A 57,671-nucleotide genomic window follows, 5' to 3' on the forward strand; every position below is an offset into this window, starting at 1 on the left:
AAACGGTTTGTCCTGGTCTGTAAATGCTTCTGTCTGTGAACAAAAAGGCATTATGGTTTACACCATTTTTGTTTTGATTCTGTTCTTTATATGCATAATAACCATCAAAATAAGCAGTTTTATCATTTTTCTCTAAAGCCACACTTAAATTATAATAACGGTCAGAAGACTTTTTTAAACGAAGTTCACCTTGTGTGTCAGAGGTAAGATGATTTGTGTAATGGCCTTGATTGTAATTTTTCTGAAATTTTAGTGTTGCAGCCACATTAGCTATAGGTTTTCCATTTGTTCTATCAACAATTTGATAGACAATGTGGTTCCCAGTTGATCTGTCAATTAAAGCAAAATTGGTAACCTGAAGGGTTTGTGTAGCAAAAATAGTAATGTTTTTATCGGTTTTAGCAAGAATAATATAATGACCATTTTCAAGTTTAGGAACAATAACTTCTGTAGCGTGGTTTTGATAATCACCTTCGTTTTTTAAGGTTGCTTTCCATTCAAGACGACTGGATTTATTTTGAAGGTAATTTATTCTTTCTTCAGGTTTGTAAAGTTTTTCAAAAGCTTCTTTTTGTGATAGCGTAACCTTATAAATTTTAAAATTTAAAGCATCGATATTGGTATAGTTCACCAGAAACTTTGAATAGGAGTCAATAGGAATCACAGCTTCAGCAGTTAAACCCAGATGACTAGATAGTATCTGTGATTCAAGCGATTCACATTTATTTGCGGCAACACTTTTCGGAAAGCGGTTGATAACAGCATTGCATAATTCTAAAGCATCTTTGAGTTTCCAGCGTACATCGGGATTAGTATATGTATTATATCGTTGACCTTGTTGATACCAGATTAATGCAATTTGAAAATCGTATAAGCCAGAAAATTCCTGCGATGACCATTGGTCACTTGAGGATTGTAATGTGTCTAGTAAAAGCGCTTCTTTATTATCAAATATAGCATGTTGTGCAACAAATGCTAAGCGTTCAATATCAACATCAACCAGAGCAGTAGGATTGTCGTTTTTTGAGTGGAATTGAATTAAGTCTTGATAAATTTTTAGCGCTTGTAATTGTAATGAAGTTGAATCTTTAGATTTCAAATTTATGGTAACAAACGTTTTTGCAGATCCTACAAGTTTAGGATTGTCAATTTCAAATCTATAGGCAGGTTGACTAATACTATTTTCACTGGTTTTATAGAATTCAAGTGCGTTATGACTTAGTAAATCATAAAGTGTAGGTCGAAATGCTTTTGAATGTTCTTGTTCATGAATAATGTCTTTATAATCTGAAAGTTTGGTTTGTTGGAGTATAAGTCCGTTTTGTAAAGACCTCTGATAGTAAGTTTGAATTTCAGTAAATAGTGTTTTTAAATCCCAAGTTCTAAAGTCGTCATTTACTTTTTCGGTTGTATTGGTGCGATTATAAAACTGATAGCGATGTTGTTGAAAATATTGCCAGTACATTGTAGCTAACATATTTTCAAGGATGCTTTTGGTAGGTGTCTTGCTTTTGGAGATTTCAGATTTAAACTCTTCAACTATTTTGAGTTGAGCATCTTCTTCCAGTGTTAAAATGTATTTGCTTTTATGAAGTAGTGCTTTTATTTGCTGAGGTGCGTTGTTTTCAGTTTTAGCAAGTTCAGAGATGGTTTCAAGAACTTTTAAAGCCGATTTTGGTAACCCTTCAGATTCGTGTTTTGAAACATCTTTCCATAATTTTTCAAAATCATCAGATTGAGCAGCAGAGAAGTTTGCAAAGCATAGTATCATTAATATGTTGGTAATTAATTTCATAAATACATTTTTAATTATCGTGCAATTTAACCTCAAAAGATCGTCTAATAAATAACAAATGAGTCAATGAATCGTTTGATTTAGTGAAGTTATTAATTTTAAGTGTAAACACGTTATCTTTGCATTATCAAAATCAAAAATAATACCAAGAAACCCTAGGCATAAAATTTGCGTAACTATTAGTATGAAACAGTTATTAATTTTCCTTTTTAGTATCCCTTTAATTGGTTTTGGTCAATCGTCATCATTAGTAGATAATGCCAAACAATTTCTTCAAGATAAGAAATATCATCATGCAGAAAAAACTTTAGAAGCCTATCTTGATGAAACACCAAATGATATGGAAGCTATCGAATTACTTGGAGATGCTTATGGTCAGCAAAAAAAATGGGATGATGCGATTGATGAATATGAACGGTTAGTTGAAATGAAACCAAATGTAGCTAATTATCATTATAAATATGGCGGAGCTTTAGGTATGAAAGCGCTTAGTGTAAGTAAGTTAAGAGCAGTAGCTTTCATAGGTGATATAAAGTCAGCTTTTTTAAAAGCAGCAGATTTAGACCCAAGCCATATTGATACGCGTTGGGCTTTAGTTGAATTGTACATGCAACTACCAGGTATTATAGGAGGTAGTAAAAGTAAGTCACTCAAATATGCTGAAGAATTGGAAACCCTCTCTAAAGTTGATGGTTATCTAGCAAAAGGTTATATCTATGAATATGATAATGAGCCAGAATTAGCTGAAGAATTTTATAAAAAAGCCATTAAAACAGGAGGCTCTTTAACATGTTTTGATAAACTGACTAATTTGTATGAGTCTCAAAAACAACCAGATAAGGCGATTACTAATATAGAAAATGCACAGACTAAACATAAGCGAAACGCATTACATTATCAAATAGGTAAAGTTGCCGCAGAATATAATGTTCAGTTAAGTAAAGGAGAGCAGTGTTTACAATTATATATTAAGAATTACTCTGCAGCAGATGGTGTTCCGAAGGCTTGGGCGCACTATAGGCTGGCACAAATACAAAAACATAAAGGCAATAAATCTGAAGCTTTAAACTACATAGATTTAGCAATTACTGCGCTTCCAAAGATTGAAGTATTTCAACAAGAAAAAACAGATATTTTGAAACTTTAGCTCAAGATTTCTTAGAGTTATTTATCTTTAGGACTAAATAAGATACCACTCTTTATGCAGCTTCAAACAAAACTTTCACTTTTACCGCAACAGCATAATCAAATCGATTATCATTCTAAAATAGGATTGTTTGGGTCTTGCTTTTCTGAACACATAGCTGAAAAATTCAGGTATTATAAGTTTCAGACCTTTGATAATCCCTTCGGAATTTTATTTCATCCGTTAGCTATTGAAAATTTGATTGTAAATGCCATTAACGAAAAACAATATGCTGAAGCAGATATTTTTTTTCACAACGAACAGTGGCATAGTTTTGAAGCGCACTCAAAATTAAGTAACACGTCTAAAGACGATATGCTTAACACTTTGAATAGCCGTATTAAAATGACAACTGATTTTTTGAAAAACGCTTCACATATAGTGATTACTTATGGAACAGCATGGGCTTATAGATGGATTGAAACCGATAACTTTGTGACTAACTGTCATAAAGTTTCTCAAAAGAAATTTTTAAAAGAATTGTTATCTGTTGATGCAATAACAGAGTCTGTCGAAGCTATTGTAAGTTTAATAAAAAGTATAAACCCTAACGTTACAATTGTGTTCACTGTGTCTCCTGTTAGACACCTTAAAGATGGTTTTGTTGAAAACACACAAAGCAAGTCGCATTTAATTTCTGCAATTCACCAAGTCGTAGCACCGAGAAACCACCTGCATTATTTTCCGTCATATGAAATTATGTTAGATGAGCTTCGTGATTATCGATTTTATAAGGACGACATGTTACATCCCAGTTCTGTAGCAATCAATTACATATGGGAATATTTTCAGAGCGTTTGGGTTTCTGAAACGGCAAATCAAACGATGCAAGATGTTGAGTACATTCAAAAAGGTATAGAGCATCGACCTTTTAATCCAGCATCGGATGCGCATCAACTATTTCTTCAAAAATTGAATAACAAACAACTGCATTTGCAATCACTGTTTGGTCATATACAATTCTAAACAGACTATCAATTACGATTAATTTCTCATTATCATCAGGTTTTACAATTGTTAACAAACTGATTATTAGATTGTTTTTAGAAATATACGTCATATGACGTATTGTATCGCTTTGACTTTTATAGCAAATTTGCTTCATTATTAACCTCAAAAACAATCAACAATGAGACATTTTAAAAACTTCATGATTTTAGTCATGACATTAACCGCAGTTACATTTACATCATGTTCAAGTGACGATGATGGAGGAGGAGACGATCCTGGAATACCAGCAGCTGGTTCAGGAGTTCTAGTAGCAAAAGTAGATGGTGCTAATTACCAATCGATGGAAATTTCTTCATCAGCAACAATAGCGAATACTGGAGGAATGACTAGTTTAGTAATTATTGCTAGTAATAGTGATGGTAAGGCATTTTCGTTTACTATTTTTGGATATGATGGTGTTGGTACTTACGAATTTGACGGTTCTATATCAACAGGAGTTAATACCGCTTCGTATTCTGAAACGACTGTTGATTTAAACGATCCACTAAACTCAACAACAGAATTATGGCAAGCACCTTATGAAAATTTATCAGTAGGATCTGTGAGTATAACTGAAGAAACAGATACCAAGGTTATAGGTACTTTTGAATTTACATGTAAGAATCTTAATGGAGACCAATCTGTAAAAACAATTACTGAAGGCTCATTTAATTTAAACAAACAAACTACTTAATAGTCTTGAAATGAAAACGCTATTAATTCAATTTAAGAGCTTAGTGATGGTTGCATTCTTTTTGAATGCAACTTTACTATTTGCTCAAAAAGCTGAAGCTCCAGATTATAATTATCAGTTAGGAGCTAAGATTAATGAAATGACAATCACTGAAGGAGGGACAGTAGTGGTTGCCACAAATGATGGATTGGTTGGAATAAAACCTGGCGAAACTAACCTTCTTTTTAATTTTACCGATTATGGTCGTGTAAAACCAGAAGAATTATTTTATGTACCTCAAGCGCCTTACGTTATCATTGGTCAAACAGGATTCGCTAATCTTGCAACTAAAAAAGCAGTCATAGATTATATGTCAGGAAAAAAACTCTTTAGTACTGAAGATAATGGCTGGAAACAAGTTTACACATGTGATGTGATGATGCCTCAAAATAAACTTGTAGTTAGTGGTCAGCGAAGAGCTAATGAAAAATATGCAAGTGCTGTAGCTGTATATGATTTAAATACTGGTGCAGAAGATTACCGATTTAATTTAGTGGATCCAACAAAAGTAACCATGAGAAACTTTATGGTAACAGGAAGACCATTATTACTTAAAGATAAATTATTAATTCCTACAAGTCAGGGTATTTTGGCTAAAACAAAAACAGGAGAAACGATTTGGGAAAATAAAGTCAAAAATATTAACTGGATGACTAATAATGAGTCTGAAACCGATATTTATGCTTTTGCAGGAACAGCTAACGGTAAAAACACAAGAATTTATAAAATCAACGCTGATGGCAGCGAAGCTTGGCAAGACGAGCGTAAGGTAAAAGGCGCTGTGTCTAATTTTCAAATCCTACCACAAGGGCTGGCAGTAGTTAGTGATGTGGCTGGAGGAAGTGGAACTTTTGCTGCTGCATCAGAATCAAAAATAACAATGTTTAGTGCTTCAACAGGTGAAGATTTATGGGATAAAGCACCGAAAACAAAAGGTTATGTGCAGCATTTTTATATCATGGATGATGGTATTTTATTTGGAATTGCATCTGGAGGAATTAACAAGATTTCATATGAAGGAAATACCTTATTTAAAAAGCCTTTAAAAACAGGTGAGAATATTCTAACTATGGCAGAAACGCCTCAAGGATTGATTTATATTACTTCTGAAGATGCTAATATTGTTAACCTTGAAACTGGAGAGCAAGTATGGAATAAACCTTTAAAATATAAAAGAGCTGAAGCCATAAGCTCAAGTTACGATTCAAAAAATAAACGTTACCTTATTAGTGCTGATGATGAATTATTTGCTATCGATGAAAACACTGGAGAAGCAAGTACTTTGGCAGAATCAAAATTTGAAGGTAAAGAAAATCCAACAGGAGTTGAAGTAAGAGATGGAGGAATTCTATTAACTTCAGATCAAAATATGATGTTGTTAGATTGGAAAGGTGAAACTTCGTGGCATGAATATCACAGAGCACCAGGCAAAAGTGCATTTGGAGCTATACTGGCTGGTGTTACTGCTGTTGCTACAGCAACAACAGCAGTCGCTTCTTATAATGCAGCAAATCAAAACAGAAATAGCTTAGGAAGATATACAGATAGAGGTCAGCGTTATGCCGATTTTGGTGATGGTATGGCAGCTGCTTCAGGGGCATCAATTGCAGAGATGTTAAAACGTTTTAAAGCAACTTCAGCAACTCAGAATGCGCAATTTATTCTAACAAAACTTGATGATGGTGTTGGTTTGGTAAAAGTAAATAAAGATGATGGTGTTGTGGCTAAAGAAATCATTTTAAAAGATAAAAAGCCAGAATATCAGGTAGATGAGTTTGGAGGTTATCTTTATTATAAAGCTAATGACAAAACAATTTATACATACAATCTTAATAATTAAATCTTGTTGTTGAGATGATGATTAGGCGTAATTTGTAGGATTACGCTTAATCTTTTTTAATTGCAACTTGTCGAAAAAAAGATAAACCATTCTTATTATGTTATATATTGGTCTTGCTATTAATCAATTTTTTAAGAAAGCATCAGTTAATTTTGTTGTCCCAAAAGACATATCAATTCTGATGCTTTTTTTATGTTTTAAAATGAAAGCAAAGTACCTGTTATTTTTTCTTACTCTATGTCTTACGTTTTGTTCTTATTCGCAAAATTTAGATAGTTTATTAATTGAAGCCCGAGAAATAAAAGACGATTCCACTAAAATTAGAATGCTCAATAAGATTGCTTTTAGTTATATTTTTAATGATACAAACAAAGCAATTCAAATATTAAAAGAAGGAGAAGAGTTGGCTAAAAACGCTAACTTTAATTTTGGATTAACAGAACTTACCAATACTCATGGCATTTATATGGATGTCTTGGGACAGTCAGACTCAGCAAATTATTATTTTTCTAAAGCATTACAATTGAGTAGAAGTCATAATTTCAAATCTATTGAAGTTATGTGCATCAATAATCTCGGAATGTTTCATTGGAACAGAAGCGAGTTTGATGAAGCGTTGCACTATTTCTTTGAAGCACTTAAAATGAATGATGTTGAAGGTAGTGAAAAAGGACGTAGTATTTATTTAAATAATATTGGTCTTATTTATCAAGAAATGAACCTTAATGATAAAGCATTAAAATATCATAAGGAAGCATTAGAGATTCGACAAAAATTAAATTTAGAAAAAGAGCAAGTAGCCTCATTAAATAATATTGGGATTAATCTCAAGGATTTAGGTAGAGTTGATGAAGCAATTAATGCATACAAAAAGGGCTTGTTGATTGCCCAACGCACCAATAATTTAATCGATTATTATAGGGTTTTAGATAATTTGGCAAATGCTTATAATATAAATGGTGATATAACATTAGCTATCGAGTATTATTTAAAAGCACTTGATAAACCTGAAGGATACGAAGCAGATCAAAAAAGCGAATTATCTACGTTTAGCAATTTAACATCATTATACAACGAAATAAATCAACCAAAAACAGCTTTAGCCTATGCAAACAGAGGATTTGATCTTCTCAAAAAAATGCCTCATTTAGAAGGCATCAGTGCAGATCTAAACCTTCATGCAGCAGAAAGCTATTATATGTTGCGTAATTTTAAAAAAGCACGTATCCATACAAACAAATTTATTACTGTAAAAGATTCTATATTTTCAGAACGAAATGCACAAGCTGTCGCAGATTTAGAAGTCAAATATGATACAGAAAAAAAAGAGAAAGAAATCCTAAAACAACGTGCAGATCTTGCTGAAAAAGAACTCACTATTCAGAAAAAAAATTACCAGGTATATGGTCTTTTAGGTTTAGCTTTTATTTTAGGGCTTATAGGTTATTTGTTTTTCAACCAGCAAAAATTGAAAAACAAACAGCTTCAAAAAGAAAATGAACTTAAAGATGCACTTATAAAAATTGAAACGCAAAATCGTTTACAAGAACAGCGTTTGCGAATTTCAAGAGATTTACACGATACTATTGGTGCACAACTCACATTTATTATTTCTTCTATTGATAATTTAAAATACGGTTTTGATATCAAAGATGAGAAACTCACTGCTAAACTTAATAAAATAAGTGAATTCACTTCAGAAACCATCTACGAATTACGTGATACTATTTGGGCAATGAATAAAAATGAAGTCACTTTTGAAGATTTACAAACACGCATTTCAAATTACATAGATAAAGCACATGTTTATGATGATAACATCGCTTTTTCATTTATAGTTCACGATAGTGTAAATCAACAAGAAACATTAACATCTGTAGAAGGGATGAACATTCATAGAATTATACAGGAAGCCATTCATAATAGCTTAAAACACGCTTCTGCTACTGAGATTAAAGTTAGTATTGAACAACTCAAAGAGCAGCTCAAAATCATAATTTCTGATAACGGAAAAGGGTTTCAAATCAATACAGTTGAAAAGGGAAGTGGGCTCATAAATATGAAAAAACGAGCAAAATATATTGGAGGGGAATTGGCTGTGATTTCTGAATCTAATAAAGGGACTCAAGTTATAGTTAAGGTTTAAAATGTATGCAATAAAAATGGTATCTTTTGACCACTATTAACTAACCAAACTATGAAATATTTCGTTTTTGTGTTATATATTGTGCTTACAAACTCAATCTTGAATGCACAACAAGATCCATTAAAACTGAATGACTCAGCCATGTCATTTTATAAAAATGACCCTCAAAGCGCACTGTTAATTTTAGAAAAAGCACTTCAAATTTCTGAAGCAAATAATAATCATTATCAAATAGCCAAATCAAAAAACAACTTAGGAATTGTTAACAGAGACTTGGGAGCTTTTGAAAAAGCTATTCAATTGTCTTCTGAAGCATTACATACTAACGATTCTATATTAAAAGCATCTGCATACAATAATATTGGAGTTGTAAATAGAAATCTGGCTAAATATGATGACGCATTACAAAATTATTTGAATGCTTTAGCAATATATCAAGCTAAACAAATGAAAAGTGAAATAGCTACAACGTTCAATAGCATTGGGTTAGTTTACAGTTACAATAATATCAATAATAAAGCTATTGAGTATCACCTCAAGGCTAAAGCCATTTTTGAAGTACTGGATAACAAAAAAGGAATCTCTGAAGCCTATAATAATATTGCTATCATTTATGCTAATGATGGTGATTTAGAAAAAGCACTTGATTATTTCAAATACTCATTAGAGATTGAGTATATGCTGGATGATAAAAAAGGAATAGCTGAGTCTGTTAATAATGTAGGTGCTGTGTATTACTATTTAAATGAAATTGACTCAGCACTAGTGTATTTTAGACAATCATTAGCAATAGAAAAGTCAATAGGAGATATGGCAGGTATATCAGCAAGCTATAATAATCTGGCTAATGTACTAATTGAAACAGGAAGATTAAAAGATACCAAAGCTTACATTGATAGTGCCATGCACTTTGCTAAAAACTCTAAAGTGGCTGTAGATATTGAATCAGCACTCGATAACTATTCTAAATATTATGAAGCTAAAAATGATTCAAAAACTGCTCTGAATTATTTTAAAGAGCTGGTAACTTTCAGAGACAGCTTGCTTAATATTAAAACTAATGAAAAGATTGCTGAGCTGGAGATTGAATATCAAACTGAAAAAAAAGAGAAAGAGATTTTGTCTCAACGTGCCAATTTAGCCGAACAGGAATTAGAGTTAAGCGAAAAAAACACACAACTTTTAGGTTTAGGAGTGTTGGCTGTTGTTTTGAGCTTATTAGGATATTTGTTTTACAGTCAGCAGCGATTAAAAAACAGACAACTTCAAAAGGAGAATGAGCTTAAAGATGCCTTGATTAAAATTGAAACGCAAAATAGGTTACAAGAACAACGCTTGCGAATATCCAGGGATTTACACGATAATATTGGAGCGCAACTTACATTTATTATTTCGTCTTTAGATAACCTAAAATACGGATTCCAACTCCCTGAAAAACTATCAGATAAACTGAAAAGTATAAGTGAGTTTACCACTACAACCATATACGAACTACGAGATACTATTTGGGCCATGAACAAAAGTGAAATCACATTAGAAGATTTGCAATTGCGTATTTCAAATGTTATTGATCAAGCCGGTTTAGCTGCAGAGAATATTAAATTTCAGTTTAATTCTGATATTTCAGATCTGGAAAATTTTAAACTCACCTCCTTGCAAGGCATGAATATCTACCGAATTATTCAGGAAGCCATTAACAATGCTATCAAATATTCAGAAGCAATACACATTACAGTAGATTTTATATGTAAAGATAATCAGGTTGAGATTCATATTGTTGATGACGGAAAAGGTTTTGATGTACATACAACCTCAATGGGTAATGGGATTCATAACATGAAAAAACGAGCTCAGGAAATTGGAGGAGAAGTAAAGGTTTTGTCTCATGTAAATCAAGGAACTACAATTACAATTACCTTGTCATAAGAATTATTAAAATACGACAAATGACGTATAGCTAACCCAATATAATTTTGTAACTTCTTTCTTCAAAAAATCGACCATATGAGTATAAAAATTGGCATCGTTGACGATAATACGTTCTTAATTAAAACGGTTAAGGAAAAACTCTCTTTTTTTGATGAGTTTCAAATTAAGTTTACAGCTATGAATGGTTCTGATTTACTCTCTAAAATCGAAGGAAACCACAATTTAGATTTAATATTGATGGATATTGAAATGCCTGTGCTCAATGGTATCGAAACGACAGAGATTGTAAAACAAAAATATCCACATATTAAAATTATAATGCTTACCGTTTTTGATAACGACGAAAATATTTTTAATGCTATAAAGGCAGGTGCAGATGGTTATTTGTTAAAAGAAATTAATGCGAAAGACCTTCATGATGGCATTATCGAAACTTTAAATGGAGGTGCAGCAATGAACCCTTCAATTGCTTTAAAAACATTGAAATTACTCAGAAACCCTATGAGTATTGAAAATGAAAAAGATAAAGAAGATATCAAATTAACAAACAGGGAAACTGAAGTATTAGAGCATTTGAGTAAAGGTTTAAATTACATTCAAATTTCTGAAAACTTAATTCTTTCAACAGGAACCGTTAGAAAGCATATTGAAAATATTTACAGAAAACTTCAGGTTCATAATAAATTGGAAGCCGTTCAAAAAGCTAAAAGAAATAATCTTATTTAACGTGAACACTATCAGGAACCAATACGGTGTAATCGCCATTATTTCTAATGACATCTCTAACAATAGAAGACGAAATGTATGATGTTTTTGCAGCAGTTAATAAAAATACAGTTTCAATTTTTGAGAGTTTTCTATTTGTATGTGCTATGGCCTTTTCAAATTCAAAATCGGCTGGATTTCTTAAGCCTCTCAAAATAAACTGAGCATCAATTTCCTTACAAAAATCGATAGTTAAACCTTTGTAGGTGACGACTTTAACTTTCTTATGCGATTTGAAAGCCTCTTCAATAAAGTGCTTGCGTTCTTCAAGAGAAAACATATAGTTTTTATCAGCATTAATGCCAATGGCAACAATGACTTCATCAAAAAGCTTGACACCGCGTTTTATAATGTCAAAGTGACCTAAAGTTATGGGATCAAATGACCCAGGAAATAATGCTCGTTTCATATCGTTTTGTTTCTTGTAGAACTGCTACGTAACAAATTCAAATATAATTATTAATTATTTGAGAGCCTCTTCAATGGCATTTTCAAATAAATCACTCATACTAATGCCAGCTTTTTCTGCCTGTTGTGGTAAGATGCTTGCTTTTGTTAAGCCAGGAACTGTGTTAACTTCTAAAAGATGAGGTTCTCCATTTTTAAAAATATATTCACTTCTACTAAACCCTTTTAGTTTTAATATCTCGTATACTTTTTTTGCGGTGCGTTTCACGTTTTCAGCGAGTTCTTTATCAATACGAGCAGGAGTGATTTCTTGAGATTCACCTAAATATTTAGCTTTATAGTCAAAAAAATCATTTTCAGAAACAATTTCAGTAATCGGTAAAACTGTAACATCACCTTTGTAAGTAATCACACCAACAGATACTTCTACGCCATCTAAAAAAGACTCAATAATCACTTCATCATCTTCTTTAAAGGCAACATCCAAGGCACTTGGAAGTTCTTCCTTTTTATACACTTTTGTTATTCCGAAACTGCTTCCGGCTCTATTGGCTTTTACAAAGCATGGTAAACCTACTTTTTCAATTATTGCATCTTCATTAATTTCATCTCCAAAATTGACAAAATACGATTCAGCAGTTTTAATTCCGTAGGGCTTTAGTGTGCTCAGACAATCGCGCTTATTGAACGTTAAAGCAGCCTGATACATGCCACAACTTGTATGCGGAATATTTAATAATTCAAAATAACCTTGCATAAAACCATCTTCACCTGGCGAACCATGAATTGCATTAAAAACACAATCAAATTTAATTTTGGTTTCATTAACGTTAACAGAAAAATCATTTTTGTTAATTGAAAACTCTTCCTCAAAATCATTTACAAAAACCCATTTGTTTTTAAAAATATGAATGCGATACGCATTGTATTTCGTTTTGTCAAGAGATTCGTAAACTACTTGTCCACTTTTAAGAGAGATTTCATACTCACTTGAATAACCTCCCATGATGATGGCAATATTTTTTTTCATATAATTTCCTGTTATTACAGGAATCCTGTTTTAATTAGACATTGTCGTTAACATTTAAAGCAATATTACAGAACTTTTTCAGTTAAGCTAAAATACCAAATAAACCCTTAAGTAAACGCTTTCGTTTTTATATATTTGTCAACAGTTAAATTATCTCATGAGTTTTATTCAGTTTATCACTAGCAAAACATTTTTCAAACAAATAGCATTGGCAATTGTTGCTTTGGTTGTGCTCGTTTTTGTAATGATGTGGTGGTTGAGAAGTACAACCAATCATGGTGAATTTATCCAGGTTCCTGATTTAAAAGGAAAAACCATAGAAACAGTTAAAATAGAATTGAAGGATAAGGGTTTGGCTATGGAAATTCAAGATTCTGCCAATTTCAATCCTAACTATCCAAAATATTCAGTTATTGAACAATATCCTGAAGCAGGAAATCAGGTAAAAGAAGATAGAAAAATTTATCTGATTTTAAATCCGTCAGGCTACAGAAAAGTAGCAGTGCCCAATATTGTTCGACGTACATTTCGTCAAGCTAAACCAACATTAGAAGCTCTTGGTTTTGAAGTTGGAAAAGTCACTTATGCAGATGATATAGGAAAAGACGAAGTACTTTCAATGCAACATAAAGGCAAAACTATTAAAGCTGGTGAACTATTACCATTGACCTCTAAAATAGATGTCGTTTTAGGTAATGGAAACCGTTCTTCAAACTAAAATGACTACGACTACACAATCAGTTGACGACAATGATGATGAGTTATTTGAACATCATTCTTTTATAGCCGATAAAGGACAAGCTCCTTTACGCATCGATAAATATTTAATGAATCGTATTGAAAATGCGACGCGTAATAAAATTCAATCTGCAGCAAAAGATGGAAGTATTTATGTGAATGGCACTCCTGTAAAATCAAATTATAAGGTAAAACCTCTAGATAAAATTAGAGTGTTATTAGAGCATCCGCCTTATGAATATTTACTGACTCCAGAAGACATTCCTTTAGATATTGTTTATGAAGACGATCAGTTATTAGTGGTTAATAAGCCTGCTGGAATGGTTGTACATCCTGGTCACGGAAATTATTCAGGAACACTTATCAATGCGCTTGTGTTTCATTTTGAAAACTTGCCAAATAACAGTAGTGAGCGTCCTGGATTGGTACATCGCATTGATAAGGATACGAGTGGGTTGTTAGTGATTGCCAAGACAGAACAAGCAATGACACATTTGTCTAAGCAGTTCTTTAATAAAACCAGTGAGCGAGAATATATTGCTATAGTATGGGGAAATATTGAAGCAGATGAAGGAACTATAGAAGGTCATATTGGTCGTCATCCTAAAAATCGTTTACAAAATACGGTTTTTGAAGGTGATGATGAAGATAAAGGCAAGCCAGCAGTAACACATTACAAAGTTTTGGAGCGTTTGGGTTATGTTACGTTGGTTTCCTGTAAGCTCGAAACAGGTCGTACTCATCAAATACGCGTGCACATGAAGCATATTGGTCATACACTTTTCAATGATGAACGTTATGGAGGTGAACGCATATTAAAAGGAACTACGTTTTCTAAATACAAGCAGTTTGTAGATAACTGTTTTAAAATACTGCCAAGACAAGCCTTGCATGCCAAGACTTTAGGATTTAAGCATCCAACTACTGGTGAACAAATGCGATTTGATTCTCCTATTCCTGACGATATGCAACAATGTATTGAGAAATGGAAACATTACGCAACACATGCACAATAGTTTTTGGGCATTACCTTTTAATGCTCTGTGGCATTAAAACGTCAGGCTCTCGCAAGTCGCTTCCAGACTAAAAATGTCTGGAGAGCTCCAACAATTGCTCCATCCTTAACGCAGCAGTGTAACTATAAATTTTGCTTATTACTTCATAGAAACATTTGAAACAAAAGCATTGGCTAATGAGTCATTCTATTGTAAATTTGAAATAAAATATTTTATCAGATGAAGTTAGTATTGTCTCCAGCAAAATCATTAGACTACGACAGTAAATTACCAACAACAAAAACAACGGAAGCTTGTTTTTTAAATGAAGCTGAACGTTTAAATAAATTATTGAAAAAGAAATCTGCTAAAAGTTTATCTAAATTGATGCATATTTCAGATAATTTAGGACAATTAAACTACGAACGCAATCAAGAGTGGAGTTTGCCATTCACAAAAGATAATGCCAGACAAGCCATTTATGCCTTTAATGGAGATGTTTACAGAGGTTTAGATGCTTACACTATAGATACAAAGAAATTAGACCAGCTTCAAGATACGGTTCGAATTATATCTGGATTGTATGGTGTTTTAAAACCTCTTGACTTGATTCAGCCTTACCGATTAGAAATGGGTACTAAACTTCCTGTGGGTAAACACAAAAACCTTTATGAGTTTTGGCGAAAGCAAGTCACAGAAGCACTAAATAATGAATTAGAAAAGGATGAGATTTTTTTAAATCTCGCAAGTAATGAATACTTTAAAGCCATTGATACCAAAACCTTAAAAGTGCCAGTTATTGATATTAAGTTTCAAGAGCTCAAAAATGGATCTTACAAAACCATTGCTATATTTTCAAAATTAGCAAGAGGATTAATGGCTCGTTATATCATTGATACAAATGCCAAAACGTTAGAGGATCTTAATGGATTTGATTACGAAAATTACAGGTTTACTGAAAACTTATCCTCAGAGAAAGAATTGGTATTTACGAGATAATTACTTTTTTTTATTTGGATTGATTTGGTCTTCAGTTCTTGGACGTTTTTTTATTCTTGGTCGTCGTGTCCCGAACGTGCCTTTATGAATTTTACCTCGTTTTGATTTTTTATCGCCTTTGCCCATGATTTAATCTTTTTTACCTTTATAAGGTAATATTCTTCTCTAAGAAATCCAAGCATCATCCTTGCTAAAATAGAAAGTTATATCATGTTTAAGCATAAACATCCATATCAGCCATTTATACATCAGGATACAACAAAATTAATTGTTGGGACATTGCCTCCTCCACGTTTTTCTACTGGAGAGCTTTTAGAAAAGGATGTTGATTTCTGTTATGGAAGTTATTATAATTCACTTTGGTTGTTTATTGATAAAATTCACAATCTCAATTTGAGATATGATAATTCTCAGGAAGCCATTAATGAACGAAAAGATTTTCTTATCAAGCATAAAATTGGTATCTGTGATATTGTAGAAAGTGCAGAACGAAAAAAAATAGATGCTTCAGATTTAGGGATGACAAACATAAATCTTCGTAATATCATTGGTTATTTAAACAACTATCCTAACATTGATACCTTATTATTTACAGGAGGAAACAGTAAAAACGGACCAGAATATTTTTTCAGAAAGCATATTAAAAGTCATAAGATAAAACTTAAAATTATTTCAAATGAAGTACCTCGAATTCATGAGTTTGTTCTTAATGAGAAACGACTCATTAAAACGGTCTCATTAACTTCAGGCTCAGGAGCAGCTAATATTTCTATAAGTCGGTTGCCTTTGTACCAAGTATTAAAGGCGAAACATCCTGATTTTAATACGTTTGATTTTCGTGTGAGACAATATCGAGAGTTTCTTTAAAAAATGGAAAAATGAATTTGCTATTTTATATCATTAACCATTTTCTTAATTAAAGACATCTGACCAAAATGGTAATAGCTATGTTCAATTAAACCTTCAATATTTCTTCTGTATGAACCGTATTTTTTATCAACAAAAACAGATTTTAATTGCTTTTCAGACATAGCCTCAATATGTGTTGCAGAGGTTTCAGCATGTTTAAGAAGGTTGTTTTTTAAACTGCTCCAATCAGCTTCTGATTTAATTTCAGGAGCATCAAAACTGTATTTGTCTTTAATATTAAGATCGCCTCCTTCAAATACCTGTAAAACACCTTCCACATAATATTTGATATGAAAGGTTAAAACAGCAATGGTATTTAATGAACCAATCTTTTGAGTCGCTTGCTGCCAGTTAATATCAGATAGAAGTTCTTGATAGTTAGTGTTTGCAATCCATGTTCCGTTTAAAAACAGTTCTCTAAATCGTTTTGCAAGTTGCTGAGAAGATTCCATATAAATACATGTGGATTTTAATTAGGCTCAGATTTATTCAATCTTTAATGCTGGCATTTCTTGTCCACCTTGTTTTAACGTTAAACTTTCAACAGCTCCTTTAGTGTTTCTATTAAATGTAATTTCTGCCGCAACAGCTTTTAAAAAAAACTGATCTTTTTCTGTCGCAAAAATTTCAAATTCAGGTTGACCTGTAGCTTGGGCAAACAAGCGATGATCTCTAGACATTATGGTTATAATAAAAGCAGGCTGCAACTCATATTTTCCATTATATTGTGATAACACGTCATCTGGTAAGTTTATTTCTTGTCGTTCTGCTGGAGGTGCTTTATCTATGCCACGACCAATAATAGTATTTCCATTTGAAGTGAATTTAGCCATGCGTTTTCCATTTTCAATATAAAAATCATAAGAGACGTTACCTCCATCAAAAATAAAGTTGGTTTCAGTCATTGGATAGATTTCCAGATTTGTACTGCCTTCTCTTTGACTAAATAACTGATTGTTTTTAAGTGTAATGTGTCTGATCACTCCACCATCAAATTCGTAAGCGCCTACATATTGGTTAAGTTGTTGTTTGTTTAATGCAATGGCATCTTCTTTTTTTGGAAACGGTTTGCCCAAAGCTATGGCTGCTACATTTGTGGTAATAGCTCCAACATTTCCACAGTCGCAGTTGGTCAAACCTACAATGTACATGTTTTCTTCAGGCAGAAAAATACCGTTAGAAGAATATCCAAAAATTCCTCCAGAATGCTCATAAGTTAAGGATCCTCTAATGTTTCCTTTTAACCAGCCATAACCATAAGGAATGTCTTCACCAGTATTTAGCTTAGAACCATTGATTGCTTTGTTTAATGAGCTTTTAGAAATTAATGTATTTGCGCTAATAGCGTTCTGCCATTTCAGCAAATCCTCGGTTGTAGACATGATTGAACCAGCAGCATAAGGTAATGTTAAGCTCAAATAATTTGCGTTTCTGTAGCCTTCATCAGTTTCAGAATAACCACGTGCGCGATTTGGAATTAGCTGAGTCATGCTTCCGTAATACGAATTAGTCATGTCTAATTTATCAAAAATATGAGTTGTAATAAAATCTGCATAGCTCATTCCTGAAACCACTTCAATAATATGACCTAATAGAATATAACCAGAGTTATTATAATTGTAATTAGTTCCTGGAGCAAATTCCATAGGCTCATTTTTAAACACATCAATAAGCTCAGTAGGCGTCATATCTGTTCTGGCAATCGACATAAAATTTGGCATATTGGTATAGCTTTTAATGCCAGAGGTATGATTTAATAAATGATGAATGGTTATCGTTTGGTCTTGAGTAGGATAATCTGTAATGTATTTAGTAATCTCATCATTGATATTTAATTTGCCTTGTTCCTGGAGCATTAATATACTCACAGCAGTAAATTGTTTTGTAATTGAACCAATCTCGAACACATGTTTTGGTTGTGCTTTTATTTTGTTTTCCAAATCAGCCATTCCCAAACCTGTTTTATAAATGGCTTTACCATCTTTAGCGACCAATAGTGAAAGTGCAGGAGATTCATCACTGAAGACTTGTTCATTTAAATAGGTTTTAAGTTGTTCGTCAAGACTTTGTGAAATAGCAGATGCTGAAATTAAAAGAAAAGTAAGAATTAAAGTGAGTTTTGAATTTAGTAACATCATGATTATTATTTGATTGGTAAAAGTTAATGCTTTTATATTTGACGAATAAAATTAAAATGAGTTACAATAAAATCAAAATTTGTTGTGTGATAATATCAATAAAAAAAGCGCAAGTGTTGAAACTTGCGCTTTTTAAGCTATTAATCAATAGGGATTTATATAAAAAATGTCTATTCCCAACAAAGGTGCAAATATAGGTTAGTGCGTAGTTATAAAAATTGATGTATGTTAAGAAATTTAGTTTTTAGACAACTCTTTTCTTATTCTGCTAAGACTTTCTGTAGTAATACCCAAATAAGAAGCAATGTGGTAATTTTTTACAGATTTTTCAATATTAGGATAGGTATTAATAAAGTTAAGGTATCGTTCTGTTGCGGTTTGTGATAAGTTGGCTAAAATTCGTTTTTGAAAAGCAGCAAATGCACGTTCAAGCTTCTTTCTGAAAAAAGTTTCTATAATTGGAATTTTTTCATAAAGATACTCTCTGTCTAATCTTGAAATACGATACATGATGGCGTCTTGAATGACTTCAATTGTCATGATGGCTTTTGAAGCAGAAAAAAAAGCAGTGTAATCACTAATCCACCAGTCTTTTATTCCGAATTGGACTGTATGCTCTTTGCCTAGTGTGTCTGTGTAGTAGGTTCTTAAGCAACCATTTAATATATAATATTGATGTTCTACTTTGTCATCAGTTTTGAGAATGATATCTCCTTTTTTATACTTGACTTTATAAAATACAGATTCTATGATCTCAATCTGCTCGTTAGAAAAAGATACACCCTTAAAAATTTCTTTGATTTTTGAATTGTCAGAACGCATGTTTTTAAGTCGTTAATCCATAATAAGATACGAAGAATATAATTAAAAAACGATTAGAAACGATATGTTGTTGAAAAATTAGTTTATCGGATTTTATTATGAAAAATGCTTGTATCACATCGTACTCATTCATTTTCTTCTTGACAGAATATTTTTAAACTGGAATTAAAATATGATAGGTGGCAAATGTACATTCACCCTAGACTAATACGAATCGTGTAGCATTCATTTAAGGTTTTGTTACGTGAATGATGTAGGTTGCAATAATATCTTTATTCACTTTTATATGCACATCGTGCTGACCTTTTTGCTTAAATAAATGTTTAAACTGAAACAATCCGTTTTCAGTTTTAAGGTCATAAATTTTTAAAATTTTGTGCTTGTTTCTTGCAATCTTGATTAGAGCTATTTTTTCTATTGAAAGTACCTTTGGTGATTTAAAACTAAAATTTAGTTCAATGTTTTTTTGAATAACAACATTCATTTGTTCAGGTCCAATAGGTATGATGTTATGTTTAAAAGTTTCACCATATACTAGAGGACCTAATATATGCTCGCTTTGAATTAACCTATCATTGAGCAGCCATTTTTTATGCAATGGAATATGACTTTTTGAAAATAATAGAGGGTCTGCTAAAAAATAACCTGTATTGTATTCTTTTACAAAAATGTTGTCTAAGATCATAAATCCGCTGGACCAAGTTGCATCACATAAATACCATTTATTGTTCAAATTTACAGCATTCCAGGAATGATTTGGAATTTCAAGTTGCTCAACGTTTGAATCAGCAGATCTGGCATAGCCATTAACAATTTCACATTCTAAATTAGCTAAAAAAGACAATTCCTTAATTAAGTATGCGTAGCCAGTACACATGGTTTTTTTGTGCGTTAATAGCTTTTGAAAAGCATGTTTTTTAAACTCATGGTTCCAATGCATTAAAGCTGTACTATCGTTTTGTAGTTTTCTTCTCATACGAGCCACTGTGTTATGCTGATTCGAATCAGATGAAATGTTATGGCAAACCCAAGTATAAATCGCTCTGAATTTTTCAACATCTGTAGTAAGTTTTGAAGTCAGCTTGTGCGCAAGAACTGGTAAATTAGTTAAGCTGGCATTAGCATTAAGTCTAGCAATATTGTCAGCTCGAGTGAAATCTATGGTTTTAAAATCCGACAGTTGTGCATAAGACAGATTGCAAATGAAAACCAATATAATAATGAGTTGTTTCATAATAGCCAGCTTATGTTTATTTATTTTTTTTAGAAGTATAGATGTCTTTAACAGCCACTTTTCCCATAATGATACAAGCGTCTAATTTCATATCTACTTGAAGTTGAATGTTTGAAGCCGAATGTTTATTATCTACGACTAATTTTTGAGATGTCATTCCTACATAACTAAAAATCAATACGTCTCCTTTTTTTAATGTTTCAGGAAATTCAAAATTCCCGTCAAAATCTGTATACGTACCAATTGTGGTACCTTCTAAGATAACATTAACTCCAGCTAAAGGAAGTCCTGACTCAGTAACATGACCTTTAATAACAATATCCTTTTCATTTTTATTGAGAATTAGTCTTGCAGATTTACTTTCTGAATCTTCATTTTGTGATCTGGCATCTTGCGCTTGTAGTGTTCCAAATGATAAAAACGCTACGCACGCTAACCCGAAACTTTTAAAAACATTTAATAGGCTCATACGCTTCGAGTTACTGTCATAGGTTTTTAATTGACTGCTGTTAAATCTTCCGCAGGTATTTTTAGTCCTCCTGGTTTTAAAATAGGAGATGAGCTCTTCAGAATTCATCTTTGTGAAATCGACGACCTCCTTTTCACAAGAATTACAAAAACCTCCTTTGGCAGTTGGTTTAAATTGGTTGAAATGTTCTGAGCATGGGGTTTGAATGTTTAAATTAAGTTGATTTTTCATGATATATGATGGTTTAAGTGTTATAATGACTCAAACCTATACATCTTGTGGTTCTTAAAAAATGAACAATTAGTAAAGCATCTTTTTTAATGAGTAAAGTATGATTTTGAATAAGGATACATAAAAAACCACTTTGAATTCACAAAGTGGTTTAGTGTCTTATAAGATGCTGAACTTGGTTCAGCATGATGTAATTTGATTATTTAATCATCTCATAACTACGTTTGATAAAGTTTGTTAACTCTTCACCTTTGAGCAAGCCTTGAGATAAACGCGCCAGGTCTAAACTCTGACTAATCAAACGTTCCTGTTTCTTTTTGGTTTTGGTGTTTAGAATCTCGTTGACCAAATCAGAGTTGGTGTTTACGATAAGATTGTACATCTCAGGCATGTTGCCCATTCCAAACATTCCGCCTCCACCACCTGTTTGCTGCATCTCTTTCATACGACGCATGAACTCTGGTTGTGTGATGATAAACGGACTCGCACTGCTGTCCATAGCCTCTAACTGTACCATGAATTTTTCAGAAGGAATTGTTTCTTTTAATAACTCATCTAAAGCTTTCTTTTCATCTTCGCTTAATTTTGAAATTGATGTGTCCTCTTTCTTAATTAAATTGTCAATATGGTCACCATCAACACGAGCAAAAGACACATTTTCTTTAGTGGTTTCTAACTTCTGAATTAAATGCGATACAATTGGAGAATCTAACAATAACACTTCATAACCTTTAGATTTTGCCGACTCTATATAGGAGTGTTGTGTATCTTTATCAGACGCATATAAAATCACAAGTTTGTCATCCTTATCGGTTTGCTTCGCTTTAATCTTATTGAATAATTCTTCATACGTGTAGAATTTGCCATCAACCGTTGGATATAAAGCAAATGCATCCGCTTTGTCAAAGAACTTTTCTTCAGAAAGCATTCCGTATTCAATTACAATTTTGATATCGTCCCATTTCTTTTCAAAATCTTCACGATTAGAATTAAATAAGGATTTTAATTTATCTGCCACTTTACGTGTGATGTAAGACGAAATTTTCTTCACTGCGCCATCAGCCTGTAAATAGCTACGAGATACGTTTAACGGAATATCTGGCGAATCAATCACACCTCTTAACATCGTTAAGAATTCTGGTACGATGCCTTCCACATTATCAGTGACAAACACCTGATTTTGATACAGCTGAATTTTGTCCTTCTGAATGTTTAAATCATTCGTCATCTTAGGGAAATATAAGATTCCTGTTAGGTTAAACGGATAATCAACATTTAAATGAATGTGAAATAAAGGCTCTTCAAACTGCATTGGATACAGTTCTCTGTAGAAATTTTTGTAATCCTCATCTTCTAATTCTGTGGGCTGTTTCGTCCATGCAGGATTAGGATTGTTGATGATGTTGTCAACGGTAATTTGTTTATGAGGTTCAGTTGTTTCTTTACCGTCTTTATCTTTTGTTGTTTTTGGTGTAAAATCTGGATCGTTAATTTCTTTTGTTCCGAATTTAATTGGAACAGGCATAAACTTGTTATACTTAAGAAGTAGTTCTCTGATACGAGCTTCTTCTAAGAATTCAGTGGAGTCATCAGCGATATGAAGAATGATTTCTGTTCCTCTTTCTGTTTTATCTGAAGCTTCTAAAGTGAATTCAGGTGAGCCATCACAGGTCCAATGTGCAGCAGGAGCATCTGTATGAGACTTTGTGATAATTTCTACTTTTTCAGCGACCATAAAGGCAGAATAAAATCCTAATCCGAAATGACCAATAATTCCAGAATCTTTAGCAGCATCTTTATACTTGTCTAAAAATTCTTCAGCTCCAGAAAAAGCAACCTGGTTAATGTATTTTTCAACTTCTTCAGCTGTCATACCTAAACCTTGATCGATGATGTGAAGTTTTTTTCCTTCTTTATCAATCTTTACTTCAATTTGTGGATTTCCGTATTCAGATTTAGATTCACCAATACTCGTTAGGTGTTTCAATTTTAATGTTGCATCTGTTGCGTTACTGATCAACTCACGTAAAAATATTTCGTGGTCGCTGTACAAGAATTTTTTAATGAGCGGAAATATATTTTCTACCGATACATTAATGTTTCCTTTTGTCATGATATAATTTATTTGTCATTCCTGAACAAGCAGGAATCTAGTTAATGATAATTTAATTTTACTTTAGAAGTTTATTCAACAAAAATGCCAAGACTTATAATGTGACAAACTGACATTACTATAAAAAAATGAATTGTTATGCATGCATAACGATTAGGTTTCAGTTTAAAAAAAAGTAGGTTGTAAATAGCTAAATTGCAAGAATTATCTAATACTAAATTTTATTATGTACAATTCCAAAATAATAGGTTTAGGACATTATGTTCCTGACAATGTAGTAACCAATGATGATTTGTCCAAAATGATGGATACAAATGACGAATGGATTCAAGAACGTACAGGAATTAAAGAACGTCGTTGGGCTGTGAAAGGTACAGGAGATACAACTGCAGGAATGGGAGTAAAAGCTGCTAAAGTTGCTATTGAACGTTCAGGTTTAGATAAAGATGATATTGATTTTATAATTTTCGCAACCTTGAGTCCAGACATGTATTTTCCTGGTCCTGGTGTGCAAGTGCAGCATGCTTTAGATATTAAAACAGTTGGAGCATTGGATGTTCGTAACCAATGTTCAGGTTTTGTGTATGCACTTTCTGTAGCTGACAATTTTATAAAAACAGGAATGTATAAAAATATTCTTGTTATTGGTAGTGAGTTACATTCTCACGGATTAGATAAAACCACACGAGGTAGAGGCGTTTCAGTCATCTTTGGTGATGGAGCAGGAGCAGCAGTTTTAACTAGAGAAGAGGATACAAGTAAAGGCATTCTATCTACACATTTACATTCTCAAGGAGAACATGCCGAAGAATTGGTGTTAATTGCTCCAGGAATGGGTAAACGTTGGGTGAATGATATAATAAATGATAATAATCCAAACGATGAGAGTTATTTTCCTCATATGAACGGACAATTTGTGTTTAAAAATGCAGTCGTTCGTTTTAGCGAAGTGATTATGGAAGGCTTAATGAAAAATAAGCTTCAAGTTGATGATATTGATATGTTGATTCCGCATCAAGCCAATTTACGAATAGCGCAATTCATTCAACGTAAGTTTAAATTAGAAGATGATCAAGTGTTTAATAATATCCAGAAATATGGAAACACGACTGCGGCATCTATCCCGATCGCTTTAACAGAAGCCTGGGAAGCAGGAAAAATAAAGGAAGGTGATACTGTGGTGTTAGCTGCTTTTGGTAGTGGATTTACTTGGGGAAGCGTGATTATAAAGTGGTAGCAAACGTCTTTGGGAAAAGCAATCTTTATATTGGAGTGCCTTGTATGATTCATGATTTTTAAGCTCTTTATCAAAATCTTTTTCTTATTACTAATTTCTGAATTTGTGATTGGTTGTGCAGACATGCTTTTTACTCAGAATAATACTGAGTTATTTGGAATTCAATTAGAAGATATTACAGGATTACTACTTCTGTTTGCAAGTATGCCAATAGGTGTTTTAGGTAATGGTTTACCATTTTATGCTTACGAATTTTGGTTGAGTTTACTCCTAACCACTTTAAATATCTTGATTCAAACTGTTATAATCTATGTGATTTATAATTTTTTCAAAAGAGATTAGAAGAACAAATCACAAAAAAAAATCCGAAACATTACTGTTCCGGATTTCCTCGCTATTAACCAATCTTCACTAACACTAAAACTATAAAACTAGTGATTTGTTAAACTGATTAACTTTAAAACTTATCACATTTACATAGACGCTAAAACTTTACTTTTATTATATCAAAGTTCATATTTAACGTTTTAATTAACATAAAAAAGTCCGCAAGTAAAACTTACGGACCATCTGCTATTAATCAATTTTAAAACTTTGTATTTATATAGGGCTAATTTTAAAACTAAAAATGTTTATTATGGTGTCTTTAGTCGGAGTCAAAACCAGTGTATTACATTGGTTTTCAGTTTTTAACAAAATTTTATAAAAAACCCGAAGCTTTTGAGCTTCGGGCTGTAACATTTAATAACCAAACTTAACACTAACCATCAACTATTATGTAGGTCATTAAATGTACGTTGACTTTTTTTTTGAAGTTTACATAAATCCGCCACTTCCAGATTTTTCATTATCATCTCTGTTTTTACGTTGTAATGCCCTGTATTTTCCACCACCAAATCGGTATGATAATGCAATATTCCATGTGTTACTTTCCCAGTTAAATTCTCCAGCTTGAGGATAGGGTCTGTCACCTTCAAATTCAAACTTCATGGTATTTAAAATATCGCTGTAATTAAAACTAAATGTTGCTCTATTATCTTCTAAGAAACTGTAACGTAAACCTGTGTTTACCATAAACATTGGGTTTCTTGTAAATTGTAAGCCTTTTTCTTCACCTCTATACATTGTAAAAAGCGACAGGTTCAATTGCTTTGTAACTTTAAAATTATTAAATAGTCTAAAGTTGTACACAAGATTGTCGGCCTCAATCGAAGTGCGTTCAATATCGTTAGGAGTCGCAATCTCAATTGGCTGAGTTAAGATTTCAGTTATTCCTTTTTGTTTTCTGGCGAATAAATCAAAACTGGTATTTAAATTCCACCATTTTGTAGGTCTGTAGTTGCTACTCAATTCTAAGCCAAAAGCTGTAGTATTCTCAAAATTATCAAAGGTTAAAATACTTTTGTTGATGTCTAAACGATCAATAAAAACAGCTCTGTTGATTTCATCCTCTACTAATCTAAAAAACACACCACCTGTAATGGTTCCCTTTTCAAGTTTTCGAGTGTAGTTAAATTCAACCGAATTGGTAAACTGAGGTTCTAAATTTGTGTTTCCAAATGAAGAGATTAAAGGTGTACTCCATTCTCTAATAGGATTTACCTGCTGTAAACCTGGACGGTCAACACGACGGCTAACACTCATTTGATATGTGTTTTTTTCTCCAGGAGTATACGTCACAAAGGCAGAAGGATATACTTGAAAATAATCATTTTCAAATGGATCATTTTCAAGTCCGTTAACAGATTGACTTAGAGCTGAAGCATCTTCAGCAACAGTTTCAGCCCTTGCACCAACTTGGTAACTCCATTTGTCAAACGTTTTGCCATAGGTTACATATAATGAATAAATGTCTCTTTTATACGTAAAATCAGTGTTTGGAGTTGAGATAAACTCGTCACCATTATTTGGTGTTTCATCTTGCAATGGGTTTACTGAAAGTCCTGTTGAATTATAATCAATATTGGTTTCAAAAAGACGTGCTTCTGCACCAATTTCTAATTTGGTATTGTCATCTAAAGGGTTGGTATAATCTAAATTTACAACGGTTTGATTTCTGTTGGTGTCTACAAAATCCACATAATTTGGTGGGAACGGAATATTTGTAAATCTGAAATTTGCAATTTCGTCTTGACTAAATTCACTGTAATCAACTTCTAAATCTATTTTTTCGCCTTCTTTTTTAAACTTATGATTGAAAATTCCGTTGTATTGTGAAACAACATTATCAATGTCATTATCAAAATTTTGAAGTTGCAGAGGCTGATCTATATATTGAATTCCTGTTGAGCCATCGCCAATTCCATTAAACAAATTTTGATTCGTAAAGAATGAAACAGTATTGTTGTCGTTTATATAGTAATCGACACCTAACTTATATAAATGTGATTTATTATTGTTTCTAGAGTCGAAAGATTGAATAGATTCATCATCCAAACGTTCAATGAACCCGTAGTTAGCATATTTGCCTATGTTGTTTCCGTAGTTCCCATAGAAATTAAATTTTCCATTGCGATAATTCATGTCAATGGAGCTATTAAATTTTGCAAAAATTTCTTTGGTTAATCCAACATTAATGTTGCCATTAAACCCAATAGTAGTGTTTTTGTGAAGAATGATATTAATGATTCCGCTCATTCCTTCAGGATTATACTTAGCAGAAGGGTTTGTAATTAATTCAATTTGCTTGATAGATGTTGAAGGAATTTGTCTCAAAAGCTGTGCAATTGGAACGTTTGATAATTTTCCATCAACCATAACACGAACATTTTCATTACCACGTAAACTTATGTTTCCAGTTTGCTGATCGACATTTACTGATGGCAGATTATTCATAATGTCGCTGGCAGTAGGTCCAGCTGTGGTAAGATCTTTACCAATCGTGATGACTTTTCTATCTACTTTTTGTTGAATGGTGGTAACTTCAGCAACTATTGTAACTTCATCTAAACTTGCAATATCTTCTTCAAGATAAATATCTCCAACATTTATATTGTAGTTGCCTTTACCTATGGTTATAGATTTAGATGTGGTTTTGAAACCAATATATTGAATGCTAAGAGTTACTATACCTTCAGGTATATTTTCAATTTCAAAAGTACCATCATCTTGAGTAATTCCTCCTGTAATGGTTTTGTTATCAGAATCTTTGATAATAATATTTACATAAGGTAAAGGTTGATTAAGGGAAGCATCAATTACGCGACCTGAAACCGAGCTATCTCTTGCAGCAACAATTTCTGTTGGGTTTGCATATGCTAATACAGAAAGTAAAAGCACACACAACTGTGTGATTTTTTTCATTTTTTGATTGATTGAGTTATAATTTATCCTTTTCGGGATAGGTTGTTACCACATAGACGTTTATTTTTGGGTTGTGTTACTGCTTTTAACACTACTTAACATGTTTTTAACAAAAAAACACTGTGAGATGATGTTAACAGATTTAATACATATAATTTTTTATTACAATTAATACACCATTATGAAGAAGACATTAGTTATAGGAGCATCCTTAAAACCACAACGATATTCTAATATTGCTATCAATAGATTGGTTGATTATAATCATGAAGTAGTTGCATTTGGATTAAAGGAAGGTACAGTGGCAGGTGTAGAAATCGATATAAATCTGATGCCATATAAAGATGTGCATACAGTGACACTTTATTTAAATCCTGAGCGTCAAAAAGCCTATTATGATTATATAATTTCGTTACAACCCAAACGCATTATTTTTAATCCAGGAACTGAAAATTCAGAGTTTCAAAATTTATTAAAACAAAGTAATATCTTTTTTGAAGAAGCCTGCACATTAGTGTTATTAGCTTCTAATCAATACTAGTTTTTTTTGCAATAAATAACAGCCCTAAGAAAGTTAACAGACCATTTACTATGAGGATTTCAAATCCTATTTTGTAGCCATTAAATAATTCTGCCGAGTATAAATTAATGAGGTAAGATGCTATTGGTGCTACGATAGCAATAATCCATACATAATGATCTTTAATATGCTTTTTAGTTAATATGCCAAAAGCAAATAAGCCAAGTAGCGGTCCGTAAGTGTAACCAGCAGCTTTGAATAATTCCCAAATAACAGAGACATCTTTAAATAATAAATCAAACAGAATTATTACCATTACTAAGATAAAACTAAACAGGATGTGAATGTGTTTACGAATCCTTTTTTGATCGTTTTGAGGCCTTTTGTCTAACTCAATAATATCAATACAAAACGAAGTTGTTAACGATGTAAGTGCACTATCTGCACTACTGTATGCCGCAGCAATCAAGCCTAGTAAAAAGAAGGCAGAAGTTACAACACCAATCTCTGGTAGCATAGCAATAGTTGGAAACAGATCGTCTTTATTAGCAGTAATGCCATGTAATTCTGCATATTGAGTTAGCATCAATCCTAAAGCCAAAAATAAAATATTGACGAACACTAAAATGATACTAAAACTGACCATGTTTTTTTGGGCATCTTTCAGGTTTCTACAAGTTAAGTTCTTTTGCATCATATCCTGATCTAAGCCAGTCATGGTAATGGTTATAAATATTCCAGCTAAAAAACTTTTGAAAAAGTATTGTGAATCATTTTTATCTTCAAAAAAGAATACTTTGCTAAGTTTGCTATCTGTAACATTGGTATAGATTTCTGAAATACTGTTTAAATCTAAAGCACTTGCTAAAAATGAAATGGTAACCACTACTGAAACTAACATAAATAACGTTTGAAGCGTATCTGTAAAAATGATGGTTTTAATACCACCTTTAAAGGTGTATAGCCAAATAAGTGCAATAGTAATGACTACTGTTACAGGAAACGGAATCGTGTAGTTTTCATAAATGTAGATGTTATCGAAAATAAGTAATTGCAAAACTTTAGCTACTAAAAATAATCTAAATGCAGCTCCAACTGTTCTCGATATTAAGAAAGCAACAGATCCTGTTTTATAACTTGTAGCACCAAATCGTTCTTTGAGATAGGTGTAAATAGAAGTTAAATTCATTTTGTAATACAAAGGAAGTAACACATAGGCGATAATGAGGTATCCAAAAAAGTAACCTAGTACGACTTGAAAATAGCCAAATTGTTTTGCTTCAACAGCTCCAGGGACTGAAATAAACGTAACACCAGATAATGAAGCTCCAATCATTCCAAAAGCAACTAAATACCAAGGAGCAGATTTATTGGCTTTAAAAAAAGCTTCGTTTGAATCTTCTTTTCCTGTAAAATAGGAAATCAAGATAAGCACACCGAAATAGGCTAGAATCAATAATATGATGGTGTTTGTTGACATAATTTGAGTTTTAACAGATGTGTTTTCTAAAAGCCTTATATTTACAAAAAAAATTGTAGACAATATTAAGTAAATTATAATAAAAAAACTTGCTTTAAAGCTTTATAGAATAGATGTTTGATTATTTTAATTTACCGATAGTTTATCAAAACCATTTGAAATGAAAAATTATTATCTCCTACTTGGTTTTTTGGTTACTTTTAGTGTCTCTTGGTCTCAAGAGTACAGAGAAATGATTGCCAAAGGAACTTACACTGTACAAGAAATTCAACAAAGTGCAGAAGCGTATTTTGCAGAGGTTGGTACTGAACGAGGTAAAGGTTACAAACCTTACAAGCGTTGGGAATATCAAGCCTTACAAGATATGGATGAAAATGGCATGTTACCAACACCAGAGTTTTATTATAATGAATTAATAAACTATAATAATTATGTTAATCAAAACTTTGGTGCTGCAAGAACTACTGTAGGCGCATGGCAGCCATTAGGACCAGATTACTGGAATCAAACGGCAGGCTGGAATCCAGGTGTTGGCCGTGTAACTTCAATTGCTATCGAACCTGCAAACCCAAATCATATCATTGTTGGTGCAGACACAGGAGGTGTTTGGAGATCAGTTGATGGAGGAGATAACTGGTCTGTTCTTACAGATAATTTATCAACACTTACCGTAAGTGCCTTGGCAATGAATCCAACCAACACCACAACATATTTTTGGGGTTCTACAGGAGGTACAATTTTTAGATCAACAGATTCTGGAACAACGTGGAATTTTTATTCAGATACTGGAAATGGAACTGTAAATAAAATACTAATTGATCCAAACAATACAAATAAAATGTATTGTTCTGTTGAAGGTGGAGGGATTTTTAAATCTACAGATGCTGGACTAAACTGGACTATTATAAACAATAGTGCTACTAATGGTTATGATATAGAGTTTAAGCCAGGAGATACAAACGTTATTTATGCATCTGGAAATGAGTTTTTTGTATCTACAGATGGTGGAGTTACATTTGAAAGTCCAGGAGCTTTAACGCAATGGACTCAAGAATATATTTTTGGCTCAAATAACTGGGTAACTGGAGGCTCTAACCAAGATGATTCAGTGACACCAAGAACAGGAAATGGTCTGGCCTTATGCTATATTGATGATTTTTCCTCGCCTATAACGAATTTAGTAACTCCTGGTCTAAATCTTTCAGGTGCTTCTAATCCCGTATTAAACTTCTCATATACTAACGTAAATTGGGCTGGTGATCTTGATACACTGCGTGTGTTATACAAAACTTCTATTGGAGGTTCTTGGATTGAGTTAGCTAGTTATACGGCTGAGTCTGCAACATGGAATGATATTACTTTAAATCTTTCAAACCCAAGTTCTGATTATTACATTGCTTTTGAAGGTACTGCTAATTATGGTCGAGGATTAACACTTGATGATGTTTCTATAGAAGATACAACATTAGGAACTGTTTTTGAGGATGGATTTGAAAACCTATCTAATTCATTTTCTGGTGGACCTAAAATGATTGGTGTTACAGCAGATAATCCTAATGTGGTTTATGTACTTGAGGCATCAGCTGGTGTGTTTGGAGGTTTTCATAAGTCAACAGATAGCGGAAGTACATTTACAAAATTAGATCATACGGGTAAAAATTACTTTGGTTACAGTTCTTTAGCAGATGATACTTCGGGTCAGGCACCCAGAGATATGGATATTGTTGTAAACCCTCAAAATGAAATGGATGTTCATATAGCAGGTGTATTATCTTGGCGTTCTACAGATGGAGGTGTTAATTTCGATATTACATCTCAATGGGTTCCTCAAAACGCAGCATTTGAAGATATTGGTTATTGCCATGCAGATATCGATATTATGGAATATATTGGTAACGAGACTGATGGTTATAAATTATATGTTGGTACTGATGGTGGTATTTTTGTAGCTGATAATCCACTTAATGTTACAAGTTCTTACTACAGGGACTTAACACCAGGACTCGCTATTAGACAATTTTATAAAATAGGAATCAGTCAAACAGATCCAGTCATCGTTTCTGGAGGTTCTCAAGATAATGGTACTTCTGTATTGGGAGCAGATGGTATCTGGAAAGATTGGCTTGGAGCTGATGGTATGGAATCGTTTGTTGATAAAAACAACAACAATATTTTGTATGGAACATCACAATTCGGGACACTATATAAATCGTTCAGTGGAGGTAATGCCAGAAACGGAATTCCTTCACCAGAAGAAAAATCTGGAAACTGGATAACGCCTTTCGAACAGGATCCAATTCAACAAGATGTTATTTATACAGGCTACGATGAGGTGTATAAGTCTGTTAATGGAGGTAATGATTGGGAGTCAATTTCGCAAAATTTTGGCGGAAACCTTAACCATTTAAAAATCGCACCAAATAATAACCTATACATGTATGCAGCCAGAGGTGGCAATTTATACAAAACCAACACAGGTGGTTTGATAAGTACATGGCAACAATTATCAGGATTTAATGGCTCTATTAATTCAATTGCCATACATCCAGCAGATCCAAACAAAATAGCTATTGCCACAACGAGTGCTGATAAAGTTTATGTGTCTACCAATGGTGGAGCTACATGGAGTTCTTATTTATTTAACTTACCCAATTTTAGTGCGCGTGCATTGGTTTGGGAAAATAGCAGTAACGATGGTTTATACTTAGGGATGAATTATGGCGTCTTTTATATAAACAATACGTTTACAGAATGGCAACCATTTAGTAATAATCTACCAAATGTTATTATTAGTGAGCTGGAAATCAATAATGCAGATCATAAGATTTATGCAGGTACATATGGTCGTGGACTTTGGAGTTCTGATCTTTTTGATACTACTTTAAGTGTTGATGATTTTGAACTAAACAGCATCTCAATGTTTCCTAATCCAGCAAAACATCAAATAACGCTTTCCTGGAATAAAAGTGAACAAGTGTCTGTTAAGATCTATAATTCATTAGGAAAATTAATGTATTATTCTAAAAGTCAAAATTTATTAGATACGCTAAATATCGATACATCACAATATAATTCAGGTTTATACTTTGTGTCCGTTAATAGTTTAGCTGGAGTAGTTACCAAAAAGCTCATTATTGAATAATATGATATTCATACAAAAAACAAAGCCATTTTCAATTTGAAAGTGGCTTTTTTAGCTTCATATTATATTGTAATTTCGCAACTATGGAATTCTCTTCAAAATTACTTGAAAATGCAGTTAACGAAATGTCTCTGTTACCAGGAGTAGGTAAGAGAACTGCATTGCGTTTAGTGCTTCATTTATTGCGCCAGCCAGAATCTCAAACTCTAAATCTTGCAGAAGCTTTAAAGGCTATGAGAAGCGAGATTAAATTTTGTAAAAGTTGCCATAATATAAGTGATACAGATCTTTGTGAAATTTGTGCCAGTCCTCATCGTATTGCAAATACCATTTGCGTTGTAGAAGATATAAGAGATGTTATGGCTATCGAAAACACAAGTTCATTTCGTGGTTTGTATCATGTTTTAGGTGGAAAAATTTCACCTATGGATGGTATTGGCCCAAATGAACTCAATATAAAGTCATTGGTTGATAAGGTAAAAGAAGGTCGTGTTAAGGAACTTATTTTTGCACTCGGCTCTACAATGGAAGGTGATACAACAAACTTTTACATCTATAAACAAATACAAGATTGTGAAATCATTACATCAACCATTTCAAGAGGTATTTCTGTTGGAAATGAATTAGAATATACTGATGAAATCACTTTAGGGAGAAGTATTATTAATAGAATTCCGTTTGAATCGTCTCTAAAATCATAGATGGTATTGAAATTATCTGTTATCATATTGAACTATAATGTTCGTCATTTTTTAGAGTTGTGTCTCAAAAGTGTCGAAGCGTCTTTAATGCATTTGGATGCTGAAATTATAGTTGTTGATAACCTGTCTTCAGATGATAGCTGTAACATGGTAAGGACATTGTTTCCTAAGGTAAAACTCATTGAAAATAAGGAAAACTACGGTTTTTCAAAAGGAAATAACATAGGTGTAACTCAGGCTAAAGGGAAATACATTTGTATTCTAAATCCAGATACAGTTGTAGCAGAAGACACATTTGAAAATTTACTCTTGTATGCAGATCAACAATCAAACCTCGGAATTTTAGGATGCAGACTCATTGATGGTCAAGGTAAATTTTTGCCTGAAAGTAAACGAAACGTACCAAGTCCTGTGGTAGCTATTAAAAAAATGTTAGGGCTTTCAAAATCATATTATGTGTCTGATTTAGATGAAAAAGGTATTGGAAGGTCTTCTGTTTTTGTTGGAGCATTTATGATTATAAGAAGAGATGTCTATAAAGAAGTAGAAGGGTTTGATGAAGATTATTTCATGTATGGAGAAGATATTGATTTATCATATAAGATTGAACAAGCAGGATATAATAATATCTACAATGGTAATGCGACTGTAATTCATTTTAAAGGAGAAAGCACTCTTAAAAATCAAACTTATGCAAACCGTTTTTATGGAGCCATGCAGATTTTTTACAATAAACATTTTAAATCCAATATTGTTTTTGATACTTTGGTATGGTTCGGAATTAAAATAGGAATGTTATTTTCGAAAACACCTGAAACAATTCAGTCAAATCCAAAACAGACAATTCTTATTGCATCAGAATATAATGCCTCCATTGAAGGCGCAATCAACCAAAAGATAATCTGTCAGAACGACATAAAAGCCTATAATGCTGATACAGAGTATGTTTTAGATAATAATAGTCTTAGTTTTAAGTCAATCATCGAAATCTTATCCAATACACCTAAAAATTGTACTGCGACCTTCAAAATTCTACCAAAAAATTCTAACTTTATCATCGGAAGTAATAGCTCTAAAACGAGAGGTGCTGTTATACAACTCCACAATAATTAATTGAAAAAATCGCAACGATTGTATTGATTTTTCATTAATTTTGCAATCGTTAAACCAAATATTGACGCTAGATTACAGATATGGCAAAATTTGAACTAAAGCTTCCTAAAATGGGAGAAAGTGTTGCAGAAGCAACTATAACATCTTGGTTAAAAGAAGTAGGAGATACTATTGAAGCTGATGAGGCAGTATTAGAAATTGCTACAGATAAAGTAGATAGTGAAGTGCCTAGTGAAGTAGATGGTGTTTTAATTGAAAAATTATTCGACGTTGATGATGTCGTACAAGTTGGTCAAACCATTGCTGTTATCGAAATTTCAGGAGACGACAGTGGCGCTGATGAAACTCCAAAATCTGAACCTGTAAAAGAAGATATTCAAGAAACTCCTGCTGTTGCAGAAGTAGCAAAAACTGTTGTAGCTGCAAAAGAAACGGCTGCACCAATTGTGAATTCCGAAGAACGCTTTTATTCGCCTTTAGTGAAAAACATGGCAAAACAGGAAGGGATTTCCCAATCCGAATTAGATAGTATTGAAGGATCAGGAAAAGAAGGACGTGTCACTAAAAATGATATGCTGTCTTACATCGAAAAGAGAGATTCAAAACCTCAGACTGCACCTGCTAAAACTGAAGAAGCTCCTAAAGCTGCTCCAGCAGCTAAACCTGCAGAGTCAAAACCCTCTCCAGCTCCAGTAATGGCAAGTGGTGATGATGAAATCATAGAAATGACCAGAATGGGCAAATTAATCGCTCATCATATGGTTGAGTCTGTTCAAACTTCTGCTCATGTGCAAAGTTTTATAGAAGCAGATGTGACTAACATCTGGAATTGGCGTAAAAAAGTCAAAGATGGATTCTTTAAGCGCGAAGGTGAAAATTTAACCTTTACACCAATATTTATGGAAGCTGTAGCTAAGGCTCTACGTGATTTTCCAATGATGAATATCTCTGTTCAAGGTGATAATATCATCAAGAAAAAGCATATCAATTTAGGAATGGCAGCCGCTTTAGGTGATGGAAATTTAATTGTTCCGGTTATAAAAGATGCAGATCAACTTAACTTGGTTGGTATGACTAAAAAAGTAAACGATTTGGCAACTCGAGCTAGAGAAAACAAATTGAAACCAGACGATATTCAAGGAGGAACTTACACTGTTACGAATGTGGGTACTTTTGGAAGCATTATGGGAACACCGATTATTAACCAACCTCAAGTAGGTATTTTAGCGCTTGGTGCTATTAGAAAAGTACCAGCCGTTGTTGAAACACCTGAAGGTGACTTCATTGGAATCCGCTACAAAATGTTTATGTCTCATTCTTACGACCATCGTGTTGTTAATGGAGCACTTGGCGGACAATTTGTGAAGGCTGTAAAAGATTATTTAGAAGCTTGGGATTCTAATAGAGAAATATAGGTTTGTCATTCCTACGAAGGCAGGAATCTTAATATAGAAAAGCAAAAAGCACAATTTTAGGATTGTGCTTTTCTGTTTATTCTATTTATATTTACCCAAAAATTAGCCTAATGCAACTCAATCTTTCAAAACCCATCTGTTTTTTCGATTTAGAAACTACAGGAATTAATATCACGAACGACCGGATTGTCGAAATATCTATTCTTAAAGTTCATCCAAATGGAAAAGAGGAAAGCTATACACAACGTGTCAATCCAACCATTCCTATTCCGTATGTGGTAACTCAGGTACATGGTATTTCTGATGCTGATGTGGCAGATAAACCAACGTTTAAAGAGATTGCCAAAGAAGTGCATAACATGATTAAGGATTCCGATTTAGGAGGCTTTAATTCTAATCGTTTTGATATTCCATTACTTGCTGAAGAAATGCTTCGTGCTGAGGTTGATTTCGACATGAAAAACACGCAATCCATTGATGTACAAACTATCTTTCATAAAATGGAACAACGTACATTAAGTGCAGCCTATAAATTTTATTGTGATAAAAGCCTTGATGATGCTCATAGTGCTGAAGCAGATACACTTGCTACTTACGAAGTGTTAAAAGCTCAGTTAGATAAATATGAAGAGTTAGAAAATGATTCTAATTTTTTAGCAGAATTTAGTTCACGTAAAAAGTTTGCAGATTTTGCTGGTTTTATAGGTTATACTAAAGAAGGAGAGGAGTGTTTTGCTTTTGGAAAACATAAAGGGAAATTGGTAACAGAAGTCTTAGAAAACGAACCTGGTTATTTTGGTTGGTTATTAAATGCAGATTTTCCATTGTATACTAAAAAGGTGTTAACAGCCATAAAATTAAGAGCTTTTAATAATAAATTGCTCTAATTGCCATTCCTGCGACGGTAGGAATCTATCCATACATATATAGAAAATTAAAACGAAAAATTCCTGTCTTTTCAGGGAATCACAGAAAGTATGAAATTAATTTGCATAGGTCGTAATTATACAGAGCATATTAAAGAGTTGGAAAACGAAAAACCAACAGATCCAGTCGTGTTTTTAAAACCTGACACGTCTATATTATTGAAAAAACAACCGTTTTTTATTCCAGATTTTTCTGAAGATGTGCATCATGAAGTAGAAGTATTAGTTAAAATTAACAAGGTTGGAAAACATATTGCTAAAAAGTTTGCACACAAATATTATAATGAGATTGGTTTAGGGATCGACTTTACAGCTCGAGATTTACAATCAAAACTGAAAGCAAAAGGTTTGCCATGGGAAAAGGCTAAAGCCTTTGATGGTGCAGCAGTCATAGGAGATTGGCTATTAAAAGAGGATTTTGAAGATTTAAATAACATCAATTTTAGTTTGCAAAAAAATCAAACAATTGTACAAGAGGGAAATACAAGCTTGATGTTCTACAAAATTGATGAAATTATCGAATATGTCTCAAAATATTTTACTTTAAAGATTGGAGATATTATATTTACGGGAACTCCTGCTGGAGTTGGCAGAGTAATTGCTAATGACAAACTAACAGGATTTATAGAAGACAGACAATTGTTTTCGATAACAGTAAAATAGATGGAACAACATTACAAATTATACAGAGTACGTGAATTGGCAGATAATGACGAAGATTTCGTTGCTGCATTAGCAGTTGCATTTCTGGAAGAAGTCCCAGTGGATGCAGAGCGTCTCAAAAAAGCAGTAGCAGAGCAAGACTACTATAATGCCTATCAGGCTGCTCATAAAATGAAACCAACTGTAGATCTATTTGAACTTGGTGTACTTCAAGACCTTATTGTAGTGCAAGATTGGGGCAAATTTGAAAAATCGGGTGAGGATTGTAACAAAGAACTAGAATTAGTGCTTTCCGCAGTAGAGAAAGCAACAGCAGAACTCAAGGAAGATTTCAATATATAATGCAAGCAGAAATAATTACCATTGGTGATGAGATTCTCATCGGTCAAATCGTAGATTCTAATTCCGCATTTATAGCAAAACAGTTAAATAAAATTGGTGTTTCAGTATATCAAATTACCTCTGTTCAAGATGATAAATCACATATTTTAAAATCTTTAGCAGAAGCAGAAGTCAACGCAGATATTATAATCCTTACAGGTGGTTTAGGTCCAACAAAAGACGATATTACCAAAAGTACCATTGCAGAGTATTTTAACGATACACTCATAGAAGATCGTTCTGTTCGAAAAAACATTGAGCATCTTTGGGAGGTCTTTGTGAAAAAACCTCTGATGCAAGTCAATATAGACCAAGCATTAGTGCCATCAAAAGCCAGTGTATTGATGAATAAATACGGCAGTGCTCCAGGCATGTGGCTTGAAAAAAACAATAAAATTTTTATTTCCTTACCAGGTGTTCCTTATGAAATGAAAGCATTGATTACCGATGAAGTCATTCCGAAATTAAGAACCTGTTTTAAATTTCCATATATACAGCATAAAACATTTTTAACGTATGGTTTAGGTGAGAGTTCTCTTGCGGAACGCATTGAAACGTTTGAAAATGAATTACCAGAATTTGTCAAATTAGCATATTTGCCAAGCTTAGGTCGTGTACGTTTACGGTTGTCTGCTAAAGGTCATGATAAAATGACTATTGAAACTGAAATCCAAAAACAAACCAATTTATTACTGCCTCAAATAGAAGATATATTTGCGGGTTTTGAAGAAGATATATCTATTGAAGCAGTCATTGGTAAATATCTGACTGAAATTGGTAAAACTGTTGCAACAGCCGAAAGTTGTACAGGAGGTATGATTGCTGAGCGATTTACAGCAAATGCTGGAGCTTCAAAATATTTTAAGGGTAGTATTGTGAGCTATACTAAGGAGATTAAAGTTAATGTTCTTAAGGTTTCTGAAGACTTAATTGATAAATATTCTGTAGTAAGTGCAGAGGTTGCAGAAGCCATGGCAAAAAACGTCTTGAAGATTTTGAATACAGATTTTGCTATTGCTACCACAGGTAATGCTGGGCCAACAAAAGACGATACAGATGAAGGTATTGGTGTCGTTTTTATAGCTATTGCTATAAAAGATAAGGTGTATTCAGAACAATTTAGCTTTGGAAATCATCGTGTTAAAGTGATAAATAGAACAACAAATAAAGCTTTCGAAATGCTACAAAAAGAAATTTTAAAAAAGTAGCACTATTAGTTTGTTGATATTGTAAAGATTTACTAAATTTGCAGCCTGTTTTAAAATAACATAATTAAAGTCAGAGAGAAATGTCAAGAGTTTGTGAACTTACAGGAAAAAAAGCGATGGTTGGAAACAACGTATCGCATGCAATGAATAAAACGAAGCGTAAATTTAATGCTAACTTAATTAAGAAGCGTTTCTTTATTCCTGAAGAAGATAAGTGGGTTACCTTAAAGGTATCAACTTCAGCATTAAAAACTATCAATAAAATTGGTATTTCTGCTGCATTAAAAGAAGCTAAATCTAAAGGATTTTTAAAATAATAGCGTAACAGCTTAAAGTCACCTAAAATGGCAAAAAAAGGAAATAGAATACAGGTAATATTAGAATGTACAGAGCACAAAGAATCTGGTCAGCCAGGAACGTCTCGTTACATTACAACAAAAAATAAAAAAAATACGCCAGATAGAATGGAGATTAAGAAATTTAATCCAATTCTAAAGCGTATGACAGTTCATAAAGAAATTAAATAATTAAGTCATGGCAAAGAAATCAGTAGCATCATTACAAACAGGATCTAAAAGACTTACAAAAGCGATTAAAATGGTAAAGTCTCCAAAAACAGGCGCTTACATGTTTGTTGAGTCAGTAATGGCACCAGAGTTTGTCAATGATTTTTTAAACAAAAAATAATTTAGTCATTTTGGTCTAAATACGAACTGCTTTCAAATTTGAAAGCAGTTTTTTTATGGCTATATTTGAGTGTTTTACTGCCATTTTAGCAGTGTAATTTTAAGGCAAGGAATTTGCTTTGTAACTTTGAGAAGTCACATTCTCTACAACAACGAACAACTAAACCAAAAACCACCAAACATTAAAATGAGCTTTTTTAAAAAAATATTTTCTTCAGAAAAAAAAGAAACCTTAGATAAAGGCTTAGAGAAATCGAAAACGTCATTTTTCTCTAAATTAAATAAAGCAGTTGCAGGAAAATCTAAAGTTGATGATGATGTCTTAGATAATCTAGAGGAAATTTTGGTTAGTAGTGATGTTGGTGTTAACACCACTTTAAAAGTTATTGAACGAATTGAAGAGCGTGTGGCAAGAGACAAATATTTAGGAACTTCAGAACTTAACCAGATATTAAGAGATGAAATTGCTGGTCTTTTATCTGAAACGAATTCTGGTGAAGAGACTGATTATGTGATTCCTCAACTACCAAAACGGTCAGATAATTCTAAAACACCTTATGTATTAATGGTTGTTGGTGTAAATGGTGTTGGAAAAACCACAACCATTGGTAAACTGGCTTATCAGTTTAAAAAGAAAGGATTAAAAGTGGTTCTTGGAGCTGCTGATACGTTTAGAGCAGCTGCAATAGATCAACTACAAGTTTGGGCAGACCGTGTAGATGTGCCTATGATCAGACAAGAAATGGGTTCTGATCCTGCAAGTGTGGCTTTTGATGCATTACAATCTGGAGTTAATCAGGATGCCGACGTTATTATTATTGATACTGCCGGGCGTTTACACAATAAAATTAATTTAATGAACGAGCTGACAAAAGTAAAGCGTGTCATGCAAAAAGTGATTGGAGATGCTCCTCATGACGTGCTTTTAGTACTTGATGGCTCTACTGGTCAAAATGCTTTTGAGCAAGCTAAACAATTTACAGCTGCTACAGAAGTGACCTCCTTAGCTGTTACGAAGCTTGATGGAACAGCCAAAGGTGGTGTTGTGATTGGAATCAGTGATCAGTTTAAAATTCCTGTGAAATATATTGGAGTTGGTGAAGGTATCGAAGATTTGCAAGTCTTCAATAAATACGAGTTTGTAGATTCGTTCTTTAAGTAATACATTGCTGTGCAAACAGGAGTAAACTTATAATGACTACAGGTTTCAATTTTAAGAATCACAACTTTTTAAAGTTGGTAACTCTTGTAATCTTAACGCTTTCGATTTTAATGTTTGTAAAATACTTTGAACCTCTTTCAAGAATTATTTTTAAATCTGAAAACCCATTACTAACAAAGTATATATCTTATTATATTGCTTTTCTATCATGTTTTATTCTGTCATTCTTTGTAATTATAATGAGTTTATCTGGACGCATGTTAACAACCAGATATTATCCTTTTAAAATGGTTTACTCTTTGTTAGGTATGTGAGGCTTGTTCTTCTTATTTCAGTCAAATATCTATGAATTACTTATGCATATAAATCCATATGCTTCGTGATATGATTTAATGTCTATTTCGTATTTTTATCAAAAATAAAACTATGAGATATTTACTTTTACTTTGCTTAATATTTGTCGCATTCTCTTGTAAGAAAGACGATAAAAAAACAGAATCTGTTGTAGAGCCTTCTACAGATATCAGTGCTATTTCAACTAAAGATTTTAGAGATTTTAAAGTATTAGATTCTAAATTGATCAATAATGAAATAATTTGGAAAGAATTAGACGAGCAATTAAAAGATTTTTCAGAAGAAAAGTATAATGTCCTTAAACCCTTAATACTGGATCAAGATATTCCAACTTTGCAAAAGCATATAACTGATGGTAAATTAAGTTATGAGGTGTTAACTAAGTTTTATTTATTTCGTATTAAAACGTATGATAGAGAGAATGATTTGGCTTTAAACTCAGTAATTTCTTTAAATCCTAAGGCAATTGATGAGGCAAGGCAAAAAGACCGAGAATTTTTAAATAAAAAAATGAAACATCCCGTATTTGGAATGCCAGTTTTATTAAAAGATAATATCAATACTGTGGAAATGCCAACAACAGCAGGAGCTTTTGCTTTACATCAAAACTTTACAGAAGATGCTTATATTACTAAAGCACTCAAAAATTCTGGAGCTATTATTTTGGGTAAAGCTAATCTTAGTGAATGGGCTTATTTTTTCTGCGGTGAATGTCCTAGTGGTTATAGTGCAGTTGGCGGACAAACATTAAATCCGTACGGACGAAGAACCATCGATACTGGTGGATCAAGTTCTGGAAGCGGAGTAGCTGTTTCAGCTAACTTTTGTGCTGCGGCTGTTGGTAGTGAAACTGCAGGATCAATTTTATCACCTGCCAGTCAGAATTCTGTAGTGGGTTTAAAACCGACAGTTGGATTACTGAGCAGAACTGGAATTATTCCAATTTCTTCAACACTGGACACACCAGGTCCAATTACAAAAAACGTTACAGATAATGCCATTATGTTAGATGCCATGAAAGGTTTCGATTCAAACGATTTTAAATCTATAAAGCCAAGTTCAGAACCCTATTTTAAAGACTTTTCAACTGGTAATTTAAAAGGTAAACGCTTTGGAGCATTTAAAGAGTTGCTAAAAGATTCACTATATGTAAATGCTGTGGCTGTGTTAAAACAACAAGGAGCTGAAATTGTTGAAATCTCTGAGGAAGAGATTGAATTACCTGATTTTTTAAGACTATTAAATTTAGATATGAAGGTAGATTTAGCTACTTATTTTGAAACGTCTGCCAGTCAAAACATACCTTATAAAACCATTGAAGATGTGATGAATTTTAATCTGGAAAATTCTGAAAAAGCAATGCCTTATGGGCAAAAGCTATTCGAAGGTGTGTCTAATGATAAAAGTACCAAAGAAGCATTTGAAACTATTAAAAACACATTGAAAACAAATGGCAGACAGTTTTTTAATATTCCTATGGAGAGTCAAAACCTCAATGGAATTTTATCCATAAATAATTATCATGCTGGTGAAGCTGCAGTTGCAGAGTATCCAGCGATTACAGTCCCTATGGGTTACACTAAAAAAGGAGAACCAAAAGGGCTGACTTTTATATCGAAGCCACTGTCAGAATATGCATTATTGCAATGGGCTTATGTGTATGAGCAAGCATCTAAAATGAGAGTGATGCCTGAAAGCTATAATTAATTAATAACAGCATTAATTTTCTCCCAAAGATTATCGTCAAAATTAGACAAGGCAAAGTTGGTGTCATCAGCAGCTTCTCCCATTCTGACAATGACTAAATTTTTACTAGGAACAATATAGATTTTTTGATCATCTCTACCCAAAGCACAATACATGTCATTAGGTGCATTTGATATTAGTGTTCCGGGAAATTCAAGTTGACTTTGGGGTAAATGATAACTAGTTTTTCCATTAAGCCACCATAAATAACCATAGGCTTCGTTAATGTTTTGTGATGTATTCGTAGCGTCATTCAAAAATGATTCTGAGACAATAATATTGTCCTCCCATTTTCCTCTTGCCGAAATCAGTAATCCGAAACGAGCCATACTTCTCGTATTACTCCAATACACATTTAAATTTCCAAATGGAATCCAGCTACCTGTCATTCCTATTTTATTTTTAAGTTTAGTTTCAAAATATGTATCCCAATTCGTATTACTGGCTTGAGTCACTACATCCTGTATTTTTAAAAATACATTATGATAAGCCCAACGGGTTCCAGCATCAGCTGCATATTGAAGTGCATCTGGTGTGATTTCTTCTCCCAGACTATCATCTAAACCTGTAGACATAGACAATAAATGTTTATTTGTAATTAGGTTTTCTTTTTCCAGATTAACACTTGTCCAGCCTGTTCCTAAATAATCCGATACCTTATTGTTTATGTCAATTAATCCCTCATCTTGAGCAATTCCAGATGTTGTTGATGTTAAGGTTTTGCCTGCACTTGCCCAATACCAAGGAGAAGCTTCTGTATGATTGTTCATGTATTGTTCTACTACAATTTTTCCATTGTGAAGCATTATAAAACCTTTAGTATGTTTTAGCTCTAAAAAATCCAGTAGCTGCTGTAATTGATTTTCATTCCATCCTGCTTCAGAAATAGTCTTTGTTTCCCAAACATCAGAATTTATTGGAGGAAAATATAATGTTTCAGGTTGAGGATTTTGCTCTATTGTGATGCGATCTTCTTCCGAAGAACAATTTAAAAACATAAAAAAACAAAACAAAAGACACAAAAAGACTGTTGGTTTCATATATGAGGTTTTGTGTTTAGACCTTTTGAACAGATAAAGGTTTAATCATTTAGACACAAATATATCACAAATCATTACGTATCTTTGCCCACTGAAATTTGATTATGAGAACTAAATCGCTAAAGAAAAATAGAATTAATGTCGTTACACTAGGCTGCAGTAAAAACGTGTACGATAGTGAAGTACTGATGGGACAATTGAAAGCCAGTGGTAAAGATGTTGTGCATGAGGAAGAAGGAAATGTTGTTGTAATCAATACTTGTGGCTTTATCAACAATGCTAAAGAGGAAAGTGTAAATACCATTTTGGAATTTATGCAAAAAAAAGAAGCGGGAGACGTTGATAAAGTTTTTGTAACAGGATGCTTAAGTGAACGCTATAAACCTGATTTACAAAAAGAAATTCCGAATGTAGATCAGTATTTTGGTACTACTGAATTACCGCAACTATTAAAAGCTTTAGGTGCAGATTATAAGCATGAGTTAGTAGGTGAACGATTAACTACAACACCTAAAAATTATGCGTATTTAAAAATTGCTGAAGGTTGTGACAGGCCTTGTAGTTTTTGTGCAATTCCTTTAATGAGAGGGAAGCACAAAAGCACACCAATTGAAGATCTCGTTACTGAAGCTGAAAAATTAGCAGCAAATGGTGTTAAAGAACTCATTTTAATCGCTCAAGATTTGACTTATTATGGTTTAGATCTCTATAAGAAACGTAACTTAGCAGAATTGTTAGAACACTTGGTAAAAGTTGATGGTATTGAGTGGATTCGTTTGCATTATGCCTTTCCTACTGGTTTTCCGATGGACGTATTGGACGTCATGAATCGAGAACTAAAGGTTTGTAATTATCTGGATATTCCGCTACAACATATTTCAGATTCTATCTTAAAAAGTATGCGTCGTGGTACAACTAAAAATAAAACCACAACTTTACTTAAAGAATTTAGGGCTAAAGTTCCTGAAATGGCTATTAGAACAACATTAATTGTTGGTTATCCAGGTGAAACACAAGAAGATTTTGAAACGCTTAAAGATTGGGTTAAGGAAATGCGTTTTGAGCGTTTAGGGTGTTTTACCTATTCTCATGAAGAAAACACATATGCCTATAATTTGGAAGATGATGTGCCAGAAGATGTAAAAATCGACAGAGCGAATCAGATTATGGAAATTCAATCTCAGATTTCTTGGGAATTGAATCAGGCTAAAATCGGACAAGAATTTAAGGTTGTCATCGATAGAAAAGAAGGTAACTATTTTGTTGGTCGTACAGAATACGATTCTCCAGATGTAGATAATGAAGTCTTAATTGATGCCACAAATACCTATTTAAAAACTGGAGAATTTACTACTGTAAAAGTTGTTGAAGCTGAAGACTTCGATTTATATGCTGAGGTTGTGAATTAAACCATACGGTTTATAGTATTAGCAACCATCTCTTGGTCCAAATGTAAATACGAATTCATAATCTAATTGTTCACCTTCAGAAGTTTTAGCAGGAGTCCATTCGCCTGGAATGCTTTTAATAAGTTCCATCAGTTTTTTATCTAAAGATGGATATCCAGTTGTCATGGCATCGTGTTTTATGTTTGAGATTTGTCCTTCTTTGGTTACTACAAATGCTATTTTAATAGCTCCGAGTTCTTTATTTTCTATGATGTTCAAATCATTAATACTATTATCTTTAAGATAGTTGATAAGAGCCTCTTTCCCATCATTATATCTTGCTTGATGGTATGGAACAACAGTGATGTGTGGACTAAAAAGGCGATCTTCTAATTTACCCGTTTTCTCATTTTTTCCTTTAAACTTTGTTCTTACAGTGAAATGATCAAAGTAGGTTGTAGATTTTATTAGTTTTATTTGAGCGTCAGTTAATTGCTCATCATTTCCATATTCAGCTGAGTCTGATAGTCTATTATTTTTAATTTTAACAAGCTTCACAGAATTGATTTCTACTATTTGTTGTTTTTCTCCTTCATTAAGAAAGTCATAAATCGTTGTAGCACTATCAATATCTGATTTTTTTATGGCAGCAAATCGCGTATCGACACCATAGTATAAATCAGGAAGGTTTCTTTTAACATTTTGGTCGAAAGCCAGAATTGCGCTATCTGATGATTTTATCTTTTCAATTTTAGTAGTGTTCCAATTAGTGAAGCCAAAAAAGGCTAAGCTCATAAGGGCTAATACTGTGCTAAAAATAATGATGTTCTTTTTCATACCTGAGTTCGATTTTTGATTAACGTCACTCAAAAGTACTATAGTTGCTAACTGATAACGCTACATTGAATGTAAAAAAAGTGTGAATTTTATGTCAAATGGTTTAAATGACTAAAATTACAATGCTTTTTTAAGTATAAAAGGTTTTTTAGAGTTGTTGATCTCGTTGTCTGCGTTTATCATATTTGAGATCTTTAAGCAGATTAGATTTGATGCCTATGAAGAAATTCCATGAATTGTATGTGCCAAATGGAACCCAACTAAAATTTAATCGCCAAGATAGAAGGTCGCGTTCAAATCTAAATTGCGTTAATGTGAAACCTTGATTTACAAAATCGTAACCTGATGATGCTCCAACAGACCATCGAGGAGACAATTCTACATCACCTGAAAACATTAAAGAATGTGAGGATATTTCATTTTGTCTAGTGTTATTCGAGTAATTTACCGCATATGCTAAACGTAAACTCCATGGTATTTTGTAATTGTAAAGCTCAGAGGGTTCTTCTTTATCTTGTTTCGGATTTTCTTCATCAGAAAGTCTTCGATCTGCAAAATCTTGAGGTTTACCAAATAAATCATCTGCTCGTCCTCCACTTCTTAACGATTCTACTATAGCAGCTTGATCTTCACTCCCAGAGCCATCAAAAGCTTTACTAGAAATCGTATAGTTCATATTTAAATTGGCAGTAGTTAACCTAAATAAGCTTCCTCCATTATCAATATTATACTTATTAATTCTTGTATTGTTATTATTAAGCGCATATGGATCTAAAGTGGCTCCAAAGTTGATGCTCATTTTGTCTTTTAAAATTGTGGTTCCGCCAGTGACTCTCACAGGACTCCATTTTAAAGAGTCGGCAGCAAAGTTATATGAGGTTGAGAAATTGAGGTTATTTAAAATTTTCACTTTTTTAGCTTCAGTAGCTGTGCTGTCATTATCTCTTACTTTAGCCTCAAAGTTGTTTCCAACTGAAATTCCTAAAGAGCTGGAGAAATTCTGATTTGGAACTCCAAAAATAGACCCCTGAAAACGCGTGTATTCTTCTCTTCTTAGATCATCTGTAGTGGTTCCATCTGCGTCAATGACTTCAAATGAATCGTAATATTGGTCAAAAGCCGGATTTATATTATAACTAATAGATGGTCTTATGACGTGTCTTATAGCCTGTATCTTTGGGTCTTTGCCTTCTTTTTTAAAGTTAAATAAACCATAAACAGTTGTTCCAATACTTGTACTGAGGTTGTAGGTGTAAAAACGGTCAAAACCTTTAAGGTCTTCGGTTATAATGTCACCATTTTCATCCTGAAATTTGTTAATGGTGTTGTAAGTCCAGTTCTCTTCAAAATTAACACCAGCACTCATGCTAAAATATTTAAACACTTTGAAGTTGGTGGTAATTGGTATAGAATGCAAGGCTCCAATTTTAGCTTCATCAAACATTTCTTTTTTGAAAAATAAAGAGTCTGTAGTTTGAATTCTGTTTTCTGCTCTTACGTTATATTGAAAGTTTATATTTTGAATGATTCCTTTTTTTGTTCCTACTTTTGGTGCAAAAGGAAAGACACGACTCACACTACCTTGAAAAGTAGGTAAGGTCATGTTAATGGCTTCGGTATTGGTATTTTGTGAGTGTGTAGCTGTGACACTCATATTAGCTTGAGGTTCTCCTTGAAATGTTTTGGAATAGGATATAGAGGATGCTAGCGTGTTGTTTTGAGAGTTAGAAAGATTAAGCTGATTTATAGATTGCCTGAAATATGTGCTGCTTCCTAAGTTAACTGAAGCAGAAAATCTTGAGTTAGGATTTGCTTTTGCATCTTGGCTATGAGACCATCTTATATTGTATATTGTAGATTTTGAGAAATCTGGAAATCCTCTCTCACTATTAATTAGGTTCTCATACCTGATACTTAAATTTCCATTAAATCTATATCGATTAGCATAGTTGCTCTCAAATCGTAAACCATAACTACCATTCGTATAATAGTCACCAAGAACAGCTAAATCTATATAATCACTTATAGCAAAATAGTAACCTCCATTTTGTAAAAAATAACCTCTGTCATTACCATTATCTTCACCAAAAGAAGGAAAAATAACTCCAGATGTTTGTTTGTCACTCATTGGAAAATATGCAAATGGTAAACCAATAGGTGTTGGTACATCGTAAATAAACATATTGGCCAAACCAGTAACGACTTTCTTTCCAGGTACAATTTTAGCTCTTCTCATTAAAAAATAATATTCGGGATCATCCAGATTTTCAGAAGTAGTAAACTTTGCATTCTTAACAAAGTATACCGAATCATTTTCTTTTTTAGTGATTTCAGACATGATGGTGCCACCACTTTGTTCAGTTCTGGAATTAAAAATAAGAGCCTTTTTAGAAACCGTGTTAAATATGATTGAATCTGGTTCTACAACATTCGATCCTTGAGTGAATACAGGAGATTGAGAATAAACACCAGCAGTATCTTTAAGTCGGCCAGCATATACCAAGTCTTTATTATGATCAATTACAATTATGCCAGAAGTAATAGTCATGTCTCCATACTTTACTTCAGCTTCATTGTAAAGTGTGGTTTGTTGTAACCGTTGGTTTAAGGATACATAATCTTTAGCTTTGTAGTAAACAATGTCTGTAAGAAACTCTTTTTTCTTAGGAACAGTATCATTGGATGTGCTATCAATTTCCTTGATTGGCATTGGCAATCCTATTAGCGAGTCTGTTTTTACAACTGTAGAATCAGTAATCGGTTTTGGTTTAATAGGATCCTTAGGTTTTGGCAATTCTTGAGCAAAGCAAAACATGTTGATAAACACGGTAAAACTTAAGATAAAAAGTATATTAAAGCTTTTTGTATGCAATGCTTTTAAATGTATTTTTGCTAAAGTATGGCTCGGTTTTTGAATTGCCAAAATTACATATATTTTTTATGATTAGTTTATAATTTAATCAATTTATAAAAAGTGTTGAAACTCAGTTGTAACAAGCATAAACTGGTGTTTTTAAAATAAACCGAAAGTATTAACCGTTAGTACAAGTATGAAAACGAACTTACAATATATAATCGTATCGATTGCCTTAACATTTACATGTTTTTTAACATCTGCAAATAATACAATCAACAATAAAGACAAGTTTATTGTTGTACTTGATGCAGGACATGGAGGACATGACTCAGGTAATTTAGGTAATGGTTATAAAGAGAGCGATATTGCGCTTAAAATAGTTTTAGCTGTTGGTAAAGAGTTAGAAAAAAACAATGACATTAAAGTTATCTATACCAGAAAAGATGACACGTTTGTTACGTTAAGAGGTCGTGCTAAAATTGCCAATGATGCTGGAGCAGATTTATTTGTATCTGTGCATTGTAACGCACACAACTCATCAGCCAATGGAACTGAAACTTTTGTACTTGGTTTACATGCCAATCAAAGAAACTTTGAAATAGCAAAGAAAGAAAATGAAGTGATATTTTTAGAGGCAGATTATCAAAAACATTATGAAGGTTTTGATCCTAATTCGCCAGAATCAATGATTGGTATTACCTTGATGCAGGAAGAATATTTAGAGCAAAGCATACGTTTAGCTCGTCTGGTTGAAGATAGTTTTAAGTACAAAAGAAAACGAAATAGTCGAGGTGTAAAGCAAGCAGGATTTTGGGTATTGCATAACACTTATATGCCCAGTATTTTAATAGAAACAGGGTTTCTGACCTATAAAAAGGAAGGTGCTTATTTAAATTCTCAAAACGGACAATCTAAAATGTCCAGTTCAATTATAGAAGCTATTTTAGCCTATAAAGAAAACCTAGACCAAAATATAGGAGAAAACATCTATGAAGATTTACCTTCAATAGAACCTGATAAAGCAAACACTAAAGTTGATTTATATGAAAACATAGTATTTAAAGTTCAAATAGCTGCTAGCTCGAGAGATTTAGAACCAAAGTCATATAATTTCAGTGGACTTACTCAGATCTCAAAAGAAAAAGTTAATGGTCTTTATAAATATTATTATGGAAGCACTTCAGATTTAAATGAAATTAGACGTTTAGAAATCATTGCAAAACAAAAAGGATATACAAGTAGTTTTGTAGTTGCCTTTGAAGATGGTAAACAAATTAAACTTTCAGAAGCGCTAAAATCAAGCTCAAATTAGAAACATTATTTATATATTTATTGCTAAGTTTGTTGTAACAAAATATTAGACGCATTGAAAATCTCAAGAGAAGTAAAAACAGCAATATTAGTCATATCTGGAATTTTACTATTCATTTTCTTATTCAATTATCTTAAAGGAGAAAATTTATTAGATTCTTCACGTACATATTATGCACTCTACGATAATGTAGAAGGTTTGGCACCTTCAACTCCTGTTACCATTAATGGAATGAATGTAGGAAAAGTAAAAAATATCGCTTTTAAAGGAGATGGTTCTGGAAAGTTATTAGTAACACTCTTAATTGACAATGATTTTCAATTTTCAAAAAACAGTAAAGCCGAGTTATATGATTTAGGCTTAATTGGTGGTAAAGCAGTAGCCATTATTCCTGCCTTTGACAATGCCGAAAATGCAACTTCAGGAACGTATTTGGAAACAACGGTTAAAGCAGGTATTACCGAATTGGTCAATCAGCGATTAACGCCTTTACAAGAAAAAATTGAAGCTGTAATGGAGAATACAGATTCTTTACTTACCAGTTTAAATGAAGTGCTGGACAGCGAAACCAAAGGTAATATCAAAGAGGGAATAGCAGAACTAAACGCTACAATAAAATCATTCAAAAGCACATCAATGTCTTTAAATAAGCTTGTAAATACCAATCAAGAAAGTTTAACTGCTACGATTTCAAACTTTGAAACCACCTCAGAGAATTTTTCTAAATTGTCAGATTCTTTAGCCAATGCTAATTTATCGCAAACCATCAAAGATTTGCAGTCAACAGTTAAGAATTTTGATGTAATGATGGCAGATCTCCAAAATGGAGAAGGCAGTATTGGAAAACTTTTAAAAGACGAAAGTTTATACAATAACTTAGAAGGCGCATCCAAACAGTTAGAAGAGTTATTACAGGATATGAAATTAAATCCGAAGCGTTACGTGCATTTTTCTTTATTCGGAAAAAAACCAAAACGATATGATGCTGAAGGAAATGAGATTAAGGATAAAGATTAAAAACTAACCATATTATGAGTTATATTCCACAAATATTGTTTGCTATAATTCTTACAGCAGGCATTGGTTATTTTGCTAGAAACGTAAAAAAACTCATCAGAAATATAAAACTTGGTCAAGATGTTGATGTCTCTGATGATAAACCACAACGCTGGAAAAATATGAGCATGATTGCTCTAGGGCAAAGTAAAATGGTAAAACGTCCAATTGCTGGCTTTTTACATGTTATTGTATATGTTGGTTTTATAATTATCAATATTGAAGTTCTGGAGATTATCATTGATGGTCTGTTTGGAACACACCGTATTTTTTCTTCTATCGGAAGCCTTTACGGAATTTTAATTGGCACATTTGAAATATTAGCAGTATTGGTTTTAGTGTCAGTAATTGTCTTTTGGATACGACGAAATGTGATTAAACTAAAACGTTTTTTAAATGCCGAAATGAAAGGTTGGCCGAAAAGTGATGGTAATATTATTTTGTATTTTGAAGTGGTTTTAATGTGTTTGTTTTTAATAATGAATGCAACAGATTTACAATTTCAAGAGATGAATTCTGGAAATGTAATCAGTCAGTATATGGCACCTTGGTTTAATGGATTTTCAGAAAGCACAATACATCTTATCGAGAGATCAGCATGGTGGCTGCATATCGTTGGTATTTTAGTATTTCTGAATTACCTGTATTTCTCAAAACATTTACACATTTTATTAGCGTTTCCAAATACATATTACGGAAAATTAACACCAAAAGGACAGTTTAAAAATTTAGAAGCTGTAACCAAAGAAGTTAAAATGATGATGGATCCTAACGTTGATCCATTTGCAGCTCCACCTGAAGGTGCTGATGCTGCTATGCCTGCTAAATTTGGAGCAAGTGACGTCCAAGATTTAAGTTGGGTGAATTTATTAAATGCATATACGTGTACAGAATGTGGTCGTTGTACTAGTGAATGTCCTGCAAGTCAAACTGGAAAAAAATTGTCTCCTCGTAAAATCATGATGGATACTCGTGATCGATTGGAAGAGGTAGGCAAAAATATAGATGCTAATAAAGGTGAGTTTAAAGATGATGGTAAACAATTGTTAGGCGATTATATTACCAATGAAGAACTTTGGGCTTGTACAAGTTGTAATGCTTGTGTTGAAGCATGTCCTGTTAGTATAGATCCTTTAGACATCATCATGCAAATGCGTCAGTATCTGGTTATGGAACAAAGTGCTGCACCAACAGAACTCAATACTATGATGACCAATATTGAAAATAATGGTGCACCTTGGCCATATAACCAAATGGATAGGTTAAACTGGAAAAATGAATCGTAAATCCTTATGGATAACACGTCAATGTTATGAGTGTATTGTATAAACTTTCATCAAAAACAAGGTTAGTATCAGGTTCAATTATATTCGTATTAGGAATGTTGTCTTTCCTTTATATTTATAAATACGACACAGGCTTTTTTGAAGGGTTTATTACAGGCATTTTAATTGGAATAGGATTTGGATTGGTGATTACATATAAAAAGAAAGAATAAACATGAGCGAATTACTTAAAGTGCCAACAATGGCAGAATTTATGGCTCAAGGCAAACAACCAGAAGTTTTATTTTGGGTTGGATGTGCTGGAAGCTTTGATGATAGGGCAAAAAAAATAACCAAAGCATTTGTGAGATTGCTAAATAGAGCTAATGTTGAATTTGCAGTTTTAGGAACCGAAGAAAGTTGTACTGGAGATCCTGCAAAGCGTGCTGGTAATGAGTTTTTGTTTCAAATGCAGGCAGTAACCAATATTGAAGTGCTTAATGCATACGAAGTTAAAACCATTGTAACTGCTTGTCCGCATTGTTTCAATACCATAAAAAATGAATATCCTGGACTTGGAGGCAATTATAAAGTCATGCATCATACGCAATTCCTAAAAGACTTACTTCATGATGGTCGATTAACTATTGAAGGCGGACAATTTAAAGGAAAACGCATTACATTTCATGACCCATGTTATTTAGGTCGTGCCAATAATGTATATGAAGCACCTCGTGATTTAATTAGAAAATTAGATGCTGAATTAGTAGAGATGAAATCTTGCAAATCAAGAGGATTGTGTTGTGGAGCAGGAGGAGCACAGATGTTTAAAGATGCCGAACCTGGAAATAAAGAGGTAAATATCGAAAGAACGGAACAAGCCCTTGAAACTAAACCTGAAATCATAGCTGCAGGTTGTCCTTTTTGTAATACAATGATGACAGATGGCGTAAAAAATAAAGAAAAAGAAGGAGAAATCGCTGTTATGGATATCGCAGAATTAATAGCTAATGCTCAAGACTTATAACCTATAATGAAAAGAGAAAGATTACCAATCAAAACACAACTAAAAATAGGTGTTGCTAGTGGTCTTTTTTTTGCTGTTAGTATGTCAGGATTTGACTATTTTTATAAGGAACCTTTTTCTATTTATAAATTCTTGTTTTACTTTGTTTCATTTGGCTTACTTATGGCTATAAGTTTTAGGTATAAGTATACAAAAGAATAGAAATTTAATGATTTAAACATTAGAATCATGCCTCAAATTAACATGAAAAAAGTAGTAATAGCAGCTCTTGTTGGAGGTCTTGTTTTTTGTGCTATTGTATTAGTTATAGATTACCTTTTAGGCCGAGGGTTTTCATGGCAACGATTAGGATTTTACTACATTTTTTCAACAATAATGTACGGTTTCCTAACTTATAGAAATTTTAAAAAACATAACAAATAATACGTGTTTAGCTAATGAAAACATTCAGATTGGTAATTATTGCTTTTTTTTTGGTAAACGTTTCGTTTAGTCAAGATAAAACTCGAGATGAAGTACTGCAATTAATTGCTGATGATTCTTGTTTATGTATAAAAAATGATACTACATTACTTGATTCAAGTAAGACAATGAAACAAAAACAAATGGCACTTGGTCTTTGTTTGTTAAAAAGCTATAATATAAGAAAAAAGGAATCAAGTGCTCTTGCAGATAAAGATGTCAATGATTTTGAAGCCTTAGCCGAAGAAGTAGGCTTTAAAATGGGAACAACCTGTGGAGATGTTTTCATTGATTTGTTTTCAGATGATCAACTTGGTGCTATGCTAGATGAAAGCGATGATGATGCTATGCTTCCACTGACATCTACAAAAGATGAAAATGATTTGAATATTGAAGCAAAACTACTCTCAATTGATAATGAAGTTGTTTCTTCTTTTACAGTTAGTGATGCCTTTGGTAAAACGCATTCCTTTCTTATTTCGCAAGAATTTGAAGGTTATAAGCTTTTAGTAAAATCTAATATCAAACAAAATTTTAGAATTTTTTATAAAGAAGCAGATTACTTTGACTTAAGTGAACGTCGTTATGTAAAAAAGAAAATTATTAAATATCTAGAAAAGATTTAAATTATATGTTAGTTGATTTCAATTCATTACCCGAAGAATCTAGAGTTTGGATCTATCAAGCCAATCGCTCATTTACTGAACAAGAAATCTCAGAAATACAAGATAAACTGAATACATTCATTGAAAACTGGACAGCTCACGGAAGTGATTTGCAGTCAGGATATACCATAAAATACAAGCGATTTATTATTATTGCTTTGAATCAAAATCTCAATAAAGCTACAGGTTGTAGTATTGATGCATCGGTACATTTTATGCAACAATTAGAAAAAGATTACAATGTAGATTTAATGGATAAAATGAATGTGTCTTATAAACAAGGAGATTACATCGCGTATAAAACACTGTTAGATTTCAAAAAGATGGCTAAAGAGAAGGCTGTTTCAAAAAACACAATTGTGTTCAATAATATGGTAACTAATATCGCAGAATTCAACGAAAACTGGGAAGTACCTGCCAGTGAAAGTTGGCATAGTAGATTTGTGAAATAAATCCAGTTTCAGTATAATATGGCCAACGATATTTTTTTAATGAACATTTCTGGACATGATAAACCAGGATTAACGTCTAGTTTAACAAATGTCTTATCACAATATGGCGCCAAAATTTTAGATATAGGACAGGCAAACATTCATGACACTTTATCTTTAGGCTTTATGTTTGAAATTGAATCGGGACGAGATTCAGCTTCCGTATTAAAAGACTTATTATTCAAATCTTATGAATTAGAGGTCGTAGCTAAATTTACTCCAATATCTCTTGAAGATTATGAAAAATGGGTGCAATTGCAAGGTAAAGACCGTTATATAATTACCATTTTAGGAGAAAAATTATCAGCAGAACAAATATCTCAAGTCACTAAGGTTATTTCTGATAAAAACTTAAACATCGATGCTATTAAGCGTTTGACAGGTCGAACGTCGCTGGTCAATAAAGAGGAGTATCCTCGTGCCTCCATTCAGTTGTCTATTAGAGGAAAAATTGATTGTAAAGCAGATTTCACCGAAAAATTCATGCAGATTTCAAGAGATTTAGATGTCGATATAGCATTTCAGGAAGATAATATTTATAGACGAAACCGACGCCTCGTGTGTTTTGATATGGATTCTACACTTATTCAAACTGAAGTTATAGACGAACTGGCTGAACTGGCTGGAGTTGGTCCGGAAGTAAAGGCCATTACAGAGTCTGCAATGCAAGGAGAGATAGATTTTAATGAGAGCTTTATAAAACGAATGACACTTTTAAAAGGCTTGAGTGAAAAAGTACTTCATAACGTTGCTGTCAATTTACCAATTACAAAAGGCGCTAAAAGACTAATTGATACTTTAAAGAGCTACGGATTTAAAACCGCTATATTATCTGGTGGATTTACCTTTTTTGGTGACTATTTAAAAAAAGAGCTAGGCATAGATTATGTATATGCTAATCAATTAGAAATAGAAAACGGTATTTTAACTGGAGGTTATCTAGGCGAGATTGTTGACGGAAATAAAAAAGCAGAGTACCTTAAGGAAATTGCTAAAATGGAAGGTATCGATATTAGTCAGACAATAGCAATAGGCGATGGAGCAAACGATTTGCCAATGCTTAATTTGGCTGGTTTAGGTATCGCTTTTCATGCCAAACCAACTGTAAAAGATAATGCCCAAAGTTCTATATCAAGTATTGGCTTAGATGGTGTGCTTTATCTATTAGGTTATCACGACAGACATATAGATCTAATTGAATAATTGAATGTCTTAGTTTGTTTACAAACTTCTTTATAAATCTATCTTAAAGTCTTTATTCTTCATGCTAAAAATACTATTTTGGCATAGTTTTTAGTTATGTGTATTAGACTTCAAAATGTAGATTAGATTTATGCGATATATATTGTCCCTCATCACTATTATTATTTTTTCAAATACTGTTGTTTCTCAAGATAACAATCATCCTTTACTTGCTAAAGATATTCAAGCCCAAAAAAAATGGGTAGATAGCCTTTATAATGGCATGTCTTTAAAAGAGAAAGTAGGACAATTATTTATGGTTAGAGCCTTTTCTAATCAGTCTCAAGATCATGTAAATGCAATAGCGAAGCTTATAAATGAAAATCATATAGGAGGTTTGATTTTTTCAACAGGAGGACCTGTTCGGCAAGCAAAACTCAATAATTTGTATCAGGCCATTTCAAAAACACCTTTGTTAATCGGCATGGATGCAGAATGGGGTTTGAGTATGCGATTAGATTCTACCTATGCTTTTCCTTGGAATATGACACTTGGAGCTGTACGTGACAATGCACTTATTGA

Annotated in this window: 53 protein-coding genes (2 of these 53 cut by a window edge); 38 read left to right on the forward strand and 15 right to left on the reverse strand. The window is 32.8% G+C overall.

Annotated features, from left to right (window positions below; all coding sequences use genetic code 11):
- Positions 1-1,795, reverse strand: partial view of an MG2 domain-containing protein gene (locus ACRHNM_RS10410; protein WP_431136314.1) — the 5' portion only. The gene continues 4,442 nt to the left of window position 1, outside the view; the window shows 1,795 of its 6,237 coding nt (coding positions 1-1,795); it begins with the start codon at positions 1,793-1,795; its stop codon lies beyond the left edge, outside the window.
- 184 nt (positions 1,796-1,979) lie between these two features.
- Between ACRHNM_RS10410 and ACRHNM_RS10415 the strand changes: the two genes are divergently transcribed.
- The 7 genes from ACRHNM_RS10415 (at position 1,980) to ACRHNM_RS10445 (ending at position 11,345) form a co-directional block, all read left to right on the forward strand.
- Entirely contained in the window at positions 1,980-2,942 is a 963-nt protein-coding gene (locus ACRHNM_RS10415) for a tetratricopeptide repeat protein (protein WP_431136315.1), read from the forward strand.
- A gap of 54 nt (positions 2,943-2,996) precedes the next feature.
- Complete coding sequence (locus ACRHNM_RS10420; RefSeq protein WP_431136316.1) at positions 2,997-3,947, forward strand: GSCFA domain-containing protein; 951 nt, start codon at positions 2,997-2,999, stop codon at positions 3,945-3,947.
- Positions 3,948-4,110: 163 nt separating this feature from the next.
- Complete coding sequence (locus ACRHNM_RS10425; RefSeq protein ID WP_431136317.1) at positions 4,111-4,665, forward strand: DUF6252 family protein; 555 nt, start codon at positions 4,111-4,113, stop codon at positions 4,663-4,665.
- 10 nt (positions 4,666-4,675) lie between these two features.
- Positions 4,676-6,544, forward strand: a complete 1,869-nt coding sequence (locus tag ACRHNM_RS10430) for a PQQ-binding-like beta-propeller repeat protein (protein ID WP_431136318.1) — start codon at positions 4,676-4,678, stop codon at positions 6,542-6,544.
- A gap of 97 nt (positions 6,545-6,641) precedes the next feature.
- Positions 6,642-8,690: a tetratricopeptide repeat-containing sensor histidine kinase gene (locus tag ACRHNM_RS10435; RefSeq protein WP_431136319.1), complete on the forward strand. Its 2,049-nt coding sequence runs from the start codon at positions 6,642-6,644 to the stop codon at positions 8,688-8,690.
- Positions 8,691-8,741: 51 nt separating this feature from the next.
- Positions 8,742-10,616 carry a tetratricopeptide repeat protein gene (locus ACRHNM_RS10440; protein WP_431136320.1) on the forward strand — a complete coding sequence of 625 codons (1,875 nt, stop codon included), beginning with the start codon at positions 8,742-8,744 and terminating at the stop codon, positions 10,614-10,616.
- Positions 10,617-10,694: 78 nt separating this feature from the next.
- Positions 10,695-11,345, forward strand: a complete 651-nt coding sequence (locus ACRHNM_RS10445; protein ID WP_431136321.1) for a response regulator — start codon at positions 10,695-10,697, stop codon at positions 11,343-11,345.
- Here ACRHNM_RS10445 and coaD read toward each other — a convergent pair.
- On the reverse strand, positions 11,338-11,793 hold the full coding sequence (gene coaD, locus ACRHNM_RS10450) for a pantetheine-phosphate adenylyltransferase (RefSeq protein ID WP_431136322.1): 456 nt from the start codon (positions 11,791-11,793) through the stop codon (positions 11,338-11,340). The two genes, ACRHNM_RS10445 and coaD, sit on opposite strands and share 8 nt — an antisense overlap.
- 54 nt (positions 11,794-11,847) lie before the next feature.
- Positions 11,848-12,822, reverse strand: coding sequence for a D-alanine--D-alanine ligase (locus ACRHNM_RS10455; protein WP_431136323.1), 975 nt, complete (start codon positions 12,820-12,822; stop codon positions 11,848-11,850).
- Positions 12,823-12,979: 157 nt separating this feature from the next.
- Here ACRHNM_RS10455 and ACRHNM_RS10460 point away from each other — a divergent pair, with 157 nt between their 5' ends.
- The 3 genes from ACRHNM_RS10460 to yaaA all read left to right on the forward strand — a co-directional run bounded on the left by ACRHNM_RS10460 (position 12,980) and on the right by yaaA (position 15,554).
- Positions 12,980-13,540 carry a PASTA domain-containing protein gene (locus ACRHNM_RS10460; RefSeq protein WP_431136324.1) on the forward strand — a complete coding sequence of 187 codons (561 nt, stop codon included), beginning with the start codon at positions 12,980-12,982 and terminating at the stop codon, positions 13,538-13,540.
- 1 nt (position 13,541) lies between these two features.
- Positions 13,542-14,576, forward strand: a complete 1,035-nt coding sequence (locus ACRHNM_RS10465; protein WP_431136326.1) for an RluA family pseudouridine synthase — start codon at positions 13,542-13,544, stop codon at positions 14,574-14,576.
- 219 nt (positions 14,577-14,795) lie between these two features.
- Positions 14,796-15,554, forward strand: a complete 759-nt coding sequence (gene yaaA / locus ACRHNM_RS10470; protein ID WP_431136328.1) for a peroxide stress protein YaaA — start codon at positions 14,796-14,798, stop codon at positions 15,552-15,554.
- On the opposite strand, the gene ACRHNM_RS10475 is transcribed toward yaaA, so the two are convergent.
- Positions 15,555-15,680: a 30S ribosomal protein THX gene (locus tag ACRHNM_RS10475; RefSeq protein ID WP_431136330.1), complete on the reverse strand. Its 126-nt coding sequence runs from the start codon at positions 15,678-15,680 to the stop codon at positions 15,555-15,557. It abuts the gene before it with no gap.
- Positions 15,681-15,764: 84 nt separating this feature from the next.
- Between ACRHNM_RS10475 and ACRHNM_RS10480 the strand changes: the two genes are divergently transcribed.
- Positions 15,765-16,421: a uracil-DNA glycosylase family protein gene (locus ACRHNM_RS10480; protein ID WP_431136332.1), complete on the forward strand. Its 657-nt coding sequence runs from the start codon at positions 15,765-15,767 to the stop codon at positions 16,419-16,421.
- 20 nt (positions 16,422-16,441) lie between these two features.
- On the opposite strand, the gene ACRHNM_RS10485 is transcribed toward ACRHNM_RS10480, so the two are convergent.
- The 6 genes from ACRHNM_RS10485 to htpG all read right to left on the reverse strand — a co-directional run bounded on the left by ACRHNM_RS10485 (position 16,442) and on the right by htpG (position 23,470).
- Positions 16,442-16,915, reverse strand: a complete 474-nt coding sequence (locus tag ACRHNM_RS10485; protein ID WP_431136334.1) for a DUF1572 domain-containing protein — start codon at positions 16,913-16,915, stop codon at positions 16,442-16,444.
- A gap of 33 nt (positions 16,916-16,948) precedes the next feature.
- Positions 16,949-18,601, reverse strand: a complete 1,653-nt coding sequence (locus tag ACRHNM_RS10490; RefSeq protein ID WP_431136336.1) for a serine hydrolase — start codon at positions 18,599-18,601, stop codon at positions 16,949-16,951.
- A 237-nt stretch (positions 18,602-18,838) separates the two neighbouring features.
- Positions 18,839-19,423, reverse strand: coding sequence for a Crp/Fnr family transcriptional regulator (locus ACRHNM_RS10495; protein ID WP_431136338.1), 585 nt, complete (start codon positions 19,421-19,423; stop codon positions 18,839-18,841).
- Positions 19,424-19,652: 229 nt separating this feature from the next.
- Entirely contained in the window at positions 19,653-20,657 is a 1,005-nt protein-coding gene (locus tag ACRHNM_RS10500; RefSeq protein WP_431136340.1) for a transglutaminase domain-containing protein, read from the reverse strand.
- Positions 20,658-20,673: 16 nt separating this feature from the next.
- Positions 20,674-21,357 carry a carboxypeptidase-like regulatory domain-containing protein gene (locus tag ACRHNM_RS10505; protein ID WP_431136341.1) on the reverse strand — a complete coding sequence of 228 codons (684 nt, stop codon included), beginning with the start codon at positions 21,355-21,357 and terminating at the stop codon, positions 20,674-20,676.
- Positions 21,358-21,556: 199 nt separating this feature from the next.
- The gene (gene htpG, locus ACRHNM_RS10510) at positions 21,557-23,470 is read right to left on the reverse strand and encodes a molecular chaperone HtpG (RefSeq protein WP_431136343.1); all 1,914 of its coding nucleotides are present in this window, start codon (positions 23,468-23,470) and stop codon (positions 21,557-21,559) included.
- Positions 23,471-23,696: 226 nt separating this feature from the next.
- On the opposite strand from htpG, the gene ACRHNM_RS10515 reads away from it, so the two are divergent.
- Both ACRHNM_RS10515 and ACRHNM_RS10520 read left to right on the forward strand, forming a co-directional pair.
- Positions 23,697-24,707: a 3-oxoacyl-ACP synthase III family protein gene (locus ACRHNM_RS10515; protein WP_431136345.1), complete on the forward strand. Its 1,011-nt coding sequence runs from the start codon at positions 23,697-23,699 to the stop codon at positions 24,705-24,707.
- A 51-nt stretch (positions 24,708-24,758) separates the two neighbouring features.
- The gene (locus ACRHNM_RS10520; protein WP_431136347.1) at positions 24,759-25,049 is read left to right on the forward strand and encodes a hypothetical protein; all 291 of its coding nucleotides are present in this window, start codon (positions 24,759-24,761) and stop codon (positions 25,047-25,049) included.
- Positions 25,050-25,523: 474 nt separating this feature from the next.
- On the opposite strand, the gene ACRHNM_RS10525 is transcribed toward ACRHNM_RS10520, so the two are convergent.
- Entirely contained in the window at positions 25,524-28,010 is a 2,487-nt protein-coding gene (locus ACRHNM_RS10525; RefSeq protein WP_431136349.1) for a TonB-dependent receptor domain-containing protein, read from the reverse strand.
- Positions 28,011-28,188: 178 nt separating this feature from the next.
- On the opposite strand from ACRHNM_RS10525, the gene ACRHNM_RS10530 reads away from it, so the two are divergent.
- Positions 28,189-28,551 carry a CoA-binding protein gene (locus tag ACRHNM_RS10530; RefSeq protein ID WP_431136573.1) on the forward strand — a complete coding sequence of 121 codons (363 nt, stop codon included), beginning with the start codon at positions 28,189-28,191 and terminating at the stop codon, positions 28,549-28,551.
- On the opposite strand, the gene ACRHNM_RS10535 is transcribed toward ACRHNM_RS10530, so the two are convergent.
- Positions 28,538-30,010, reverse strand: a complete 1,473-nt coding sequence (locus ACRHNM_RS10535) for a sodium:solute symporter (protein WP_431136351.1) — start codon at positions 30,008-30,010, stop codon at positions 28,538-28,540. The two genes, ACRHNM_RS10530 and ACRHNM_RS10535, sit on opposite strands and share 14 nt — an antisense overlap.
- Positions 30,011-30,170: 160 nt before the next feature.
- Here ACRHNM_RS10535 and ACRHNM_RS10540 point away from each other — a divergent pair, with 160 nt between their 5' ends.
- The 13 genes from ACRHNM_RS10540 (at position 30,171) to ACRHNM_RS10600 (ending at position 43,468) form a co-directional block, all read left to right on the forward strand.
- Entirely contained in the window at positions 30,171-33,152 is a 2,982-nt protein-coding gene (locus tag ACRHNM_RS10540) for a VPS10 domain-containing protein (protein ID WP_431136353.1), read from the forward strand.
- Between the two features lie 83 nt (positions 33,153-33,235).
- Positions 33,236-33,853 (forward strand): recombination mediator RecR, encoded by a 618-nt coding sequence (gene recR, locus ACRHNM_RS10545; RefSeq protein WP_431136355.1) that lies wholly within the window; start codon positions 33,236-33,238, stop codon positions 33,851-33,853.
- Positions 33,854-33,859: 6 nt separating this feature from the next.
- On the forward strand, positions 33,860-34,966 hold the full coding sequence (locus tag ACRHNM_RS10550) for a glycosyltransferase family 2 protein (RefSeq protein ID WP_431136357.1): 1,107 nt from the start codon (positions 33,860-33,862) through the stop codon (positions 34,964-34,966).
- Between the two features lie 80 nt (positions 34,967-35,046).
- Positions 35,047-36,381 (forward strand): dihydrolipoamide acetyltransferase family protein, encoded by a 1,335-nt coding sequence (locus ACRHNM_RS10555; protein ID WP_431136359.1) that lies wholly within the window; start codon positions 35,047-35,049, stop codon positions 36,379-36,381.
- Positions 36,382-36,491: 110 nt separating this feature from the next.
- On the forward strand, positions 36,492-37,268 hold the full coding sequence (locus ACRHNM_RS10560; RefSeq protein ID WP_431136361.1) for an exonuclease domain-containing protein: 777 nt from the start codon (positions 36,492-36,494) through the stop codon (positions 37,266-37,268).
- Between the two features lie 90 nt (positions 37,269-37,358).
- A complete protein-coding gene (locus tag ACRHNM_RS10565) occupies positions 37,359-37,970 on the forward strand; it encodes a fumarylacetoacetate hydrolase family protein (protein ID WP_431136363.1) in 612 nt (203 codons plus the stop codon).
- Positions 37,971-38,312 carry an Hpt domain-containing protein gene (locus ACRHNM_RS10570; RefSeq protein WP_431136365.1) on the forward strand — a complete coding sequence of 114 codons (342 nt, stop codon included), beginning with the start codon at positions 37,971-37,973 and terminating at the stop codon, positions 38,310-38,312.
- Complete coding sequence (locus ACRHNM_RS10575; RefSeq protein WP_431136367.1) at positions 38,312-39,559, forward strand: competence/damage-inducible protein A; 1,248 nt, start codon at positions 38,312-38,314, stop codon at positions 39,557-39,559. The genes ACRHNM_RS10570 and ACRHNM_RS10575 overlap by 1 nt, the downstream gene beginning before the upstream one ends.
- An 80-nt stretch (positions 39,560-39,639) precedes the next feature.
- Complete coding sequence (gene rpmB, locus ACRHNM_RS10580; protein WP_040251681.1) at positions 39,640-39,876, forward strand: 50S ribosomal protein L28; 237 nt, start codon at positions 39,640-39,642, stop codon at positions 39,874-39,876.
- A 27-nt stretch (positions 39,877-39,903) separates the two neighbouring features.
- Positions 39,904-40,086 carry a 50S ribosomal protein L33 gene (rpmG, locus tag ACRHNM_RS10585; protein WP_007648529.1) on the forward strand — a complete coding sequence of 61 codons (183 nt, stop codon included), beginning with the start codon at positions 39,904-39,906 and terminating at the stop codon, positions 40,084-40,086.
- A 7-nt stretch (positions 40,087-40,093) separates the two neighbouring features.
- Positions 40,094-40,246 carry a DUF4295 domain-containing protein gene (locus tag ACRHNM_RS10590; RefSeq protein WP_008271041.1) on the forward strand — a complete coding sequence of 51 codons (153 nt, stop codon included), beginning with the start codon at positions 40,094-40,096 and terminating at the stop codon, positions 40,244-40,246.
- 186 nt (positions 40,247-40,432) lie between these two features.
- On the forward strand, positions 40,433-41,407 hold the full coding sequence (gene ftsY, locus ACRHNM_RS10595) for a signal recognition particle-docking protein FtsY (protein ID WP_431136370.1): 975 nt from the start codon (positions 40,433-40,435) through the stop codon (positions 41,405-41,407).
- Between the two features lie 426 nt (positions 41,408-41,833).
- A complete protein-coding gene (locus ACRHNM_RS10600) occupies positions 41,834-43,468 on the forward strand; it encodes an amidase family protein (RefSeq protein WP_431136372.1) in 1,635 nt (544 codons plus the stop codon).
- On the opposite strand, the gene ACRHNM_RS10605 is transcribed toward ACRHNM_RS10600, so the two are convergent.
- On the reverse strand, positions 43,465-44,547 hold the full coding sequence (locus ACRHNM_RS10605) for a serine hydrolase domain-containing protein (protein WP_431136374.1): 1,083 nt from the start codon (positions 44,545-44,547) through the stop codon (positions 43,465-43,467). The two genes, ACRHNM_RS10600 and ACRHNM_RS10605, sit on opposite strands and share 4 nt — an antisense overlap.
- A 104-nt stretch (positions 44,548-44,651) precedes the next feature.
- Between ACRHNM_RS10605 and rimO the strand changes: the two genes are divergently transcribed.
- On the forward strand, positions 44,652-45,956 hold the full coding sequence (gene rimO / locus ACRHNM_RS10610; RefSeq protein ID WP_431136376.1) for a 30S ribosomal protein S12 methylthiotransferase RimO: 1,305 nt from the start codon (positions 44,652-44,654) through the stop codon (positions 45,954-45,956).
- 18 nt (positions 45,957-45,974) lie between these two features.
- Here the strand turns inward: rimO and ACRHNM_RS10615 are convergent, their stop codons facing one another.
- Positions 45,975-46,772, reverse strand: coding sequence for a hypothetical protein (locus tag ACRHNM_RS10615; RefSeq protein ID WP_431136378.1), 798 nt, complete (start codon positions 46,770-46,772; stop codon positions 45,975-45,977).
- Between the two features lie 148 nt (positions 46,773-46,920).
- Positions 46,921-49,695, reverse strand: a complete 2,775-nt coding sequence (locus ACRHNM_RS10620) for a putative LPS assembly protein LptD (RefSeq protein ID WP_431136380.1) — start codon at positions 49,693-49,695, stop codon at positions 46,921-46,923.
- A 127-nt stretch (positions 49,696-49,822) separates the two neighbouring features.
- On the opposite strand from ACRHNM_RS10620, the gene ACRHNM_RS10625 reads away from it, so the two are divergent.
- The 10 genes from ACRHNM_RS10625 to ACRHNM_RS10670 all read left to right on the forward strand — a co-directional run.
- Entirely contained in the window at positions 49,823-50,941 is a 1,119-nt protein-coding gene (locus ACRHNM_RS10625; RefSeq protein ID WP_431136382.1) for an N-acetylmuramoyl-L-alanine amidase family protein, read from the forward strand.
- A 54-nt stretch (positions 50,942-50,995) separates the two neighbouring features.
- A complete protein-coding gene (locus ACRHNM_RS10630) occupies positions 50,996-51,958 on the forward strand; it encodes an MlaD family protein (protein ID WP_431136384.1) in 963 nt (320 codons plus the stop codon).
- A gap of 14 nt (positions 51,959-51,972) precedes the next feature.
- A complete protein-coding gene (locus ACRHNM_RS10635; RefSeq protein ID WP_431136386.1) occupies positions 51,973-53,283 on the forward strand; it encodes a 4Fe-4S dicluster domain-containing protein in 1,311 nt (436 codons plus the stop codon).
- Positions 53,284-53,309: 26 nt separating this feature from the next.
- A complete protein-coding gene (locus ACRHNM_RS10640; RefSeq protein ID WP_431136388.1) occupies positions 53,310-53,495 on the forward strand; it encodes a hypothetical protein in 186 nt (61 codons plus the stop codon).
- Between the two features lie 2 nt (positions 53,496-53,497).
- A complete protein-coding gene (locus ACRHNM_RS10645; protein ID WP_431136390.1) occupies positions 53,498-54,289 on the forward strand; it encodes a (Fe-S)-binding protein in 792 nt (263 codons plus the stop codon).
- Between the two features lie 6 nt (positions 54,290-54,295).
- Positions 54,296-54,490, forward strand: a complete 195-nt coding sequence (locus ACRHNM_RS10650) for a hypothetical protein (protein WP_431136391.1) — start codon at positions 54,296-54,298, stop codon at positions 54,488-54,490.
- Positions 54,491-54,726: 236 nt separating this feature from the next.
- Complete coding sequence (locus ACRHNM_RS10655) at positions 54,727-55,377, forward strand: hypothetical protein (RefSeq protein ID WP_431136393.1); 651 nt, start codon at positions 54,727-54,729, stop codon at positions 55,375-55,377.
- 5 nt (positions 55,378-55,382) lie between these two features.
- On the forward strand, positions 55,383-55,868 hold the full coding sequence (locus ACRHNM_RS10660) for an ABC transporter ATPase (RefSeq protein ID WP_431136395.1): 486 nt from the start codon (positions 55,383-55,385) through the stop codon (positions 55,866-55,868).
- Between the two features lie 18 nt (positions 55,869-55,886).
- Positions 55,887-57,110: a phosphoserine phosphatase SerB gene (gene serB, locus ACRHNM_RS10665; protein WP_431136397.1), complete on the forward strand. Its 1,224-nt coding sequence runs from the start codon at positions 55,887-55,889 to the stop codon at positions 57,108-57,110.
- A 130-nt stretch (positions 57,111-57,240) separates the two neighbouring features.
- Positions 57,241-57,671: the start of a glycoside hydrolase family 3 N-terminal domain-containing protein gene (locus tag ACRHNM_RS10670; RefSeq protein ID WP_431136399.1), read on the forward strand. It continues 2,488 nt past the right edge of the window; 431 of the gene's 2,919 nt are visible here — the first part of the coding sequence; the start codon lies at positions 57,241-57,243; its stop codon lies beyond the right edge, outside the window.

Source organism: Psychroserpens mesophilus, assembly GCF_050617655.1.
Taxonomy (GTDB): Bacteria; Bacteroidota; Bacteroidia; order Flavobacteriales; family Flavobacteriaceae; genus Psychroserpens; species Psychroserpens mesophilus_A.

Coding starts and splice junctions, on each gene's coding strand:
- ACRHNM_RS10415 (WP_431136315.1), top strand. CDS start 1,980: ATGAAACAGTTATTAATTTTCCTTTTTAGTATCCCTTTAATTGGTTTT.
- ACRHNM_RS10420 (WP_431136316.1), top strand. CDS start 2,997: ATGCAGCTTCAAACAAAACTTTCACTTTTACCGCAACAGCATAATCAA.
- ACRHNM_RS10425 (WP_431136317.1), top strand. CDS start 4,111: ATGAGACATTTTAAAAACTTCATGATTTTAGTCATGACATTAACCGCA.
- ACRHNM_RS10430 (WP_431136318.1), top strand. CDS start 4,676: ATGAAAACGCTATTAATTCAATTTAAGAGCTTAGTGATGGTTGCATTC.
- ACRHNM_RS10435 (WP_431136319.1), top strand. CDS start 6,642: ATGTTATATATTGGTCTTGCTATTAATCAATTTTTTAAGAAAGCATCA.
- ACRHNM_RS10440 (WP_431136320.1), top strand. CDS start 8,742: ATGAAATATTTCGTTTTTGTGTTATATATTGTGCTTACAAACTCAATC.
- ACRHNM_RS10445 (WP_431136321.1), top strand. CDS start 10,695: ATGAGTATAAAAATTGGCATCGTTGACGATAATACGTTCTTAATTAAA.
- coaD (WP_431136322.1), bottom strand. CDS start 11,793: ATGAAACGAGCATTATTTCCTGGGTCATTTGATCCCATAACTTTAGGT.
- ACRHNM_RS10455 (WP_431136323.1), bottom strand. CDS start 12,822: ATGAAAAAAAATATTGCCATCATCATGGGAGGTTATTCAAGTGAGTAT.
- ACRHNM_RS10460 (WP_431136324.1), top strand. CDS start 12,980: ATGAGTTTTATTCAGTTTATCACTAGCAAAACATTTTTCAAACAAATA.
- ACRHNM_RS10465 (WP_431136326.1), top strand. CDS start 13,542: ATGACTACGACTACACAATCAGTTGACGACAATGATGATGAGTTATTT.
- yaaA (WP_431136328.1), top strand. CDS start 14,796: ATGAAGTTAGTATTGTCTCCAGCAAAATCATTAGACTACGACAGTAAA.
- ACRHNM_RS10475 (WP_431136330.1), bottom strand. CDS start 15,680: ATGGGCAAAGGCGATAAAAAATCAAAACGAGGTAAAATTCATAAAGGC.
- ACRHNM_RS10480 (WP_431136332.1), top strand. CDS start 15,765: ATGTTTAAGCATAAACATCCATATCAGCCATTTATACATCAGGATACA.
- ACRHNM_RS10485 (WP_431136334.1), bottom strand. CDS start 16,915: ATGGAATCTTCTCAGCAACTTGCAAAACGATTTAGAGAACTGTTTTTA.
- ACRHNM_RS10490 (WP_431136336.1), bottom strand. CDS start 18,601: ATGATGTTACTAAATTCAAAACTCACTTTAATTCTTACTTTTCTTTTA.
- ACRHNM_RS10495 (WP_431136338.1), bottom strand. CDS start 19,423: ATGCGTTCTGACAATTCAAAAATCAAAGAAATTTTTAAGGGTGTATCT.
- ACRHNM_RS10500 (WP_431136340.1), bottom strand. CDS start 20,657: ATGAAACAACTCATTATTATATTGGTTTTCATTTGCAATCTGTCTTAT.
- ACRHNM_RS10505 (WP_431136341.1), bottom strand. CDS start 21,357: ATGAAAAATCAACTTAATTTAAACATTCAAACCCCATGCTCAGAACAT.
- htpG (WP_431136343.1), bottom strand. CDS start 23,470: ATGACAAAAGGAAACATTAATGTATCGGTAGAAAATATATTTCCGCTC.
- ACRHNM_RS10515 (WP_431136345.1), top strand. CDS start 23,697: ATGTACAATTCCAAAATAATAGGTTTAGGACATTATGTTCCTGACAAT.
- ACRHNM_RS10520 (WP_431136347.1), top strand. CDS start 24,759: ATGATTTTTAAGCTCTTTATCAAAATCTTTTTCTTATTACTAATTTCT.
- ACRHNM_RS10525 (WP_431136349.1), bottom strand. CDS start 28,010: ATGAAAAAAATCACACAGTTGTGTGTGCTTTTACTTTCTGTATTAGCA.
- ACRHNM_RS10535 (WP_431136351.1), bottom strand. CDS start 30,010: ATGTCAACAAACACCATCATATTATTGATTCTAGCCTATTTCGGTGTG.
- ACRHNM_RS10540 (WP_431136353.1), top strand. CDS start 30,171: ATGAAAAATTATTATCTCCTACTTGGTTTTTTGGTTACTTTTAGTGTC.
- recR (WP_431136355.1), top strand. CDS start 33,236: ATGGAATTCTCTTCAAAATTACTTGAAAATGCAGTTAACGAAATGTCT.
- ACRHNM_RS10555 (WP_431136359.1), top strand. CDS start 35,047: ATGGCAAAATTTGAACTAAAGCTTCCTAAAATGGGAGAAAGTGTTGCA.
- ACRHNM_RS10560 (WP_431136361.1), top strand. CDS start 36,492: ATGCAACTCAATCTTTCAAAACCCATCTGTTTTTTCGATTTAGAAACT.
- ACRHNM_RS10565 (WP_431136363.1), top strand. CDS start 37,359: ATGAAATTAATTTGCATAGGTCGTAATTATACAGAGCATATTAAAGAG.
- ACRHNM_RS10570 (WP_431136365.1), top strand. CDS start 37,971: ATGGAACAACATTACAAATTATACAGAGTACGTGAATTGGCAGATAAT.
- ACRHNM_RS10575 (WP_431136367.1), top strand. CDS start 38,312: ATGCAAGCAGAAATAATTACCATTGGTGATGAGATTCTCATCGGTCAA.
- rpmB (WP_040251681.1), top strand. CDS start 39,640: ATGTCAAGAGTTTGTGAACTTACAGGAAAAAAAGCGATGGTTGGAAAC.
- rpmG (WP_007648529.1), top strand. CDS start 39,904: ATGGCAAAAAAAGGAAATAGAATACAGGTAATATTAGAATGTACAGAG.
- ACRHNM_RS10590 (WP_008271041.1), top strand. CDS start 40,094: ATGGCAAAGAAATCAGTAGCATCATTACAAACAGGATCTAAAAGACTT.
- ftsY (WP_431136370.1), top strand. CDS start 40,433: ATGAGCTTTTTTAAAAAAATATTTTCTTCAGAAAAAAAAGAAACCTTA.
- ACRHNM_RS10600 (WP_431136372.1), top strand. CDS start 41,834: ATGAGATATTTACTTTTACTTTGCTTAATATTTGTCGCATTCTCTTGT.
- ACRHNM_RS10605 (WP_431136374.1), bottom strand. CDS start 44,547: ATGAAACCAACAGTCTTTTTGTGTCTTTTGTTTTGTTTTTTTATGTTT.
- rimO (WP_431136376.1), top strand. CDS start 44,652: ATGAGAACTAAATCGCTAAAGAAAAATAGAATTAATGTCGTTACACTA.
- ACRHNM_RS10615 (WP_431136378.1), bottom strand. CDS start 46,772: ATGAAAAAGAACATCATTATTTTTAGCACAGTATTAGCCCTTATGAGC.
- ACRHNM_RS10625 (WP_431136382.1), top strand. CDS start 49,823: ATGAAAACGAACTTACAATATATAATCGTATCGATTGCCTTAACATTT.
- ACRHNM_RS10635 (WP_431136386.1), top strand. CDS start 51,973: ATGAGTTATATTCCACAAATATTGTTTGCTATAATTCTTACAGCAGGC.
- ACRHNM_RS10640 (WP_431136388.1), top strand. CDS start 53,310: ATGAGTGTATTGTATAAACTTTCATCAAAAACAAGGTTAGTATCAGGT.
- ACRHNM_RS10645 (WP_431136390.1), top strand. CDS start 53,498: ATGAGCGAATTACTTAAAGTGCCAACAATGGCAGAATTTATGGCTCAA.
- ACRHNM_RS10650 (WP_431136391.1), top strand. CDS start 54,296: ATGAAAAGAGAAAGATTACCAATCAAAACACAACTAAAAATAGGTGTT.
- ACRHNM_RS10655 (WP_431136393.1), top strand. CDS start 54,727: ATGAAAACATTCAGATTGGTAATTATTGCTTTTTTTTTGGTAAACGTT.
- ACRHNM_RS10660 (WP_431136395.1), top strand. CDS start 55,383: ATGTTAGTTGATTTCAATTCATTACCCGAAGAATCTAGAGTTTGGATC.
- serB (WP_431136397.1), top strand. CDS start 55,887: ATGGCCAACGATATTTTTTTAATGAACATTTCTGGACATGATAAACCA.